At 44.8% G+C, this 56,453-nt stretch carries 64 protein-coding genes and 2 pseudogenes; 11 read left to right on the plus strand and 55 right to left on the minus strand.

Going from position 1 to position 56,453, the window contains the following annotated elements:
- Positions 1-115: 115 nt before the first annotated feature.
- From nqrF to U2P89_RS12280, 48 genes and pseudogenes are all read right to left on the minus strand, one after another.
- Positions 116-1,390, minus strand: coding sequence for an NADH:ubiquinone reductase (Na(+)-transporting) subunit F (gene nqrF / locus U2P89_RS12045; RefSeq protein WP_076929136.1), 1,275 nt, complete (start codon positions 1,388-1,390; stop codon positions 116-118).
- 35 nt (positions 1,391-1,425) lie between these two features.
- Positions 1,426-2,040, minus strand: coding sequence for an NADH:ubiquinone reductase (Na(+)-transporting) subunit E (nqrE, locus tag U2P89_RS12050; RefSeq protein ID WP_322191506.1), 615 nt, complete (start codon positions 2,038-2,040; stop codon positions 1,426-1,428).
- Positions 2,041-2,181: 141 nt separating this feature from the next.
- A complete protein-coding gene (locus U2P89_RS12055) occupies positions 2,182-2,814 on the minus strand; it encodes an NADH:ubiquinone reductase (Na(+)-transporting) subunit D (protein ID WP_019541158.1) in 633 nt (210 codons plus the stop codon).
- Between the two features lie 44 nt (positions 2,815-2,858).
- Positions 2,859-3,572: an NADH:ubiquinone reductase (Na(+)-transporting) subunit C gene (gene nqrC, locus U2P89_RS12060; protein ID WP_019541157.1), complete on the minus strand. Its 714-nt coding sequence runs from the start codon at positions 3,570-3,572 to the stop codon at positions 2,859-2,861.
- 14 nt (positions 3,573-3,586) lie between these two features.
- Positions 3,587-4,795, minus strand: coding sequence for an NADH:ubiquinone reductase (Na(+)-transporting) subunit B (locus U2P89_RS12065; protein WP_322191507.1), 1,209 nt, complete (start codon positions 4,793-4,795; stop codon positions 3,587-3,589).
- Positions 4,796-4,840: 45 nt separating this feature from the next.
- Positions 4,841-6,187 carry a Na(+)-translocating NADH-quinone reductase subunit A gene (locus tag U2P89_RS12070; protein ID WP_322191508.1) on the minus strand — a complete coding sequence of 449 codons (1,347 nt, stop codon included), beginning with the start codon at positions 6,185-6,187 and terminating at the stop codon, positions 4,841-4,843.
- A 372-nt stretch (positions 6,188-6,559) separates the two neighbouring features.
- A complete protein-coding gene (locus U2P89_RS12075; RefSeq protein ID WP_076929123.1) occupies positions 6,560-7,318 on the minus strand; it encodes a zinc ribbon domain-containing protein in 759 nt (252 codons plus the stop codon).
- Between the two features lie 185 nt (positions 7,319-7,503).
- Entirely contained in the window at positions 7,504-8,598 is a 1,095-nt protein-coding gene (locus U2P89_RS12080; RefSeq protein ID WP_076929121.1) for a Nif3-like dinuclear metal center hexameric protein, read from the minus strand.
- A gap of 74 nt (positions 8,599-8,672) precedes the next feature.
- Positions 8,673-9,470, minus strand: a complete 798-nt coding sequence (locus tag U2P89_RS12085; protein ID WP_394333046.1) for a DUF5040 domain-containing protein — start codon at positions 9,468-9,470, stop codon at positions 8,673-8,675.
- 363 nt (positions 9,471-9,833) lie between these two features.
- Entirely contained in the window at positions 9,834-11,072 is a 1,239-nt protein-coding gene (locus U2P89_RS12090) for an NAD(P)/FAD-dependent oxidoreductase (protein WP_322191509.1), read from the minus strand.
- 602 nt (positions 11,073-11,674) lie between these two features.
- A pseudogene (gene rplQ, locus U2P89_RS12095) lies at positions 11,675-12,145 on the minus strand (50S ribosomal protein L17); the annotation flags it as partial.
- A gap of 8 nt (positions 12,146-12,153) precedes the next feature.
- Positions 12,154-13,155 (minus strand): DNA-directed RNA polymerase subunit alpha, encoded by a 1,002-nt coding sequence (locus tag U2P89_RS12100; RefSeq protein WP_076929112.1) that lies wholly within the window; start codon positions 13,153-13,155, stop codon positions 12,154-12,156.
- Positions 13,156-13,159: 4 nt separating this feature from the next.
- Entirely contained in the window at positions 13,160-13,768 is a 609-nt protein-coding gene (gene rpsD / locus U2P89_RS12105; protein ID WP_322191510.1) for a 30S ribosomal protein S4, read from the minus strand.
- 121 nt (positions 13,769-13,889) lie between these two features.
- A complete protein-coding gene (gene rpsK / locus U2P89_RS12110) occupies positions 13,890-14,279 on the minus strand; it encodes a 30S ribosomal protein S11 (RefSeq protein WP_019541316.1) in 390 nt (129 codons plus the stop codon).
- 12 nt (positions 14,280-14,291) lie between these two features.
- The gene (gene rpsM / locus U2P89_RS12115) at positions 14,292-14,672 is read right to left on the minus strand and encodes a 30S ribosomal protein S13 (protein ID WP_076929108.1); all 381 of its coding nucleotides are present in this window, start codon (positions 14,670-14,672) and stop codon (positions 14,292-14,294) included.
- Between the two features lie 34 nt (positions 14,673-14,706).
- Positions 14,707-14,823, minus strand: coding sequence for a type B 50S ribosomal protein L36 (gene ykgO, locus U2P89_RS12120; RefSeq protein ID WP_076929107.1), 117 nt, complete (start codon positions 14,821-14,823; stop codon positions 14,707-14,709).
- Positions 14,824-15,091: 268 nt separating this feature from the next.
- Positions 15,092-15,310 carry a translation initiation factor IF-1 gene (gene infA, locus U2P89_RS12125; RefSeq protein WP_019541318.1) on the minus strand — a complete coding sequence of 73 codons (219 nt, stop codon included), beginning with the start codon at positions 15,308-15,310 and terminating at the stop codon, positions 15,092-15,094.
- Between the two features lie 16 nt (positions 15,311-15,326).
- Positions 15,327-16,094 carry a type I methionyl aminopeptidase gene (gene map / locus U2P89_RS12130; RefSeq protein ID WP_076932033.1) on the minus strand — a complete coding sequence of 256 codons (768 nt, stop codon included), beginning with the start codon at positions 16,092-16,094 and terminating at the stop codon, positions 15,327-15,329.
- A 33-nt stretch (positions 16,095-16,127) separates the two neighbouring features.
- Positions 16,128-17,450 (minus strand): preprotein translocase subunit SecY, encoded by a 1,323-nt coding sequence (gene secY / locus U2P89_RS12135; RefSeq protein WP_076929104.1) that lies wholly within the window; start codon positions 17,448-17,450, stop codon positions 16,128-16,130.
- A gap of 4 nt (positions 17,451-17,454) precedes the next feature.
- On the minus strand, positions 17,455-17,901 hold the full coding sequence (gene rplO / locus U2P89_RS12140; protein ID WP_076929102.1) for a 50S ribosomal protein L15: 447 nt from the start codon (positions 17,899-17,901) through the stop codon (positions 17,455-17,457).
- A gap of 56 nt (positions 17,902-17,957) precedes the next feature.
- Positions 17,958-18,137 (minus strand): 50S ribosomal protein L30, encoded by a 180-nt coding sequence (rpmD, locus tag U2P89_RS12145; protein WP_076929100.1) that lies wholly within the window; start codon positions 18,135-18,137, stop codon positions 17,958-17,960.
- A gap of 12 nt (positions 18,138-18,149) precedes the next feature.
- A complete protein-coding gene (rpsE, locus tag U2P89_RS12150; RefSeq protein WP_019541323.1) occupies positions 18,150-18,668 on the minus strand; it encodes a 30S ribosomal protein S5 in 519 nt (172 codons plus the stop codon).
- Positions 18,669-18,673: 5 nt separating this feature from the next.
- Positions 18,674-19,018 carry a 50S ribosomal protein L18 gene (rplR, locus tag U2P89_RS12155; protein WP_076929097.1) on the minus strand — a complete coding sequence of 115 codons (345 nt, stop codon included), beginning with the start codon at positions 19,016-19,018 and terminating at the stop codon, positions 18,674-18,676.
- A 19-nt stretch (positions 19,019-19,037) separates the two neighbouring features.
- Positions 19,038-19,592 (minus strand): 50S ribosomal protein L6, encoded by a 555-nt coding sequence (rplF, locus tag U2P89_RS12160; protein WP_076929095.1) that lies wholly within the window; start codon positions 19,590-19,592, stop codon positions 19,038-19,040.
- Positions 19,593-19,609: 17 nt separating this feature from the next.
- A complete protein-coding gene (gene rpsH / locus U2P89_RS12165) occupies positions 19,610-20,005 on the minus strand; it encodes a 30S ribosomal protein S8 (RefSeq protein ID WP_026327665.1) in 396 nt (131 codons plus the stop codon).
- A gap of 124 nt (positions 20,006-20,129) precedes the next feature.
- The gene (gene rpsN, locus U2P89_RS12170; protein ID WP_019541327.1) at positions 20,130-20,399 is read right to left on the minus strand and encodes a 30S ribosomal protein S14; all 270 of its coding nucleotides are present in this window, start codon (positions 20,397-20,399) and stop codon (positions 20,130-20,132) included.
- A gap of 160 nt (positions 20,400-20,559) precedes the next feature.
- Positions 20,560-21,129, minus strand: coding sequence for a 50S ribosomal protein L5 (gene rplE / locus U2P89_RS12175; RefSeq protein ID WP_076929092.1), 570 nt, complete (start codon positions 21,127-21,129; stop codon positions 20,560-20,562).
- The gene (rplX, locus tag U2P89_RS12180) at positions 21,126-21,446 is read right to left on the minus strand and encodes a 50S ribosomal protein L24 (RefSeq protein ID WP_322191512.1); all 321 of its coding nucleotides are present in this window, start codon (positions 21,444-21,446) and stop codon (positions 21,126-21,128) included. The genes rplE and rplX overlap by 4 nt, the downstream gene beginning before the upstream one ends.
- Before the next feature lie 21 nt (positions 21,447-21,467).
- Positions 21,468-21,833, minus strand: a complete 366-nt coding sequence (gene rplN, locus U2P89_RS12185; RefSeq protein WP_019541330.1) for a 50S ribosomal protein L14 — start codon at positions 21,831-21,833, stop codon at positions 21,468-21,470.
- 1 nt (position 21,834) lies between these two features.
- Positions 21,835-22,092, minus strand: coding sequence for a 30S ribosomal protein S17 (gene rpsQ, locus U2P89_RS12190; protein ID WP_019541331.1), 258 nt, complete (start codon positions 22,090-22,092; stop codon positions 21,835-21,837).
- A gap of 8 nt (positions 22,093-22,100) precedes the next feature.
- Positions 22,101-22,304 (minus strand): 50S ribosomal protein L29, encoded by a 204-nt coding sequence (gene rpmC / locus U2P89_RS12195; RefSeq protein WP_076929088.1) that lies wholly within the window; start codon positions 22,302-22,304, stop codon positions 22,101-22,103.
- A 6-nt stretch (positions 22,305-22,310) separates the two neighbouring features.
- The gene (gene rplP, locus U2P89_RS12200; RefSeq protein WP_322191513.1) at positions 22,311-22,742 is read right to left on the minus strand and encodes a 50S ribosomal protein L16; all 432 of its coding nucleotides are present in this window, start codon (positions 22,740-22,742) and stop codon (positions 22,311-22,313) included.
- A gap of 11 nt (positions 22,743-22,753) precedes the next feature.
- Complete coding sequence (rpsC, locus tag U2P89_RS12205) at positions 22,754-23,509, minus strand: 30S ribosomal protein S3 (protein ID WP_322191514.1); 756 nt, start codon at positions 23,507-23,509, stop codon at positions 22,754-22,756.
- A 4-nt stretch (positions 23,510-23,513) separates the two neighbouring features.
- Positions 23,514-23,927 carry a 50S ribosomal protein L22 gene (rplV, locus tag U2P89_RS12210; protein ID WP_076929081.1) on the minus strand — a complete coding sequence of 138 codons (414 nt, stop codon included), beginning with the start codon at positions 23,925-23,927 and terminating at the stop codon, positions 23,514-23,516.
- A 38-nt stretch (positions 23,928-23,965) separates the two neighbouring features.
- Positions 23,966-24,235 (minus strand): 30S ribosomal protein S19, encoded by a 270-nt coding sequence (rpsS, locus tag U2P89_RS12215; RefSeq protein WP_019541336.1) that lies wholly within the window; start codon positions 24,233-24,235, stop codon positions 23,966-23,968.
- A 22-nt stretch (positions 24,236-24,257) separates the two neighbouring features.
- Positions 24,258-25,085, minus strand: coding sequence for a 50S ribosomal protein L2 (gene rplB / locus U2P89_RS12220; RefSeq protein WP_322191515.1), 828 nt, complete (start codon positions 25,083-25,085; stop codon positions 24,258-24,260).
- A 5-nt stretch (positions 25,086-25,090) separates the two neighbouring features.
- Entirely contained in the window at positions 25,091-25,384 is a 294-nt protein-coding gene (rplW, locus tag U2P89_RS12225; RefSeq protein WP_076929077.1) for a 50S ribosomal protein L23, read from the minus strand.
- A gap of 11 nt (positions 25,385-25,395) precedes the next feature.
- Positions 25,396-26,025 (minus strand): 50S ribosomal protein L4, encoded by a 630-nt coding sequence (gene rplD, locus U2P89_RS12230; protein WP_076929075.1) that lies wholly within the window; start codon positions 26,023-26,025, stop codon positions 25,396-25,398.
- A 1-nt stretch (position 26,026) separates the two neighbouring features.
- The gene (gene rplC / locus U2P89_RS12235) at positions 26,027-26,644 is read right to left on the minus strand and encodes a 50S ribosomal protein L3 (RefSeq protein ID WP_019541340.1); all 618 of its coding nucleotides are present in this window, start codon (positions 26,642-26,644) and stop codon (positions 26,027-26,029) included.
- 213 nt (positions 26,645-26,857) lie between these two features.
- Positions 26,858-27,163 carry a 30S ribosomal protein S10 gene (rpsJ, locus tag U2P89_RS12240; protein WP_019541341.1) on the minus strand — a complete coding sequence of 102 codons (306 nt, stop codon included), beginning with the start codon at positions 27,161-27,163 and terminating at the stop codon, positions 26,858-26,860.
- Positions 27,164-27,187: 24 nt separating this feature from the next.
- Positions 27,188-29,317, minus strand: coding sequence for an elongation factor G (gene fusA / locus U2P89_RS12245; RefSeq protein WP_322191516.1), 2,130 nt, complete (start codon positions 29,315-29,317; stop codon positions 27,188-27,190).
- 21 nt (positions 29,318-29,338) lie between these two features.
- Positions 29,339-29,815: a 30S ribosomal protein S7 gene (gene rpsG / locus U2P89_RS12250; protein WP_322191517.1), complete on the minus strand. Its 477-nt coding sequence runs from the start codon at positions 29,813-29,815 to the stop codon at positions 29,339-29,341.
- Between the two features lie 127 nt (positions 29,816-29,942).
- Positions 29,943-30,350, minus strand: coding sequence for a 30S ribosomal protein S12 (rpsL, locus tag U2P89_RS12255; RefSeq protein WP_019541344.1), 408 nt, complete (start codon positions 30,348-30,350; stop codon positions 29,943-29,945).
- Positions 30,351-30,725: 375 nt separating this feature from the next.
- Complete coding sequence (locus U2P89_RS12260) at positions 30,726-31,220, minus strand: DUF4252 domain-containing protein (RefSeq protein WP_322191518.1); 495 nt, start codon at positions 31,218-31,220, stop codon at positions 30,726-30,728.
- A gap of 137 nt (positions 31,221-31,357) precedes the next feature.
- Complete coding sequence (locus tag U2P89_RS12265; protein ID WP_322191519.1) at positions 31,358-31,927, minus strand: hypothetical protein; 570 nt, start codon at positions 31,925-31,927, stop codon at positions 31,358-31,360.
- Positions 31,920-32,435, minus strand: coding sequence for an RNA polymerase sigma factor (locus tag U2P89_RS12270; RefSeq protein WP_076929063.1), 516 nt, complete (start codon positions 32,433-32,435; stop codon positions 31,920-31,922). Before U2P89_RS12270 ends, U2P89_RS12265 begins: the two co-directional genes overlap by 8 nt.
- Positions 32,436-32,490: 55 nt before the next feature.
- A complete protein-coding gene (locus tag U2P89_RS12275) occupies positions 32,491-33,570 on the minus strand; it encodes a hypothetical protein (protein WP_076929060.1) in 1,080 nt (359 codons plus the stop codon).
- 276 nt (positions 33,571-33,846) lie between these two features.
- Entirely contained in the window at positions 33,847-36,024 is a 2,178-nt protein-coding gene (locus tag U2P89_RS12280) for a S9 family peptidase (RefSeq protein ID WP_416188636.1), read from the minus strand.
- Between the two features lie 318 nt (positions 36,025-36,342).
- On the opposite strand from U2P89_RS12280, the gene U2P89_RS12285 reads away from it, so the two are divergent.
- Both U2P89_RS12285 and U2P89_RS12290 read left to right on the plus strand, forming a co-directional pair.
- Positions 36,343-38,358 carry an OPT family oligopeptide transporter gene (locus U2P89_RS12285; protein ID WP_322191520.1) on the plus strand — a complete coding sequence of 672 codons (2,016 nt, stop codon included), beginning with the start codon at positions 36,343-36,345 and terminating at the stop codon, positions 38,356-38,358.
- A 117-nt stretch (positions 38,359-38,475) separates the two neighbouring features.
- The gene (locus U2P89_RS12290) at positions 38,476-40,695 is read left to right on the plus strand and encodes a GH92 family glycosyl hydrolase (protein ID WP_322191521.1); all 2,220 of its coding nucleotides are present in this window, start codon (positions 38,476-38,478) and stop codon (positions 40,693-40,695) included.
- Between the two features lie 66 nt (positions 40,696-40,761).
- Here U2P89_RS12290 and U2P89_RS12295 read toward each other — a convergent pair whose 3' ends face one another.
- Positions 40,762-41,169: a Fur family transcriptional regulator gene (locus U2P89_RS12295; RefSeq protein ID WP_076929052.1), complete on the minus strand. Its 408-nt coding sequence runs from the start codon at positions 41,167-41,169 to the stop codon at positions 40,762-40,764.
- Positions 41,170-41,324: 155 nt separating this feature from the next.
- Here U2P89_RS12295 and U2P89_RS12300 point away from each other — a divergent pair, with 155 nt between their 5' ends.
- The 3 genes from U2P89_RS12300 (at position 41,325) to U2P89_RS12310 (ending at position 44,814) form a co-directional block, all read left to right on the plus strand.
- Positions 41,325-43,535, plus strand: coding sequence for a TonB-dependent receptor (locus U2P89_RS12300; protein WP_313381733.1), 2,211 nt, complete (start codon positions 41,325-41,327; stop codon positions 43,533-43,535).
- 180 nt (positions 43,536-43,715) lie between these two features.
- Positions 43,716-44,201 carry a DUF4625 domain-containing protein gene (locus tag U2P89_RS12305; RefSeq protein ID WP_091907078.1) on the plus strand — a complete coding sequence of 162 codons (486 nt, stop codon included), beginning with the start codon at positions 43,716-43,718 and terminating at the stop codon, positions 44,199-44,201.
- A gap of 139 nt (positions 44,202-44,340) precedes the next feature.
- Positions 44,341-44,814 (plus strand): DUF4625 domain-containing protein, encoded by a 474-nt coding sequence (locus tag U2P89_RS12310; protein WP_076929048.1) that lies wholly within the window; start codon positions 44,341-44,343, stop codon positions 44,812-44,814.
- Positions 44,815-44,846: 32 nt separating this feature from the next.
- On the opposite strand, the gene U2P89_RS12315 is transcribed toward U2P89_RS12310, so the two are convergent.
- From U2P89_RS12315 to U2P89_RS12325, 3 genes are all read right to left on the minus strand, one after another.
- Positions 44,847-45,146, minus strand: coding sequence for a chaperone modulator CbpM (locus U2P89_RS12315; protein WP_076929045.1), 300 nt, complete (start codon positions 45,144-45,146; stop codon positions 44,847-44,849).
- Complete coding sequence (locus U2P89_RS12320; RefSeq protein ID WP_091907076.1) at positions 45,143-46,075, minus strand: DnaJ C-terminal domain-containing protein; 933 nt, start codon at positions 46,073-46,075, stop codon at positions 45,143-45,145. The genes U2P89_RS12315 and U2P89_RS12320 overlap by 4 nt, the downstream gene beginning before the upstream one ends.
- A gap of 99 nt (positions 46,076-46,174) precedes the next feature.
- Positions 46,175-46,819, minus strand: coding sequence for a type 1 glutamine amidotransferase domain-containing protein (locus U2P89_RS12325; protein WP_197684917.1), 645 nt, complete (start codon positions 46,817-46,819; stop codon positions 46,175-46,177).
- Positions 46,820-47,018: 199 nt separating this feature from the next.
- Here U2P89_RS12325 and U2P89_RS12330 point away from each other — a divergent pair, with 199 nt between their 5' ends.
- On the plus strand, positions 47,019-47,576 hold the full coding sequence (locus U2P89_RS12330) for a sugar O-acetyltransferase (RefSeq protein WP_091907074.1): 558 nt from the start codon (positions 47,019-47,021) through the stop codon (positions 47,574-47,576).
- Positions 47,577-47,605: 29 nt separating this feature from the next.
- On the opposite strand, the gene U2P89_RS12335 is transcribed toward U2P89_RS12330, so the two are convergent.
- Positions 47,606-48,898 (minus strand): ABC transporter permease, encoded by a 1,293-nt coding sequence (locus tag U2P89_RS12335; RefSeq protein WP_322191522.1) that lies wholly within the window; start codon positions 48,896-48,898, stop codon positions 47,606-47,608.
- A gap of 297 nt (positions 48,899-49,195) precedes the next feature.
- Positions 49,196-51,157 (minus strand): site-specific DNA-methyltransferase, encoded by a 1,962-nt coding sequence (locus U2P89_RS12340; protein ID WP_322191523.1) that lies wholly within the window; start codon positions 51,155-51,157, stop codon positions 49,196-49,198.
- 106 nt (positions 51,158-51,263) lie between these two features.
- Here U2P89_RS12340 and U2P89_RS12345 point away from each other — a divergent pair, with 106 nt between their 5' ends.
- The 5 genes from U2P89_RS12345 to U2P89_RS12365 all read left to right on the plus strand — a co-directional run bounded on the left by U2P89_RS12345 (position 51,264) and on the right by U2P89_RS12365 (position 55,940).
- Positions 51,264-51,680 (plus strand): DUF6146 family protein, encoded by a 417-nt coding sequence (locus tag U2P89_RS12345; RefSeq protein ID WP_044060180.1) that lies wholly within the window; start codon positions 51,264-51,266, stop codon positions 51,678-51,680.
- A gap of 47 nt (positions 51,681-51,727) precedes the next feature.
- Positions 51,728-53,680, plus strand: a complete 1,953-nt coding sequence (locus tag U2P89_RS12350; protein WP_322191524.1) for a gamma-glutamyltransferase family protein — start codon at positions 51,728-51,730, stop codon at positions 53,678-53,680.
- An 86-nt stretch (positions 53,681-53,766) separates the two neighbouring features.
- Positions 53,767-54,414: a Vat family streptogramin A O-acetyltransferase gene (locus tag U2P89_RS12355; protein ID WP_322191525.1), complete on the plus strand. Its 648-nt coding sequence runs from the start codon at positions 53,767-53,769 to the stop codon at positions 54,412-54,414.
- Positions 54,415-54,632: 218 nt separating this feature from the next.
- Positions 54,633-55,043, plus strand: a complete 411-nt coding sequence (locus U2P89_RS12360) for an Rrf2 family transcriptional regulator (protein ID WP_076929032.1) — start codon at positions 54,633-54,635, stop codon at positions 55,041-55,043.
- A 48-nt stretch (positions 55,044-55,091) separates the two neighbouring features.
- Complete coding sequence (locus U2P89_RS12365; protein ID WP_322191526.1) at positions 55,092-55,940, plus strand: SDR family oxidoreductase; 849 nt, start codon at positions 55,092-55,094, stop codon at positions 55,938-55,940.
- Positions 55,941-55,949: 9 nt separating this feature from the next.
- Here the strand turns inward: U2P89_RS12365 and U2P89_RS12370 are convergent.
- Positions 55,950-56,399 (minus strand): annotated as a pseudogene (locus U2P89_RS12370) (EamA family transporter); the annotation flags it as partial.
- Positions 56,400-56,453 lie beyond the last annotated feature (54 nt).

Below are 56,453 nucleotides of genomic sequence, written 5' to 3' on the forward strand. Positions count from 1 at the left end.
ACATACAGGAACTTGCATCCTGCCAGTTTAATACCATGCCCGACATACAAAGAAACGGCATCCCCTACTACAGAGAATGCCGTCAAATATATAGATTGTTTATTTCCTTCCGTAATTATCCGAAGTCGTCGAACATGATCATCTCGGGCGGAACACCCAGGCTGTCGAGCATACGCTGTACTGCGTTTGCCATTGGGCCGGGACCACACATATAGTATTCGATATCTTCGGGAGCATCGTGGTCTTTCAGATAGGTATCGTGGATCACCTGATGTACAAATCCCGGAGTATACTTCACACCTGCTGCGTCGGCTGCCGGATCGGGCCTGTCGAGTGCCAGATGGAACGAGAAGTTGGGGAATTCCCTTTCGAGTTCATAGAAATCTTCCAGATAGAATGCCTCGATCAGTGCCCTTGCACCGTAGAAGTAAGACATTTTCCGGTCGGTAATTTTTAACGTCTTGGTCAGGTGCATGATCTGCGAACGCAGTGGAGCCATACCGGCGCCACCACCTACCCAAAGCATCTCACGTTTACTATCGAGGATCGGGTGGAAATCTCCGTATGGACCCGACATCATCACCTTATCACCCGGTTTCAGGTTAAAGATATAAGATGACACGATACCCGGATTGACATTCATCCATGCACCCTTCTCCCTGTCGAACGGCGGAGTTGCCACACGTACGTTGAGGGTAATGATATTACCTTCTGCGGGATAATTGGCCATGGAATAAGCGCGTACAGTGTCTTCTTCGTTCTTAGCCACCAGTTCCCACATATTATTTCTATCCCACTCACTCTTGTACTCTTCATCGATAATGAAGTCTGAGTACCTTATCTGGTCATATTTAGGAACCCTGATCTGGCTGTATGAACCCGGTTTGAAATCGAGTTTCTCCCCTTCGGGCAATTTCACTACGAATTCCTTGATGAACGAAGCCACGTTATGGTTAGAGATCACCTCACATTCCCACTCTTTGATACCGAATACCTCTTCCGGTACAATGATGGTCATATCTTCCTTCACTTTTACCTGACAACTCAAACGCCAATCGTTCAACTGTTCCTTGCGACTGAAATGTCCTTTTTCGGTAGGCAGGATCTCACCACCACCTTCTACTACCCGGCACCGGCACTGGGCACAAGTCCCTCCACCTCCACAGGCAGAAGAAAGGTATATATTCTGTGACTGCAACGTATTCAACAGGGTACCTCCCATCGGCACGTCCAGTTCTTTTTCATCGTTCACGGTGATCTTCACGTTACCGGAAGGCATCAACTTTGCTTTGGCTACCAGAATGATCACCACAAGCACCAAAATGATCAGCAGGAATACAATGACACTCGCCCATATCGTCAACCCACCCACGCTCAATAATACACTCATATTTTAATAAATAATTTGTTATTGTCTATTGTCGATTAAATGTCGATTCCGGAAAAACTCATGAATCCGATGGCCATCAACGCCGTAATAATAAAGGTGATACCTAATCCTTTCAATGGTTTTGGCACATGTGAATATTCCAGTTTTTCCCTGATGGCTGCCAGTCCCACGATGGCCAGTAACCAGCCGATCCCGGAACCAAATCCGTAAGCTGTAGCCAATCCCACATTGGCAAACTCGCGCTGCTGCATAAACAGCGAACCACCGAGAATCGCACAATTCACCGCAATAAGCGGCAAAAAGATACCCAATGAATTATAGAGAGAGGGGCTGAAACGTTCTATAACCATTTCCACCAATTGTACGAAAGATGCGATGATAGCAATAAAAACAAGGAGGCTAAATACACTCAGATCGACCCCGGCATACTCTTCACCCAGCCATTGCAGTGCACCTGCTTTCAGCACATAGTTTTCCAGCATATAATTGATGGGCAAGGTAAGCACCAGTACAAATGTTACCGCAACTCCCAATCCCAATGCTGTTTTCACGTTTTTCGACACTGCCAGGAACGAACACATCCCCAGGAAGTAGGCGAAAATCATGTTGTCGACAAATATCGATCGTACAATCAAACTAATTGCATCCATAATATATTCTATAAATTAAAAGTTAAAAGTGAAAAATGAAAAATTGATTTTCAATTAAATTGTAAGATATTGGATTGTGACTTCCAATTCTTCACTTTTAATTATTAATTCTTCATTATTAATCAATTCTTCACTTTTCACTTAGTTAGTCTCTTCCTGTAGTTCCTTGTTCTTCGATCTGTGTACCCATATGATACATGCCACCAGCAATATCGCCATGGGTGCAAGCATCATCAGACCGTTATTTTCATAACCGGCATCGTAAAGTGCCTGAGGTATCACCTGATGTCCGAGTAATGTACCGGAACCCAACAATTCGCGGAAAAATCCTACCACTACCAGTATCCATCCATAACCTAATCCGTTGCCGATACCGTCCAGGAAAGAGGGCCAGGGGCCGTTACCCAGTGCAAATGCTTCGAGGCGTCCCATCAGGATACAGTTCGTCACGATCAGTCCGACGAATACCGAGAGTTGCTTGTTTACATCATAGGCAAACGCTTTCAGTACTTCGCTCACGATGGTCACAAGGGCAGCAACCACGACCAACTGCACAATAATACGAATACGGTTAGGAATAGTTTTGCGCAACAGGGAAATGATCACATTAGCAAAAGCTGTCACCAGAACCACGGCAATAGCCATCACGATAGAAGGTTCGAGTTTGGAGGTGACCGCCAGTGCGGAACAGATACCCAGCACCTGTACAATAACAGGATTATTTTTATTCAGCGGCCCCAATAAAACCGCTTTTGTCTTACTTGATAATGCCATTTTCTTTCACTGTTATATTTTCATTAACGAAATTAGTTCCACTGTCATTGATTGGCAGTGTGCAAATTCATTAAAAAATTCTTATATCTACCGACACTGTTGAGTAACATGTTGTCCACTCCTTTACTGGTGATAGTCCCCCCGGAAATCCCGTCCACATAGTCTCTTCTGCTATTGGTCTGTCCCGGTTTTACCACAGCCACTGATGTAAATTCATCATTTCTGAATAGATTCTTTTCCCTGAATTGGTTTCTGAAGGGGGTAGTCACTATTTCCGCGCCCAATCCGGGAGTCTCCCCAGCGTGACCGAATTCCGCACCATAAATGGCGCTGCCGTCGGATTCAATGGCCAGGTATCCCCAAATGGGTCCCCAAAGTCCGGTGCCGCTCATCGGGATAATATATTTGGTAGAACCATCTACTTCTGCTTCATATACCGGCAATCCTTTAGCCTGAGTATCTCCCAATTCGGTTGAAAAGGCCGGATCGTCAGGGGTGATTCCTTCAGTACCTTCCACTTTTACACCTTCATCATTGATAAGATAGGCATTCTTTATCAACTCGGTATATTTTGGCTGGGCCTCGGCCACACTTACATCTAAGTTGAGAGAACGCAATATCTGCTGCATCTTGTCGGTATTTTCGTTGGCAATCTGCCGTTCATTCAATACCTGGTGAGTGAAGGCCAATCCGAGTGCTACCACTATCACCATCACCGATGCATATATGATCGTATATCCACTGTTTTCTCTGTTCATATCTTTATTATTATTTATTTCACTACTGCTGCCCGTTTCATACGACGCTTAATATTGGCATCGATCACATAGAAATCGATAAGCGGAGCGAAGGCGTTCATGAACAGGATAGCCAACATCATTCCTTCAGGGTATCCCGGGTTGAACACACGAATGGCTACCGCGATCAGTCCAATAAGGAAACCGTAGATCCATTTCCCTTTTTCAGTTCTTGCCGAGGTTACCGGATCTGTAGCCATAAATACCGCTCCAAAAGCGAATCCGCCTAACAGGAAGTGATAATGTACGGGCATCTCCATAATGGGATTCTGGGCAAAGGCATTGACCAGTAAAACCGCGACCAATCCTCCGATAAATACCGAAAGCATGGTTTTCCAGCTTCCCACGCCGGTTGCAATCAGAATCGCAGCTCCCAACAGGATGGCAATGGTAGATACTTCACCAATAGATCCCGGAATGAAGCCGAAAAACATATCACTGATAGAGAGAGGTTGTCCTGTAATACCGTGGAAGGTAAAATCGGCAAATCCGCCGGCCTCGGTAGTTGCTATCTGCCCCAACGGGGTAGCACCCGAATAACCATCTATCACCGTTCCTTTCCCCATTCCGAAAGTATCGGCGGTGCGTATCCATACCTGGTCGCCCGACATTTTTGAAGGGTAGGAAAAGAAAAGGAATGCACGCGTAATCAACGCTACATTGAAAATATTATACCCGGTACCGCCGAACACCTCTTTGGCAAACACTACGGCAAAAGCAGTGGCAACGGCAATCATCCACAACGGGGTGTCTACGGGCACGATCATCGGGATAAGCATCCCTGTAACCAGGAACCCTTCGGCCACTTCCTCCTTTTTTATCTGTGCCATGGCGAACTCGATACCAAGTCCCACGACATATGAAACTACTATATGGGGCAGTACTGCCAGAAATCCATAGAAGAATTTGGTAAGGAATGTCACCTCCTGGCCAACTGCCAGATAATGCTGTAATCCCACGTTATACATACCGACCAGCAGCGCGGGGATCAGTGCAAGGATCACGATGATCATCGTACGTTTCGAATCGCGCGCATCGTGGATATGCACACCCGATTTCGATGTCGTGTTGGGCACGAAAAGGAACGTCTCAAACGCATCGTATGTAGAATAGAGCCAGTGCAGTTTCCCGCCTTCCTCGAAATTCGGTTTGATCTTATCAAGATACTTTCTTAACGCTTTCAAAGTTCTATTATTTATAAGTTATATATATACTATTATAAACGATGTTCACTCCATCTCCTTACGCAACATATCCAGTCCCGTACGCACGATACGTTGCAGCTCCAGTTTGGATGTGTCGACAAACTCGCACAGGGCAAAATCTTCAGGCGCCACCTCGTATATACCCAATTGCTCCATCTTATCGATATTGAATGCGATAATGGATTTGATGAGTTGTTCGGGATAAATATCCATCGGAAATACCTTATCATATTCGTTGGAAACGATGATAGCCCTCGGGCCGCCCAACAGACGGGCATCGAGACGGTATTTCTTGTTGTAAGTGGGATAGGTACATCCGGCACTGTAACGTTTGGGCGACAGCGATGCCCATCCAAAAGCCTCATGTACATCATCACCTTCGGGAATGACGGTCACCTGCCTGTCATAAGCACGAAGCACACCGTCCGCATCGATTTTCCGACCTGTAAGGGGATTTCCACTGATATATCTCAGTGAGATACCCTCCGTTACATTTCCCTTGAAAAGGGAATTCAACTGTGTGCCGATCACCATCTGATAGTAACCGGTCTGTTTCACTTCCGATCCGGTAAGCGCTACCGTACGGGTAAGATCCACGATCCCCTGGTTGAAGAGGCGGCCGATCAGCGCCACATCCGGTGCGCTCAGCGTCCATACGGTTTCACCCCTGTTCACCGGTTCGATATGGTTGATCTGTACACCTACATTTCCTGCGGGATGCGGCCCATCGAATTCTGTGATCACCACATTCTTCGCTTCACGTAACCCTTTATTGGTTGTTTTTGGGTTGACAGAGAGATAGACCTTCCCGGTTGTCAATTTTGACAGGGCATCGAATCCTGTCTGCAGGTCAGCCTCAAGGCCGTTCAGTATAAAATCGGCAGACGGCGCCAGCGGAGCCGTATCGAAACCGGTCACGAATATATCGCGTGGTTCTTTGCCGGGCATAGCCACTATATCATAAGGACGCTGCCTGACCAGGAACCAGATACCGGCATCGAGGATCGCTTTCTTCACCTCTTCGGCAGAGAGTGAATCCACCTTTTTCTTACCGAAATCTTCGTATTGTATAGTATTATCGGCTTTCACCTCTATATAAAGGATACGCCGCTTCTCACCGCGTTCAATGGCTGTTACCACGCCGCTGACAGGTGACGCGAAGAACATTTCGGGATGATTTTTATCAAAGAACAAGGGTGTTCCGGCCTTCACGGCATCATCCACTTTGACGGCCAATTTGGGAGTAATGCCATGAAAATCTTCCGGGCAAATCCTCACATATTCACTCGTCACCCTGCCTCTTAGTGTCTCTTCAGCCTCACCGAGCAGCGGAATTCGTAAGCCTTTCTTAATTTTAATTCGATTAGCCATATAGTATTGTATAAATAACCTTGCCTGTAATCTTTTTGAAAACTATTTCGTTAAGCAATACGAACAGAAGCCAAGTTTGCTTGGATTATGTCGTTGCGAGAACTTTTTCGATAAGCGAAATACAGAAAACGAATTTATTCGGATTATGTTATCGCGAGAAAAAGTCTGATAAGAAATAGTCTAAGTTCTCTGAAACCAATGATAAATCAATGGGTTAGGAATAAGCTGTGTACAACTACCAAAGGAGTACCTCCTTCCGGAACGCAAAGATACATCATTTCCCTCCAAAAAAAGAAAAAATAAAAAGAAATTGGAGAAAAAATTCTCCAATTAACTTTTAAGATGCTTTCGGGCACTCCTTTTTCCTATTTATCAAGCACCCGCCATCTCGGGGTCGATCATAATACGCCCGCAATATTCACACACGATGATCTTCTTACCCAATTTGATATCCATCTGTTTCTGAGGCGGTATCTTGTTAAAGCATCCACCACAAGCACCACGTTGGATAGGCACCACTCCCAGACCGTTGCGGGCATTTTTGCGGATCCTTTTGAAAGCGGTCAAAAGACGGGGTTCAATCGTTGCCTCGGTCTTCTTTGCCTTCTCGCGGATTTTTTCTTCCTGCGCCTTGGTTTCCGACACAATATCGTCCAACTCCTGTTTTTTATGCTCCAGATCCGATGTCTTGTCTTTCAGCAGTTCATTGGCAGCTTCAATCTGTTCTTTGATAGAGGCAGCTTCCTGGGCATACTCCCGGATATGTTTCTCGGAAAGCTCTATCTCAAGCGTCTCGAACTCTATCTCTTTGGAAAGATGGTCATACTCCTTACTGTTGCGTACGTTCTCAAGCTGCTTGTTATATTTTTCAATCTTTGCTTTGCTGGTCTCAATCTTACCCTTTTGTAATTTCGTGTTCTCGTCCAGTTGTTTGAGCTCCAGTTCGAAATTGTTAATACGGGTACCCAGACCCGCGATCTCATCGTCGAGGTCGGCCACCTCAAGGGGTAATTCCCCACGCAGGGTCTTGATCCGGTCGATTTCGGAGAGATAAGATTGTAATTTGTACAGGGATTTCAGTTTATCTTCTACCGAGACTTCCTGTTCAGTACTTTTTTTTCTTGTTGCCATAATTCATATTTGTTTATTAATATTCATTCAATCAAGTTTTGCAAATCGTGTGGATGTAATTAAATCGTACACCAAAGACTCACAATAATAACATTATAAATCAAAAAATGCAGTAATCAAACGATGATCAATCGTTTCATTACCACATTTCCCTGTAGTTGCGGGAACAAGTCGGACCGCTTTTTTTACAGATATTTCACCGGGTTCGAGTCGAACGCCGATTTATGTAGTACAAAGGTAGGAAATTTTCTCGAAATAAGATCGAAAAAAATCTCTTTTGTGCAGATTTCCGACTCATAATGGCCGACTACGGCGAGGAGTATACGTCCTTCCACATCGAAAAAGTCATTGTATTTTGCTTCACCGGTGATAAAGGCATCGGCTCCATAAGCGATAGCTCTGGGGATAAGGAATGCGCCGGCACCGCCACAGAGCGCCACGTCACGGATTTCCCTTCCTTGCATTTTTGAGTGTTGTATAGTGGGCAAATTAAAGATATCCTTCAATAAATATAAGAATTCCTGCTCCGGCATCGGTTCCGGCAGTACTCCCACAACACCGCTGCCGTGTTGCGGCCAGTCGTTGGTTATGGGATAGAAGTCAAACACCGGTTCCTCATAGGGATGTACTGCCAGTAGCGCCCGGAGGACCTCTTCCTTCTTCATGACAGGAATCACGGTTTCTATCCGCACCTCCGGTTCGAAATGGAGCCGGTCGATCTCCCCTATATGTGGGTTGGCACCTTCTTTTGCCCGGAATGTGCCTTCTCCCGAGAGGTTATAACTGCAACTGTCGTAATTCCCTATATGTCCTGCCCCGGCATTGAACAAGGCATTCCTGACACTCTCGGCATGCTGGAGCGGCACGGTGGTGACAAACTTCAACAACGCATTTTCGAGGGGTTGCAGTATCTTCACGTTCTGCAATTCCAGCATCTCCGCCAATTTGTAGTTGACACCACCCCGGGCATTATCCAGATTGGTATGCGCCGCATAAAGCGCGATATCGTGCCGGATAGCCTGCAGCATACAGCGCTCCACGTAATTCTTTCCGGTAAGCGACTTGAACGGCCGGAATGCGAGCGGATGGTGCGAGATAATAAGGTTGCATCCAAGGGAGATGGCCTCATCGATCACGTCCTCGGTCACATCAATACATAACAGGATACCGGTTACTTCACGGTTCGCATCGCCTATCTGCAATCCGCTATTGTCATAGCCCTCCTGCAGGGGTAATGGAGCCACCTGCTCAATCGTCTGGATAATCTCTTTTATTCGCATAAATAAAATTACTAATTACTAATTACCAATGACAAATTATTGGGTAGTTTCACTGATAATGCACTGTTAATCGTTTATGGAAATATTTTCCGCATCGTATCGGCAAAGATAGCTCCCATACGCCGTTGGATATAACTATCCCGGCCGTTTTCGGGGTGCCACCCGAACTTCTCGCCGGCGATCTGCTGGTTATCGCCCGTAAAGAGCAGGCTGGTCTGCTCTTTGGTCACGGGATGCACACTGTTCTTGGAGAAACCGATATACTTGTCGAACTCCACCACCGGGAATCCCCATTTCTCCGCCAACTTGCGTATGGAGGTATTGTAGGTCACCCGTCCGTCGTGCCAGTCGGTGCAGAGCACTATCACTGCCGGTTTCCCCATACGGGTATTATAGTATCTGGATTTTTCGTCGAATTTCAAGTTGTAGCACTCCGTGAGATAACGTTTGATCACATAATCGAATGCGGCGGCGTAGTTACTACGGTCGAAAGGTATCTCATAATCCGTATACTCCTCCTTCAATGTTGAGGAACCGAACACATCCCTGTCATGCACCTGCATGATTACCAGTGCATCTACCTCTTCCAACTCCTCTTTGGAGTATAGCGTACCTTCCGCCATCCGGTTGGCTGCATCGGCAATCGCTTCCCCTCCTATAGCACGGTTAAGCGGTGTAGCACCGGTCAATTGGCATCCCACTTCGAACCACCCGTTGTTGGGAGATGCAAAAGATGCCCCTGTGAGCAGGAACGTGTACTGGGTTTCACTATTCTCCTGTGCCTGCGCAGGAAAAGTTGTTATAAAAATCGATATTAAAATGAATAATGCCAATGTTTCAATCTGTTTCATATATTCTTCACGTGTTGCCATATCAGTATCTTTAATTATCTAACGCAAATATACAAAAAGAGTTTATTTTTCACAATATCTTGAACCGCACCCTGAGTAGCACTTCTGCTGGACATAATCCAGTAATAGCTGCTGATATCGTTATAGGAGCAGGTTACGAACGGAATAGACGAAGAAACCTCCGGAAGTTGTTTGATACTGAGCTATCTTATATCCCTGTATCCCGAAAATAATACGGAGGCATTGAAGCGGTCGAAAGGGAGATGCTGTCGGATAAGCGAATCGGGATTTTTCAACACTTCAAAAAGTCAAGTAGAAGCAAATTTCCTTGACAACAGAAATAGAAATTAATTGAAACAATCGGCCAATTGCCCTATATATAACTTAGTCACTATCCTTCAGAATCAGTCGGAGCGAATTGTTCTTAGTGACATAATTCCATGCCCAGTTAATAAAGACCACCAGTTTATTGCGGACACTCAGGATAAGCATCAAGTGGAGGAACATCCAGACCAGCCAGGCAAACCGCCCTTTGAACTTGACGAAAGGAAGGTCTACCACTGCCTTATTTCTTCCCACGGTAGCCATGGTACCCAGGTTACGGTATTCATAGGATTTCAGGTCTGTTCTGCCCTCTTCGATCTTCTGCAGATTCTTTGCCAGGTTCTTACCCTGCCCGATCGCCACATTGGCTAACTGAGGATGTCCTTTTGGATATTTTTCGGTCTCCATATATGCTACATCGCCAATGGCAAACACATCCTGCAGTCCTTCTACCCTATTGATCCGGTCTACCCTAACCCTGCCGTTCGGTAATACGGAACCTACGGGAATTCCTTCTATGACGTTGCCAGTTACACCTGCCGACCAGATCACATTATTAGTCAGTATAACCTCGCCGTTATTCAAAATAACCTTCTCACCATCATAATCCTTTACAATGGTCCCGGTTTTCACAATTACTCCCATCGACCGGAGATAATCCTCCGAATATTTTTGGGCGAAACTGCTCATATTGGAAAGCGTATGAGGACTACCTTCAAGCAAATAGACCTGCACCTTGTCAGAGTCTATATTGGGATAATCTTTCGGCAGGATCTCCTTGGTCATCTCGGCAAAGGCACCCGCCAACTCCACACCGGTGGCTCCTCCTCCCACGATGACAATATTGTACAATCCATCCTTCTTTTCGGCATACAATAGCTTCTCGAAATTATAAAGGATAGCATTCCTTACATTGATTGCCTGGTAGGTCGATTTCAGTACGAGCGAATTCTTCTCTACCTGTCCATTACCGTAGAAATTGGTACGTGTACCGGTAGCAACCACTAAATAGTCGTACGGGAACCTGCCGACAGAGGTATCGACATACTTCTCATCTCCATTCACGGAGTGTACATTAGCAAGACGGATACGGACATCCCTCCTCTTCTGAAATATTTTTCTGATAGGAAACGACACGGTGGAAGGTTCGATCTGCGAGGCAGCTACCTGATAAAATAAGGGAGGAAACTGATGGTGGTTTATCTTATCGATCACAATGATATCGAACAGTCCCTTTTTCAAATGATTCACGAATTGTAATCCGCCAAATCCGCAACCTATTACAACAATCTTTTGCATATTACCTCCTTCTTCCGTTACTTTGATTGCAACGTCCTTATTTGAATTTTTCGATATGATTTACCACGACGGCTGCCCATTTCAGGGAGTTTCACCATAGTTTCGAATAATAAACAGTTGGTAGTGCGAAAAGTTGACAGATATGAGGGGTAAAAAGCAAAAAAGCGCTACAAATCACTTGCGGCGCTTTTCTTTAATGTTTAACATTTTAAAAATCACAGCTTCACTGCAAATACATTATCGACTGAGTCTTTTAGGTCTCCGTCTTCATGACGATGTACCCACAGCGTTTCCTTTATTACGTCCTCTATTCAGAGCGATAATTACGCGTTATCTCTGGGAAGTGGGACTTTTTTATCCGTGTCCGGATTTGGTTCTTTTGCCTTAGCTTCTACGCTTGCGGCTATCTTTTCTTCCTTTGCTTCCTGTTTGGCAGCGGCTTTTTCCTTATCGGTCTTCGCTTCCACTTCGGGAACCACATCGGTGTCTACAGTCTCATCCACAACGGGTACATCCTGTTCCGTTTCAACGGTTGGCGTCTCTTCCACCTTTACCGCTTCCTCTTCGGCGCTTTTTTCGGCATCCTTCTGCGCTTTGGCTTTCGCCTTAGGCGCATCGGCAACGGGAGCAGCCGCAGCGGCATCGCCGGAGGCTTTCCTGCGTGAACGGCGGGTCCTTGTCTTCTTGGCAGCCTTGCCGTCGCCCAGCATGTTCTCGTTGAAATCTACCAGTTCGATGAAGCACATGGAGGCGTTGTCACCCAGACGGAAACCGGTCTTGATGATACGGGTATATCCTCCGGGGCGGTCTCCCACTTTCTGCGATACGGCCTGGAACAATTCCGTGACGGCAACTTTATTTTGCAGCTTGCTGAAAACTTCGCGGCGCGAATGGGTAGTATCCTCTTTACTTTTGGTAATAAGGGGTTCTACGTATTTTCTCAATTCTTTGGCTTTGGGAACCGTAGTAAAGATGCGCTTGTGCATGATGAGCGAGCTGGCCATATTGGATAACATGGCCGAACGATGCGCAGTTTTACGTCCCAAATGATTATTTTTCTTATTATGTCTCATTGCAGTTTTTAGTCTTTATCTAATTTGTACTTCGATATATCCATGCCGAACGTAAGCTTCAGGCTGCTGAGCAATTCTTCAAGCTCGGTCAGCGATTTCTTTCCGAAGTTACGGAACTTAAGCAGGTCGTTCTTGTTGTGTGAAACCAGTTGCCCAAGCGTTTCAACGTCGGCAGCTTTCAGACAATTCAATGCCCTTACCGACAGGTTGAGGTCAGACAATTTACGTTTCAGGAGCTGGCGCATATGGAGTACTTCTTCATCAAACTCCTCGATACTTTCGGCATCGGATGTTTCCAGCATGATCTTGTTTTCATCGGAAAACAATACAAAGTGCTGGATCAATATCTTGGCCGCTTCTTTCAACGCCTCTTTCGGTTGGATGGATCCATCGGTCTTAATCTCAATGGTGAGTTTCTCGTAGTCCGTTTTCTGTTCGATACGGTAATCTTCTACTTCAAAACTTACGTTACGGATCGGAGTGTAAATAGAGTCGATCACAAGGGTTTGCACATCGTCAGACGCAACCAGGTCACGGTTTTCGTCGGCAGGCACATAACCGCGTCCTTTATTGATAGTCAATTCGAGACGCAGATCTGCTTTTTTGTTCATGTGGCAGATCTCCAGTTCGGGATTCAGTACTTCGAAACCGGTCAGCAGTTTACCAATATCTCCGGCTTTAAACACTTCCGTTCCCGAAATAGCGATGCTTACTTTTTCCGTCTCAAACTCTTCCACTATCCTTTTGAACCTTACTTTTTTCAGATTAAGGATAATACCTGTTACATCTTCTATCACGCCGGGAATGGTCGCAAATTCATGATCCACGCCCTCAATTTTCACCGATGTAATAGCGAATCCTTCCAGCGACGAAAGCAGGATGCGGCGCAGAGCGTTGCCTATGGTGATGCCGTATCCCGGTTCCAGCGGACGGAATTCAAATTTACCGGAGAACGCGTCCTCCTGTAACATGATTACCTTATCGGGTTTTTGGAATGCTAATATTGCCATGAAATTATTGTTTAGAATATAATTCTACGATGAGTTGTTCTTTGATGTTTTCCGGAATGTCGGCTCTCTCAGGCACATGCAGTACTTTACCGCTCAATGTGACTTTGTCCCATTCCAGCCAGGGATATTTGCTGTGATTGAATCCTGCCAGTGCATTGGCCACGATCAACAGCGATTTCGATTTTTCCCTAACACCTACTACATCACCGGGTTTCACTGTATAAGAGGGAATATTTACGATTTTCCCGTTTACTACAATATGACGGTGTGATACCAACTGGCGTGCTCCTGCTCTCGTAGGAGAAATACCCAGACGGTACACGATATTATCTAAGCGCGATTCTAATAATTGCAACAATACCTCACCGGTAACTCCCCGGCTACGTACTGCCTTCTCGAATGTAAGGCGGAACTGTTTTTCCAGTACGCCATAAGTATATTTTGCACGTTGTTTCTCCCGCAACTGGATGCCATATTCAGAGGTTTTTCTCCTACGTGAGTTTCCATGCTGTCCCGGGGGATAGTTCTTTTTGGAGAGAACTTTATCGGGACCGAAAATGGGTTCGCCGAATTTACGGGCGATTTTTGATTTTGGACCGGTATATCTAGCCATTTTACAAATTAAACTTTTTAAAACTGAAGCCTAAACTGTGCAGCCGCGATTACAGAGAAGTTGTGGTGTAATCAAATCACAGCTCAAGTCTCAAGTAAATGAAACTTAAATTATTAATTGATTATACTTTTCTTGCTTTCGGCGGACGGCATCCGTTATGCGGAAGTGGAGTCACATCCACAATCTCAGTCACTTCGATACCTGCGCCATGAATAGTCCTGATGGCCGATTCACGTCCGTTACCGGGACCCTTCACATAGGCTTTCACTTTACGCAATCCCAGGTCATATGCCACCTTGGAGCAATCCTGTGCTACCATCTGAGCTGCGTAGGGAGTATTCTTTTTAGAGCTTCTGAAACCCATTTTTCCGGCAGATGACCAACTGATCACCTCACCGTTTTCATTGGTCAATGAAACAATGATATTGTTGAATGATGATGAGATATGCGCTTGTCCGACCGCGCTCACTTTCACATTTCTTTTTTTTGCTGCAACTGTTCTCTTTGCCATGTTACCTATCTGTTATTTAGTAGCTTTTTTCTTGTTAGCAACGGTTTTCTTTCTTCCCTTACGTGTACGGGCGTTATTCTTGGTACTTTGTCCGCGTACGGGTAAACCGATACGGTGGCGGATACCGCGATAGCAACCAATATCCATCAGTCGTTTGATATTCAGTTGCACCTCGGAACGAAGATCCCCCTCTACTTTGAATTCAGTAGAAATGATCTCACGGATACGGGCTGCCTGATCATCAGTCCAATCTTTCACTTTGATGTTCTTGTCAACTTCTGCTTTTTCCAGAATAGTGTTAGCTGCGCTGCGGCCGATGCCGTAGATATATGTGAGCGCTACTTCACCCCTTTTATTTTGCGGCAGATCGACACCTACAATTCTTATTGCCATATATTATTTCTAGTTTTTTTGATTACGATCCTATTTATCCCTGACGTTGTTTGAACTTGGGATTTTTCTTATTGATAATATACAAACGACCTTTTCTTCTCACTATCTTGCAGTCGGCCGTACGTTTCTTTAATGATGCTCTTACCTTCATACGATTAAATCTGTTTTATATTTCAGATCTTTCTGACTCCCGAACGGCACCTATGCCTAATCGTGACTACAAAGATCAGAAAATTATCTATATTTTTATTCTTTTTTTACACTGTTTCAGGATTCAAAGGCGAAATTACGTATTTTTCACTATAATACGCACCTTTTTATTTTCTCACCTTTTCACTTCGTAGATTTCCTGTCGTCTCTCGACATAGCACAAGTAAACTTGGCTCTGCCCTTGTTCCTAAGAAAATTCACCTTTCCACCTATTTATACCTGAACGAAATCCTTCCTTTCGAAAGGTCGTAAGGGGACATTTCCACTCTCACCCTGTCTCCCGGCAGTATGCGTATATAGTGCATCCGCATCTTGCCGGAGATATGGGCGGTTATTTCATGCCCGTTTTCCAGTTCTACACGGAACATCGCATTCGATAATGCTTCGATAATTGTTCCGTCCTGTTCTATCGCTGCTTGTTTAGCCATGAATGAATACTCCGTTTTAATTATTTTCCTGAATAAATTCAAATGTCGATAAGATATCGGCTTTACCGTTACGGATAGCAACAGTATGTTCGAAATGGGCCGATGGCTTACGGTCTTTAGTGCGTACCGTCCATCCGTCATTTTCAAAAACCACTTTCTTGCCACCCATATTGATCATCGGTTCGATAGCAATACACATCCCGTTCCTGATGAGCGGGCCAATTCCACGCCGTCCGTAGTTAGGGACTTCCGGCGCTTCATGCATCTCCCTACCGATCCCATGACCGACCAGCTCGCGCACCACGGAATAACCGTGTTTTTCGCACCAGGTCTGGACAGCCGAACCAATATCCCCGATTCTATTTCCTTCCTTTGCCTGCTCAATACCCTTGTAGAGCGATTCTTTTGTTATACGGAGAAGCTTTTTCACTTCTTCGCTCACCTCACCCACACAGAAAGTATAGGCCGAATCCCCACAAAAACCACGCAATTTGGTACCGCAATCGATCGATATGATATCTCCCTCCTGCAACGGCTTGTTATTGGGAATTCCATGCACCACATTCTCATTTACGGAGGTACAGAGTGAATTGGGAAACCCCCCATAACCCAGAAAGGTTGGAACAGCGCCATGATCCCTGATGAATTCCTCCCCGATGCGGTCGAGTTCCAGCGTGGTGATCCCTGGCCGGATATGCTTCGACAACTCTCCCAGAGTCATGCCCACCAGCCGGTTCGCTTCACGCATAAATTCGATCTCTTCGTCGGTCTTCAATATGATCACTCTACTGTTCATCTATTCAGGTAAATCTTGATCTTAGTAAGCAGCTATTGATCCTGTCCGCCCTTTAATTTTGGCTCCCGATTTCAGGAAACCATCATAATGGCGCATCAAGAGGTGACTTTCGATCTGTTGTAATGTATCGAGTACCACACCCACGAGGATCAGCAGAGATGTACCTCCGAAGAACTGGGCAAACTGGGAGTTGATCCCCATTAACCCGGCAAAAGCAGGTAAAATGGCGACTATGGCCAGGAAAAACGATCCGGGCAGTGTAATTCTCGACATGATTGTGTCGATATATTCAGCCGTTCTTTTTCCCGGTTTCACTCCCGGTATAAAACCATTGTTACGTTTCAGGTCTTCCGCCATCTGTACCGGATTCACCGTAATTGCCGTATAGAAATAGGTGAAAGCGATGATCAGCATTGCAAAGATGAAGTTATACCAGAAACTGGTGAAATCCATCAGCGAAGCCAGGAATCCGCTCCCTTCACGTGCAGTGAACTGCGCAAGGGTAATGGGGATAAACATGATCGCCTGGGCGAAAATGATAGGCATTACGTTTGCTGCATTTACTTTCAGTGGGATATATTGCCTTACGCCTCCATATTGCCTGTTACCCACAACACGTTTTGCATATTGTACGGGGACTTTTCTGACACCCTGTACCAGCATAATAGCAGCGGCAGTAACAGCAACGAGGAACAACAATTCGAGCAAGAGCAGGATCAATCCTCCCGGGGCATCGATCAACCGGTCATATTCTGCCACCAGTGAATGGGGCAAACGGGCGATGATACCGATAAGGATGATAAACGAGATACCGTTTCCTACTCCTTTGTCGGTGATACGTTCTCCCAGCCATAACACAAACATGCTACCACCGGCAAGAACGATGGTGGAAGGTAATACCCAATCCCAAAAACCACCGGGAATAGCGCTGCCTACGGCTCCGTAGAGGTAGGCCGGCCCCTGCACGAGTAGGATAAGCACGGTGAGGTAACGGGTATATTGGTTTATTTTCGTACGTCCGCTTTCACCTTCACGCTGCATCTTCTGGAAAGCAGGTACGGCAATACCCAACAACTGCATCACAATGGATGCAGAGATATAGGGCATGATACCCAATGCAAAAATAGATGCGTTGGCAAAGGCTCCTCCGGAGAACATGTCGAGAAGGCTCAACAGCCCTGTGCTGGCATTGGCTTGTAATGCCACGAGTTGTTCCGGGTTGATTCCGGGCAGCACGACGAACGAGCCGAACCGGTAGATGGCGACAAAACCTATGGTGATAATAAGCCTTTTTCTAAGGTCTTCTATCTTCCATATATTCTTTATTGTTTGTACGAATCCCATTTCATTAGAGTTTTACTGCGGTTCCACCTGCTGAAGTAATGGCTTCCTCGGCTGTTTTGGAAAAGGCGTGTGCCGATACTTCCAGTTTGGCTGACAAGGTGCCTCTGCCGAGAATTTTCACTGAATGTTTACGGGAAATAAGCCCGGCTTCCATCAACACTTCAGGATTGATTTGGGTGAGTTTCTTAGCCTCAGCCAGTTCCTGCAATGTCTCCAGATTGATGGCTTTGTATTCAACTCTTTTCAGGGGTTTGAATCCGAATTTGGGTAAGCGACGCTGTAAAGGCATCTGTCCCCCTTCGAAACCGACTTTCTTTGAATAACCCGATCTTGATTTCTGCCCTTTATGTCCTTTGGTAGAAGTTCCTCCTTTTCCCGATCCGGAGCCGCGGCCAATCCGTTTGCGGGTTTTGGTAGCACCTTCAGCCGGTTTTAAATTCGATAAATCCATTGTATATTGTCTTAAAAAATTACTAATTATTAATTACCAATTACCAATTGCCATTGTCAATTGTCAATTATCGTAACCAGGTGCTGTACTTTGCGCACAAGTCCCCTGATAGAAGGAGTATCTTCATGCTCCACTACACGTTGCATTTTGGTAAGTCCCAGAGCGTCCAACGTTTTTTTCTGATCTTTAGGAGCTCCGATTCTGCTCTTTGTCTGTTTAATTTTTATTGTAGCCATTTCAGATCGTTTTTATCCGTTAAACACTTTCTCCAAACTTACTCCCCTGTTCTGGGCCACCGTGATGGGATCTCTCAACTCGGTCAACGCAGCGATAGTCGCTTTCACGAGGTTGTGCGGATTGGATGATCCTTTCGATTTAGCCAATACGTCGGTGATACCTACACTCTCAAGCACGGCACGCATGGCCCCCCCTGCCTTTACTCCGGTACCGGTAACAGCCGGTTTCAGGAAGACTTCCGCGCCTCCGTAACGTGCAATCTGTTCATGTGGTATAGTTCCTTTATATACCGGAACCTTGATCAGGTTTTTCTTGGCAGCTTCCACACCTTTGGCGATGGCCGTAGTTACTTCACCTGCTTTACCCAGACCCCAGCCAATGATGCCGTCTTCGTTTCCTACAACTACCATCGCGGCAAATGTGAACGTACGTCCACCTTTTGTTACTTTGGTGGTACGGTTGATCGCCACTAAACGGTCTTTCAGTTCAATATCGTTGGTCGATTTTACTTTATTTATTACTCCTGCCATGATCGTTAAAATTTAAGTCCGCCTTTACGGGCTGCATCTGCCAATTCTTTAATACGTCCGTGATAGAGGTAACCGTTCCTGTCGAAAGTTACCTGCTCAACTCCGGCTTCCCTCGCATTCTGGGCAATCAGTTCACCCACTTTGGCTGCAATCTCTTTCTTGGGAAGTTTTTCTTCCATTTTCAGAGAAGAGGCTGAAGCCAAGGTCTTTCCGGTGGTATCATCGATCACCTGGGCATAGATCTGTTTATTGCTTCTGAATACCGAGAGGCGGGGTCTCTCGGGAGTTCCGTGTACTTTACCCCGTACACGGGTCTTTATCTTTAATCTTCTTTCGTTCTTTGTCAACATAGTGAATTCAGTTTACATGTTATTTAGATGCCGTCTTACCTGACTTACGACGTACCTGTTCACCCACAAAACGAACACCCTTACCTTTATAAGGTTCCGGTTTCCGGAATGAACGGATCTTGGCACATACCTGGCCCAGTAATTGTTTATCACAGGATTCCAGTATAATAAGCGGATTCTTGTTCCTTTCCATTTTGGTTTCCACCTTGATTTCATTGGGCAGTTGCAGGAAGATACTGTGTGTATATCCCAATGATAACTCCAGTACCTGGCCGTTGTTGGATACACGATAACCAACACCCACGAGTTCCAGTTCCTTACGGAAACCTTCCGAAACACCAATCACCATGTTATTCAATAAAGAGCGGTAAAGACCATGCAATGAGCGGCTTTCTTTCTCGTCGTCAGGACGTTCAATAGTCAGCACACCATCATTCAATTCGATCTTCATGTTCCCACTCACAGGCTGACTCAGTTCCCCTTTCGGGCCTTTCAGCGTAATCACATTATCATCTCCAATTGTCACTGCAACTCCTGCAGGAACCGTGATGGGTAATTTTCCTATTCTAGACATACTCTCTCTCCTTCAAATTAATAAACGAAACATAAAACTTCTCCGCCCACTTTCTGTTCGCGGGCTTCTTTATCGGTCATCACTCCATTTGAAGTTGACAGTATGGCGATACCCAAACCGTTGAGCACACGCGGCATATCCTTATATCCGACGTATTTACGCAAACCGGGAGTTGAAACGCGTTCAAGTTTCTTGATTGCATTCACCTTGTTTACCGGATCGTATTTCAAAGCAATCATGATGCTGCCTTGGGGGCCGTCCTCTACGAACTTATAGTTCAGTATGTATCCCTTTTCGAAAAGTATCTTGGTGATATCTTTCTTTAAATTTGATGCGGGTATTTCCACCACTCTGTGCTTTGCCATGATGGCATTTCTTAGCCGCGTCAAATAATCTGCTATTGGATCTGTCATATATAAAAAATTTAAATTGATCCCGACTGCCGGGACAATATTTAGTTATTCGCTTCGCTTAATTACCAATTATCAATTACTAATTACCAATTGAACCGTTATTAGTATCATTGGTACATTAACCTTACCAGCTTGCTTTCTTTACCCCTGGTATCAAACCTTTGGATGCCATTTCGCGGAACTGGATACGTGAGATGCCAAACTGGCGCATATATCCTTTAGGACGGCCGGTGAGTTTGCAGCGGTTGTGCAAACGTACCGGTGAGGCATTCTTAGGTATGGATTGAAGCGCTTCGTAATTACCTTCTGCCAGATATTTCTCTCTTTTTTCGGCATAACGGGCAACCATCTTGGCTCTCTTCACCTCGCGGGCTTTCATTGATTCTTTTGCCATTATCTACTGATTTTTTTCAATTTCATTTAGTCAATCACTCGCTATGGCATAGTTCAAGTAAATTTAGTTGTTTTCTGCACTCGACATAGTCAAAACTTGTTTTGCCTCTGTGCTCGCTTATCGAAAACATTCAAGTAAACTTGCCCTATGCTCATTTAGCTTATTGCGATTTTTGTGCATTTTTAAACGGTAATCCGAATTCTCTCAGAAGGGCGTATCCCTCTTCGTCGGTAGCAGCAGTGGTAACGAATGTAATATTCATCCCCAGTAAACGGCTAATATTGTCGATGTTGATTTCCGGAAAGATGATCTGCTCCTGGATACCCAACGTATAATTACCTCTTCCGTCGAGTTTGGCGTCAATCCCTTTGAAGTCACGGATACGGGGCAATGCCACGCGCACCAGTCTTTCGAGGAATTCGTACATCTTATCGTGACGCAGTGTTACCCGCACGCCGATAGGCATTTTTTTACGCAGTTTGAAGTTCGAGATATCCTTGCGTGACACTGTAGCTACCGCCTTCTGGCCGGTAATGGCAGTCAGTTCGTTGATAGCCGTTTCGATGATCTTCTTGTCGGCCACTGCGATTCCCAATCCCTGGTTGATTACGATCTTCTCCAGTCTGGGAGCCTGCATCACGGTGGTGTAGTTGAATTCTTTCACCAGCGCAGGGACAATACGCTCTTTATAATCTTTCTTTAAGCTTACTTCGTATGTTGTAGTACTCATTTAATCTCCTCCCCAGATTTTTTAGCGTAACGAACCAATTTGCCTTTACTGTTTTCTTTCCGTCCAACGCGGGTAGGTTTACCGGTTTTAGGATCTACCGGGTTCAGGTTTGAGATGTGCACCGATGCCTCTTTCTTCTCAATCCCTCCGTTCGGATTCTGGGCGTTGGGTTTGGTATGTTTCGATACCATGTTTACTCCCTCTACCACGGCGCGGTTCTTTTTTACCAAAACCTTAAGCACGCGGCCGGTCTTTCCTTTGTCTTCGCCGGAATTGACGTAAACCGTATCGCCTTTCTTTATATGTAATTTACTCATTGCCTGTGATTGATTAATAGATTATAATACTTCGGGAGCCAAGGAAACGATCTTCATGTTCGTCGCACGCAACTCACGGGCAACCGGACCGAAAATACGGCTGGCCCTCAACTCTCCGGCATTGTTCAAAAGAACGCAGGCATTGTCGTCGAAACGGATATATGAACCGTCGGCACGACGGATCTCCTTTTTCGTACGGACGATGATCGCTTTTGATACAGCGCCTTTCTTAATATCACTCGAAGGGATTGTGCTCTTGATAGCTACAACAATCACATCCCCTACCGATGCATAACGTCTTCCGGTACCACCCAGAACACGGATACAGAGCGCTTCTTTGGCTCCACTGTTGTCGGTTACTGTTAATCTTGATTCTTGTTGTATCATCTTACTTGGCCCTTTCCATTACTTCAACCACTCTCCATCTCTTCGTTTTGCTCAAAGGACGGGTTTCCATTATACGCACCGTATCACCGATGTTACAGTCGTTCTTCTCATCATGGGCGTGAAATTTCTTCGTTTTATTAACGAACTTCCCATATATAGGGTGTTTCTCTTTCCATTTTACAGCAACAGTGACGGTTTTATCCATCTTATTACTGAAAACGACCCCGATTCTTTCTTTCCTTAAATTTCTCGTTTCCATTCTGTCATTTATTGATCATTTTTCAACTCTCTTGCACGCAACTCGGTATGGATACGGGCAATGTTCCTGCGCTTCTCCTTTAATGAGCCTGAATTGTCGAGAGGAGTAATGGTGTGGTTGATACGCAACTGTGTGAGCGCGATCACTTCAGCATCCAATCTTTCTTTCAGATCTTTATCGGATAATTCTTTTAATTCTTCTAGTTTCTTCATCTCGCCTTACGATTTTTGCTCATAAATATAATCTCTTCTCACCACAAATTTAGTGGTAACCGGCAATTTCTGAGCCGCTAAACGCAAAGCCTCCTTTGCCACATCGAAAGGTACACCTTCTATCTCAAAGAGGATTCTTCCGGGAGTAACAGGCGCCACGTATCCTTCAGGATTACCTTTACCTTTACCCATACGTACTTCAGCAGGCTTTTTGGTGATAGGCTTATCGGGGAAAATACGTACCCAAACCTGTCCCTGACGCTGCATATAGCGTGTTACGGCGATACGCGCAGCTTCAATCTGGCGTCCGGTAATCCATTTAGATTGCAGTGATTTTATCCCGAAAGAGCCAAACGCCAGCTGGTTGCCCCGTCCGGCATTGCCTTTCATACGGCCTTTCTGCTGTCTTCTGAATTTTGTTTTCTTTGGCTGTAACATATTTTCTTCAATTAAGCATTGTTTTTATTTCTTCTGCGTCTACCGCCTCTGCCGCCTCCTTCGGGACGGTTGCCGCCACGGTTGCCACCGCTATTGGCCCGGTTTTCCTTGGAAGTGGCAAAAGAAGGTGCCAGGTCTTTCTTACCATACACCTCACCACGGCAAATCCATACTTTAACACCGATCAGACCCACTTTGGTAAGTGCTTCCGCCTGTGCATAATCAATGTCGGCACGGAAAGTATGGAGAGGCGTTCTTCCTTCCTTGTACATTTCCGAACGAGCCATTTCAGCACCGTTCAAACGGCCCGACACCTGGATTTTGATCCCTTCTGCCCCCATCCGCATGGTGGAAGCGATGGCCATCTTCACGGCACGGCGATACGCGATCTTACCTTCGATCTGGCGCGCTACGTTATTGGCAACGATTACGGCGTCGAGTTCGGGTTTCTTGATCTCAAATATATTGATCTGGATATCTTTATCGGTGATCTTCATCAATTCTTCCTTCAATTTGTCGACCTCCTGGCCACCTTTACCGATAATGATACCGGGGCGGGCCGTACAAATTGTGATCGTCACGAGTTTCAATGTTCTCTCAATCACGATGCGGGATACACTTGCCTTGGCAAGACGGGTGTTCAAATATTGACGGATCTTGCTATCTTCCAGCAAAATATCGCCATAATTATTTCCGCCGTACCAGTTAGAGTCCCATCCCTTGATGATCCCTAAACGATTTGCTATCGGATTTACTTTTTGTCCCATCTTCTTAGTTTTGTTCTTGTTCTTCTTTCTTGAATGTATCTACCACAATCGTCACGTGATTGGAGCGTTTGCGAATCCTGTATCCGCGTCCCTGCGGTGCAGGACGAAGTCTCTTCAGCGTAGCACCTTCATCCACGGATATGGTCTTAATATACAATTCGCCGGTTTCGGCTTTACGTTCGTTCTTCTGTTCCCAGTTAGCGATGGCCGAGAGCAACAGTTTCTCAACCTTGCCCGATGCCTCTTTGTTGGAGAATTTCAAAACGCCCAGTGCTTTAAACACTTCCATGCCGCGTACCATATCTGCTACATAACGCATTTTACGGGGCGAACTGGGAACGTTTTTCAACACCGCGAAAGAAACCTCTTTACGCTCTTGTTTTCTTTGTTCGGCTGATATTCTTTTTCTAGCACTCATCTCTTTTTCTGTTTTTTATTTCGTTAAGCGCCCTGATCTTATTTCTTGCGGTTGCCTGCATGGCCGCGGAATGTGCGGGTCACGGCAAATTCGCCAAGCTTATGTCCCACCATGTTTTCCGTGATATATACAGGAATGAATTTATTCCCGTTGTGTACGGCAATGGTGTGTCCCACAAAATCAGGTGATATCATCGAAGCGCGCGCCCAGGTCTTGATTACGGTTTTCTTGCCGCTCTCATTCATGGCGTTCACTTTTTTCTCTAATTTCAGATTGATATACGGACCCTTCTTTAATGATCTGCTCATAGTTGTTTATTAATTAATCAGATTACTTCTTTTTTCTTCTCTCTACGATGTATTTCGAAGAATGTTTTTTAGGCGCTCTTGTTTTCAAGCCCTTTGCGTATAAGCCTTTGGCTGATCTGGGATGGCCTCCCGACGCGCGACCTTCTCCACCACCCATCGGGTGATCGACCGGGTTTTTCACCACACCACGGGTGCGGGGACGACGTCCGAGCCAACGAGAACGGCCGGCTTTACCTGATTGTTCCAGAGCATGGTCCGAATTACCAACACTTCCAATAGTAGCTTTACATGCCGACAAAATTTTGCGAACTTCACCGGAAGGCATCTTGATAATCGCGTATTTATCTTCGCGGGATACCAATTGTGCAAACGTTCCGGCAGAGCGTGCCATCTTTGCCCCTTGTCCCGGACGCAATTCAATGTTATGAATTACCGTACCGATGGGAATAACCGACAAGGGGAGTGCATTTCCAACTTCAGGAGCCGCTGACGGCCCCGACATCACTGAGGTTCCTACTTCAAGGCCGTTGGGCGCGAGGATATACGTTTTCACTCCGTCGGCATAATACAGCAACGCGATGCGTGCCGAACGGTTGGGATCGTACTCTATGCTTTTTACTACGGCCGGGATACCATCTTTTGTTCTCTTGAAATCGATAACCCTGAAACGTCTCTTGTGTCCGCCACCAATATATCCCACGGTCATCTTACCCTGGTTATTACGGCCGCCCGACGCTCTCTTACCAACTACAAGAGATTTCTCCGGTACACTTGCAGTGATCTTTTCAAATGAACCGATAATCTTGTGTCTTTGCCCCGGTGTTGTGGGCTTTAATTTACGTATTGCCATTACTTTTAGATATTGCTAAATAAATCGATTGTTTCACCTTTCTTCAAGGTGACGATTGCTTTCTTGTATGAAGAGGTACGTCCCTGCACAACGCCCGATTTTGTATACCGGCTTCTCAGCTTACCATCATACTTCATCGTATTCACGCTTTCCACATGTACATTATAAAGCGCTTCAACGGCATTTTTAATTTCAACCTTATTAGCAGAAGGCTCCACAATAAAACCGTAACGGTTCTCGAATTTATCCGTTAATGCGGTTTGTTTCTCTGTGAATATGGGTTTTACTATTACACTCATTTCTATTCTCCTTATGCTTTAAACAGGTTATCAATTACAGCTACCGATGATTCCATCATCACCAGACTGGCGCAATCCATAATTTTGTATGTATTTATGTCAGAAGCTGTTACCACATTGATACCGCCCAAATTTCGGGCCGACAAATATACGTTTTTATTTTGATTCGGCAAAATGAAAAGTAGCTTTTTATCAGCGAGTTGCAGATTCTTTGTCAACTCCACGAACTGCTTGGTCTTAGGGGTATCAAAAGTGAAATCTTCCACCACTACGATGGCGTTGTTTTTCGCCTTCAGTGAGAGGGCCGATTTACGTGCCAATGCTTTCACCTTTTTATTTACCTTGAAGCTGTAATCACGCGGTTTGGGGCCAAATACACGGCCTCCACCTACCAGCACGGGCGATTTGATATCACCGCGACGGGCACCACCGCTACCTTTCTGACGGATCAGCTTGCGCGTACTTCCTGCAATTTCACTTCTCTCTTTCGATTTGTGCGTACCTTGACGCCGGTTGGCCATATATTGCTTTACATCCAACCAGATAACATGGTCATTGGGTTCAATCCCGAAAATGGAATCGTCGAGTGTCACCTTCTTGTCTGTTACCTCTCCTTTGATATTATATACGCTTAATTCCATTTTATTTCTCTATTGCTACGATTGAACCTTTACTTCCCGGAATAGAACCTTTTATAAGCAAAAGATTGTGTTCGGGAATTACTTTGATCACCTGCAGGTTCTGAACGGTTACCCGCTCGTTACCCATCTGTCCGGCCATACGGGTTCCCTTGAATACTTTCGCGGGATAGGAACATGCCCCGATTGACCCGGGAGCACGCAACCTGTTGTGCTGACCGTGAGTCGACTGGCCTACACCACCGAAACCGTGGCGTTTCACTACTCCCTGGAATCCTTTTCCTTTCGATTTCCCGATCACGTCTACATAGACGGTATCATTGAAAAGATCTACTTTGATCTCGGATCCGGCTTTGTACTCGTTTCCAAAACCTTTGAACTCGGCCAAGTGTCTCTTGGGGCTTACTCCGGCTTTCTTAAAATGCCCTTTCTCAGCGTTGGGGGTATGCTTGTCTTTCTTGTCTTCAAACCCGAGCTGAATAGCATCGTAACCGTCTTTTTCAACGGTCTTCACCTGAGTCACCACGCAAGGACCTGCTTCGATAACAGTGCATGGGATATTTTTCCCCTCGGCACTGAAAACGGATGTCATTCCGATTTTTCTTCCTAATAATCCTGGCATTTCTCTCGTTTTTAATTTATTAATTCAAGATTGGACTACGTCCATTTTCTGTCGTCACTCGGCATAATACAAACTCATTTGTTTCTGCGCTCGTTCCTAAGAAAATTCAAGATTCAAAATTCAAGATTTGTAATTTCACGATTTCGAGATTTCACGATTTCATCTTGAATCTTAATTCTTCACTATTAATTCTTAGTTTTTAGTTCTTCACTATCAGACTTTGATTTCTACTTCCACACCACTGGGCAACTCAAGTTTCATCAGGGCATCTACGGTTTTGGCCGTTGAGCTGTAGATATCGATGAGTCTCTTGAAAGAGGCCAGTTCGAACTGCTCGCGCGACTTCTTGTTGACGAACGTGGAGCGGTTCACGGTAAAAATACGCTTGTGCGTAGGCAACGGAATTGGACCACTTACCACTGCACCCGTAGCTTTTACGGTTTTTACGATCTTCTCGGCAGACTTGTCCACCAGGCTGTAATCGTAAGACTTCAGTTTAATTCTGATTTTTTGGCTCATAAAATATGTTGCGTAAAATGTTTATTACTTGATCAAATCTACACGGCCTTTCACTTCCGTCAATACCTGTCTTGCAATAGAAGAAGAAACCTCTTCAAAGTGCGAGAACGACATAGTGGATGTGGCGCGTCCCGAAGTGATGGTACGCAAAGAGGTTACGTAACCGAACATTTCAGACATCGGCGTTTTGGCTTTCACCACACGTGCCCCGGAACGGTTCGATTCCATCCCTTCCACTTGTCCGCGACGCTTGTTCAGGTCGGAAATCACATCACCCATGCTTTCTTCGGGGGTCACCACCTCTACTTTCATGATCGGCTCGAGCAATACCGGACCTGCTTTTTCTGCTGCAGATTTGAAAGCCTGCATAGCACAGATCTCGAACGAGAGCTGATCGGAGTCTACCGGGTGATACGAACCGTCGATCACTGTCACTTTCAGTTTATCCAACGCGTAACCGGCAAGTACACCGTTTTTCATTGCACGCTGGAATCCTTTCTGGATAGAGGGGATATATTCTTTCGGAATGTTACCACCCTTCACTTCATCTACAAACTGCAATTCGCCTTCGAAATCCTTGTCGGCCGGTTCCACACGCACGATCATATCGGCATACTTACCACGACCACCGGTCTGTTTCTTATAGGTTTCACGCAATTCAACCGGTTTGGTGATGGCTTCCTTGTAAGATACCTGCGGACGACCCTGGTTGGCTTCTACCTTGAACTCACGTTTCAAACGGTCGATAATAATCTCCAGGTGAAGTTCACCCATACCTGAGATCACAGTCTGTCCCGTATCTTCATCAGTTTTCACAGTAAAGGTAGGATCTTCTTCCGCCAGCTTAGCCAGCCCGGTGGAAAGTTTGTCCAAATCCTTCTGCGTTTTGGGTTCTACCGCGATGCCGATCACCGGATCCGGGAAATCGATCGCTTCCAGGATAATGGGATGATTTTCGTCGCAAAGGGTATCTCCCGTGCGGATATCTTTAAAACCTACACCGGCACCGATATCTCCGGTTCCGATAAAGTCTTTAGGATTCTGTTTGTTGGAATGCATCTGGAAGAGACGTGAGATACGCTCTTTCTTGCCGGAACGGGTGTTGTACACATATGAACCGGCATCGAGTTCTCCCGAATAAACACGGAAGAAGCAAAGACGGCCTACATAGGGGTCGGTTGCGATCTTAAAAGCCAATGCACACATTGGTTCCGACGGATCGGGATGACGTACCAGTTCTTTGTCCGGATCTCTCGGATCTGTACCGGTAATAGCCTCTGTATCGACCGGGCTGGGCAGGTAAGCACAAACAGCATCGAGCAATGTCTGTACCCCTTTGTTCTTGAAGGATGATCCGCAAATCATAGGATTGATCTGCATTGCCAGCGTACCTTTTCTGATAGCTGCCCTGATCTCATCTTCAGTAATAGTAGAAGGATCGTCGAAATATTTCTCCATCAACTGGTCGTCGCACTCTGCCACGATTTCAAGCATCTTCTCACGCCACTCGTTGGCTTCATCCAGCAAATCGGCGGGGATATCCACTACATCGTAGTCGGCTCCCATAGTTTCATCGTGCCAGTAGAGCGCTTTCATAGTAACCAGGTCGACCACTCCCTTGAAAGTCTCTTCCGATCCGATAGGTATCTGGATGGGACATGCCGTGGCGCCCAACATCTCTTTTACCTGACGTACCACGTCAAAGAAATTAGCACCCGAACGGTCCATCTTGTTGACGTAACCTACACGGGGCACCTTATATTTGTCTGCCTGACGCCACACAGTCTCCGACTGCGGCTCCACGCCACCTACGGCGCAAAACGCAGCAACCGCTCCGTCGAGTACACGCAGCGAACGTTCTACCTCTACGGTGAAGTCAACGTGTCCCGGGGTGTCAATCAGATTGATTTTATATGTTTTGTCATCATATTTCCAGCTCGTGGTGGTAGCAGCGGAAGTAATGGTGATACCACGCTCCTGCTCCTGTTCCATCCAGTCCATGGTCGCGGCGCCGTCATGCACCTCCCCGATCTTGTGCGTCAACCCCGTATAAAACAGGATACGCTCGGAGGTGGTAGTCTTGCCGGCATCGATGTGAGCCATGATACCAATGTTACGAGTGAATTGTAATGCTTCTTTTGAACCCTTAGCCATCTTTTTTACCTTCTATCTAAATTAAAATCTGAAATGGGCAAAAGCACGGTTCGCCTCTGCCATTCTGTGCATATCTTCTTTACGTTTGTAAGCACCACCCTGGTTGTTGTAAGCATCTACAATTTCGGCAGCCAACTTATCAGCCATCGTCTTTCCTCCTCTTTTGCGAGCATAAAGAATGAGGTTCTTCATTGAAACGGATTCTTTTCTTTCCGGTCTGATTTCAGTAGGAACCTGGAATGTAGCTCCGCCCACACGGCGAGACTTTACTTCCACTTGGGGGGTTATATTATCGAGAGCGGCTTTCCATATCTCGAGAGCCGGTTTTTCTTCATTCGGCAATTTAGCCTTTACATTCTCCAATGCGGTATAGAATATATCGTAGGAGATACTTTTCTTACCGTCATACATAAGGTGGTTAACAAACTTTGTCACCCTTACATCACCATAAACAGGATCAGGAAGAACCTGTCTTTTTTTAGGTTTAGTTTTTCTCATTGCTTAAAAAATTTGTGTTGTTTGGTTGCCTTTGCAAAGTCTTCAACAAACTCCTCCGAATTTATTTACTCAACCCTTCATAAAATAGCGTATCCCAAAAATTCAACAGCGATTCGACATTTTTTAATTATTTTTTCTTACCTGCTACAGCCGGTTTAGCGCCCGGTTTAGGCCGTTTAGCCCCGTACTTCGATCTTCTTTGGGTACGACCGTTTACGCCGGCAGTATCCAAAGTACCACGCACAATGTGATAACGCACACCTGGAAGGTCTTTCACACGTCCTCCACGCACCAGCACGATAGAGTGCTCTTGCAGGTTGTGTCCTTCTCCCGGGATGTATGCATTCACTTCCTTCGAGTTGGTCAAACGTACACGAGCCACCTTTCTCATTGCCGAGTTTGGTTTTTTCGGAGTAGTGGTATACACTCTCACACAAACACCACGACGCTGCGGACAAGAGTCCAGAGCAGGCGATTTGCTTTTCTCCGTAAGTGTGGTACGTCCTTTTCTTACTAATTGTTGAATTGTAGGCATCTTCTGCTTTCTTTTTTCTATTTCAGTTTTTTAATAATTAACTGTCTCACTTGCCTTTCACGTTATGGCATAATATTAATACCTTGATTATCATCCAATAACCATTCCTTTCACATGAAAAACGGCACAAAATTACAAATAATCAATCAGATGTGCAAGTGTTTCTTTAAGTTTTTGAAAAAAATCAGTTCACCTGCAAACTGCAAACAGGGAAATATAGCAACAGGCAGCTAAACTCACGCTCGGCTGCCTGCTCATCGTTTAAATATAAAAAAGAAAAAAGTTATTTTAAAAAGACCATTAATGTATGTTTAAAAATCAGAAACATTATTTTTTGAGACATTATACTATTGGCTGATTAGTAGCCAATCATCGTCAGGGAAATTGTTGCCCGTTCCGTAGTGATCCCGACAATTTGGATATGGAATTGAAATCGATCTTTCCCGAAACAGTAATGATGGATAATTTCCCGTCATTATCGAGGGCGATGAGTATAAGATCCTGCCTTTCCTCTCCCTGCCTCTTTACCCAAACAGAGATCTTAGATCCCATTTCGCTTACAGAGACGGCCTCGTCATAATCATAGAATGACTCCTTGATCAGTTCATTTGCTTTTTTAAAATAATATTTAGAGTCCTCTACATTGTCGGAGTTTATCATACGAATGCTATTCAACTCTTTGAATGTATTCTTCAATTCCTCATCATCGCTATTAGCAGCCATCTTATCAAGCATTGTCCTACCGATGTTTATATTGCTTAGCGGCCTCTCGTCTTCAGCACATCTTTCCATAAATACCGACACAAAATTATCGGCGAAGAGGGCTCCCGGAAGAAGGAAGGAAAACATTATTCCTAATATTATTCTCATATTATTACCTTATTCTGACAAATTACTAATTACTAATGACAAATTACCACTGACTAATTACCACTGACTAATTACCACTGACTAATTACCACTGACTAATTACCAATTTTATTCTTTATTCTTAACTTTCCAGTTCTTCACTCTTCGCTCTCCACACTATCTATTTCAACCGGATTGTCTTTGTTTAATGAGTCGATGGCAATCCAATCAATATCCAGATCATCGATAAATTGGATGGTTTCCACCGAGGCCGTTTCACTTTTACGCAGTGCATGCGACAATTTCTCAAGTGCGTAAGCAGCATGTTGCATGGCAGCATTGGGGTCTTCGAATGTTTCCACAAACTGCGGGCGGTTATCCTGCTTGGAGATGAAGTAGAAACTTACACCCATCCCTACCACAAGTAAAACGGAGACCGCTATACGCAACAAAGGCCTAAAAATACGAATAGTGATATAGCGCTCTTTCCCTTCCCCTTCCACCCCGAAGGCATTCTGCAGCCTTTCGCTGAAACCGTCGCTCAGCGAAATGGACTGCTCATCCTTTATATAAGAAAAGAGAGGGACGTATTGCCGGAGTTCTTCAGGCACACTGTTGCCCGAGAAAAACGTTTGCAGTTCCTTCTCTTCCTGTACTGATGTTTCACAGTTCCAGTATTTTTCTAATAGACTATTTATCTTTTCACTATTCATCTTTTCACTATTCATCTTTATGATATACCGATAATATTTCTTTCATTTTTTGTCTTGCCCTGTGAAGGCTTATTTTCACCAGATCTTCACTGATAGCAAGCGCTTCAGCTATCTCCCGGTAACTCATCCCTTCGATCTCCCTAAGAGTGAAAACCAACCGTTGATTTTCCGAAAGCATTCCAATGCTCTGGTCAATGGCCGAGCGTTGTTCCTTTCTCTCCATTTCTGTATGCGGAGAACGATTGTCAACAAAAAAGAGATTCTCTTTTTCGGGATCGATCACTCCGGTTTTTCGGACAGCCATGGAAGCCAACCTATCCAGTGCCGTATTCTTGGTAACCCTGAAACAGTAAGCTTCGAGATTCTCTATATAATTCCATTCATCCCTCTTACTCCAGAGTTTCAGGAGCACATCCTGCAGGATATCCTCAGCCTCAGCCTGTTCTCTTACAATGCCGTATGCTAGCCTGAAGAGTTTGTCTTTCAGGGGGAGGATGACGGTATGGAAAGAATCAATGTTCATTGTATAATGACGGGCGAACCACCAAAAAGTTACAGGAGATTTGAAAAATTTATGCCTATTTGCTATTATTCAGGAATTGGTGTGCCAGCAAGACCGTGTTTTTCAGGTATTCATATTCCAATTCGAAGCACTCGGAGAAAATTTCGGTTCCCATATTATCTTCAATCTGTGAAGCTGTCCATAATTTTCCTCCTTGCAAATGCAGGCTGTTGAAAACCGCTTCATCTTCAATAACGGACACATAGAGAAATACCAGGCGTTTGGTTATTTCATTTTCAAATGTATATTTCAACAAAAAACGCAGAGGAATATCGTTACCCCCGCATTCTTTTCTGATACTATTCCGCAAAGTTTCATCCACTTTGTCGTTGAATTGCATATATTTCTCAAACGGATAATCCAGCTTTCCGGGATTCAACAGCCGGTCCTGATCCCGCGCCTGCAGGTAAATTCTTCCTTTGTAGATCAACGCCAGGCGAACCACCGGATGCATGAACTTATTCTTCAGGTTTTTGGTGATCGACTTCGCCACTTTCCCCGTCACATCTCCCTTTTCCGTCACCACGGGCAACCACTCTTCCTGAAACAATTTCTTATCAAGGATGTATAACCGGGCTGTTTCCATAATCATGATCACCAGCATGATAATCTGACACAATACCACCATGGCTGCACTACTCACAAAGCGCAGCTCTGCAGCATCGAAGAGGTAAAAAGCCAATACAAGAAGAAGATGGATCGATAATCCGTATTGCGTCTGAAAGGATACTCTCAGTGACTCTTTCAGATAATTCTTCAACATTATGTTACGCCCCTTTGCCACCCGGGTAATAATCTTCCCTCTCGAAAGGCGCATAATGATAAGGGATATCACAAAAATGATCTCCACAATGGCGAACCGGTTAAAGGGAGGCAATTTCGGGAAGACGGTAAAAGAGAATAATAATGCAACTGCAAATGTAATAATGGAAATATCATAGATAAGGCGGCTATACTTTTTTACTGCAATATATCCCGTTACAGACAATGCCAATGCAATTCCGGTAGCGATGCGGGAATCCACATACAATATCAGAATTGAAAAAATAAACATCGACATAAGTCCTAATGCCGGATTCCTTAATACTCTTTGCATAACCTTATTTCGCACACACACTATCTGAACGCACCCAATAATAACAACAAAACGGCCTTTTTGTTTAGACATAAAAACGTTCAATCCGATTAGGCGTTTTGAGTCGCCTTCGCTCCCCGATTGTTAATTGAGTCGCCTTCGCTCCCCGATTTTCAATTCTCGCAACGTCATATAATACAAACAAGATTGTCTTCTGTTCGTATTGCTTAACGAAAACGTTGCCGGACAGTTATAAACCATCCGGCAACAAATCCCTGAATAATTAACAAGAGATGGTTACTTCAAATTCTGTTTGAAATAACCGATCACCTTTTCATAAAGGTATTTCCTTGTATTTTCGCCTCTGATAGAATGATCTTTATCCGGAAAGAAAAACATGTCGAAATGTTTACCGGCCTCAATCAATGCACGCGAATATTCCACAGAGTTCTGAAAATGGACGTTATCATCAGCCGTACCGTGTACCAGCAAGAGATTACCTTCCAACCGGCCTGCAAGTGCAATAGGCGATCCATTATCGTATCCTTGTTTATTCTGCTGCGGCGTACGCATAAATCGCTCGGTGTAGATAGTATCATAGAAACGATAGTCGGTTACCGGCGCTATGGCCACTCCCGCTTTAAAGGTTCCGTTTCCACGACTCATACTCATCAGCACGGTGTATCCCCCGTAGCTCCATCCCCAAATACCAATACCCTTTGCATCGATATAAGGCAATGAGGCAAGGTAACGCGCAGCGGCAATCTGGTCGTCCGACTCTTTAATCCCCAAATTCATATAGGTACCCTTACGAAACTCTTCACCCCGTGCGCCTGTTCCCCTACCATCTACGCAAGCCACTATAATGCCTTCATTCAGCAATGCATAATACCAATCGGCACTATACCGGTCTAAGACTTGTTGCGAATTGGGGCCGCTGTACTGGATCATCACCACAGGATATTTTCGGGTAGGATCAAAATTATAGGGTTTCAATATCCATCCGTTCAGACGTGTTATACCATCGGCAGCCGTCACAGTAACATATTCTCTTTTGGGAAACTGAGCGGCCGCCACTTTGGCCCGGACTGACTGGTTATCTTCCAGAATGCGCAATTGCTTTCCATTTGCATCGTGCAAGGTAATCACAGTGGGGGTTTCAGCATCTGACCAGCGATTTACAAAATACTTGCCCTGTCCGCTGAAAGAGGCGCTGTTATATCCCCCCTGCTGCGACAATTTTTGGGGTTGCCCCTTGTTAATGTTCACCTTATATATATTGCGCCTTATGGGCGACTCATCGGCAGCTTCATAGAAGACCGTTTCCGTTTGCCCGTCCACGGCCAAAAGCGCTGTCACGTCGTAGTTACCGGTAGTAAGTTGTTTTTGCAGCGTACCTGAAAGACCGTAAATATAAATATGGCTATAACCATCTTTTTCTGATACGTAAATAAAACGGTCTTTTAAGAAATGGATCGAATTGAGCCATTCAGAATCGATATAATATTTATTCTCTTCCCTCAACACCAATTTTGAAACCGTGGAACGGGGGCTTGTAAAATACATGTCGAACCGGTTCTGGTCTCTGTTCAGTGTCATCACCGCCAATTGATCGGGATCGTGTGTGAACTTGATACGTGCTATATAACCATTTTCCTCCAGCGGCACATCCAAAGTGCGTGTGGTACGTGCCGCAATATCGAACACACGGCATTCCACAGTGGAATTACTCTCCCCCGCCTTGGGATATTTAAACCGATAAAAATCGGGATACAACTGCTTATTAAAAGTCTGGAAAGAAAATTCTTTCACAGCTGACTCGTCGGTGCGCACAAAAGCCAACAGATTGTTATCAGGCGAAAACTCCATCAGCCGGGTTATCCCGAACTCTTCCTCATATACCCAGTCGGTCGCCCCGTTGATTACTTTGTTCCATTCACCATCTTTTGTCACTTGCGATTCGGTATCAAAGTCGAACTTTGTCAGCCATATATTATTTTCTATCACGTAGGCAACCATTTTTCCATCAGGAGAAAAAGTAGGGATCATCTGTTTCGAGGGATGTTCCGAGAGCTTCCTCACCATGTTGCGACGTACGTCATGATAATAGTAATTGGCACGGAAGGAGTGGCGATAGACCTGTTCCCTGTCGCGGTATACCAGTACCCGGTTCTCATCGGGACTTACCAAAAATCCCTGAAAACTGTCGAAGGTGCAGTTTCGAGCCGTACGTGTGTTAAACAGGGTATCCACCGCTTCACCGGTGGCATATGCATATTTGATCACTGCCGTCTGCTGTGGGTCAGCCTGGTAATAATGCATTCCATCTTCCGACGATACCATCGGCCTTATACCACGGGGAAGGAATTCATTTCCCAACAGGTTTTCCAATGTAAAGTGCTGCGCAGATACCGTCACAACACTTGTCATCACAATAATTATTGTTAGTATAACCTTACAAAGAATTTTTTTCATCGATCTTGTCTTATAATTTAGAAATACAAATATAATCCATTTTAAAATATGGGATGTTGGATTTGAGGATTGATGATTATATTCAATTTCGACAAAGTTACGAAAATAGGGGCTCCTTTCACATATTTTTTTGTATTTTCGGCAAAAAATTCGGCAACAGTATTTGACTACGTCGATTTTGGCTCCGCCAAACGTTGTTTCAATTCATCATCAAATTATTGGATCGTTAAGTCATCCAATCAATTAAATCTCATTGCCACTACTTGTCCCGGTTTATCGGGACTGGCTGGCATATTGGCACACTAGCACATTAAATATATGGAATCAGAAGAAAAGAAAATTACAGAATTGCCCGAGAATGCATATCGGGAATTAAAACCGGGCGAAGAGTACAAGCCGGTACTTCCCTCTGACAGGCCGGTGACGGAAGTAACTCCATGGTCAATAGGGATGGGATTATTAATGGCAGTCATCTTTTCGGCTGCAGCAGCCTATTCAGGTTTGAAAATCGGCCAGGTTTTCGAGGCTGCCATCCCCATCTCCATCATTGCCGTAGGAGCATCAGCGGCATTCCGCCGAAAGAATGCGTTGGGACAGAATGTCATTATCCAGTCTATTGGGGCATCGTCGGGAGTGATTGTCGCCGGAGCGGTCTTCACTATTCCGGGGCTTTATATCCTGCAAGCCAAATATCCCGACATTCAGATCAACTTCTGGCAGATCTTTTTTTCATCGCTATTGGGAGGATTCCTGGGAATTCTCTTCCTTATCCCTTTCCGTAAGTATTTCGTAAAAGATATGCACGGGAAATTACCATTTCCTGAAGCTACGGCAACCACCGAGATACTGATGACCGGGGAAAAAGGTGGAAACAAAGCAAAATTATTGATCACCAGTGGACTTATCGGGGGATTATTCGATTTCTGTTTCTCTGCTTTCCGCCTTTGGAGTGAAGAGATTACCACACGTATTATCCCGGCCGGAGCCATGATGGCCGAAAAGTTCAAGATGGTGCTTAAATTCAACGTGAGCGCCCTCATTTTCAGTTTCGGATATCTGGTAGGATTACGTTTCGCGCTGATCATCGTTGTAGGTTCACTACTTTCCTGGCTGGTACTGATCCCGCTGGTAAATGAGATCGGTGCGTTGACGGCAGCCATGAGTGGTGGTGTCAATCCGTTTGTCGCCCTGTCGGCTGAAGCAATATTTGCAGAATATGTACGTCCGATCGGTATCGGTGCCATTGCAATGGCAGGTATTATCGGGATCATCAAATCGGCCGGTGTGATCGGCAGCGCTTTTAAACTGGCAGTCGGTAAGAAAGTGGCCACTGGTGCTGTGGGAACGGATATAAAGCGTACAAACCGGGACCTGAAGATGTCATTCGTGATGTTATTCCTGTTCCTCACGCTTATCGCCGTATTTATCTTTCTGCTCATCGGAGTAAAGATTACACTTATACAGGCCATTGTAGCCCTGATTGCCATCACCGTTATCTCATTCCTGTTCACCACCGTGGCTGCCAATGCCATTGCCATTGTGGGGACTAACCCTGTATCAGGAATGACGCTGATGACGTTGATCCTCTCATCGGTAATCCTTGTTGCCGTAGGCCTGGAAGGCTGGCAGGGAATGGTGAGCGGGCTGATCATTGGTGGCATTGTCTGTACTGCACTTTCTATGGCCGGGGGTTTTGTCACCGACCTGAAGATCGGTTACTGGATTGGGACTACCCCTGCAAAACAGGAATCGTACAAATTTCTCGGAACGCTTGTTTCTGCCGCCACTGTAGGTGCAGTAATCTTTATCCTGAATGAAGCATACGGCTTCGTAGCCACTCCTGAGCATCCGAACCCTATGGTAGCCCCGCAGGCCAATGCCATGGCTGCCATCATAGAACCGCTGATGACAGGAAGTGGTGTGAGTTGGATATTACTAGGTATCGGCGCAGTGATCGCTATCCTTGTGAACTGGCTTGGTGTATCGCCCCTGGCATTTGCACTCGGCATGTTTATCCCCCTCCAGTTGAATACTCCACTTATCGTAGGAGGACTGCTAAACCACTGGATCAATAAAAAAGGTGCCGACAAACAGTTGACCAATGCACGCCATCAGCGTGCTATCCTGATATCTTCCGGATTCATCGCGGGTGCCGCTCTCTTTGGAGTATTAGGTGCACTCATCATATTCCTGACAGGGGATGGTGAAGCTCTTAATTCCAATCTATGGAGTAATCCTCACGGTACCGGTGCACAAATCGTGGCACTCATTGCTTTCATCGGACTGGTCGGCTATTTTGTTTGGGAAGCCAGACGCGCAAAAAGAGAGGATTAATTGATCCCGACAAGTCGGGACAAGTAGTGATGATTTAATGATGTGCCAATCCCGATAAACCGGGACAAGTAATTGATAATTGGTAATTAGTATTTGGTAATTGAAATTAATAGACAGATGACAAAAATTTTCCAACAAATAAAACCCATTTTATTTGGGTTACTTGCCCTTCCGGTCGTTTCCTGTATGCAGACACAGCAAAGCGACACTGAAAAAGATTTTACTCAATATGTAAACCCCTTTATAGGAACAGCCTTCACGGGACATACTTTCCCCGGCGCCACCTATCCGTTGGGTATGATGCAGCCGGGCCCGGAAACGGGTAATTTCTCATGGGAATACTGCTCCGGCTATTTCTATGACGATGAGCGCATCAACGGCTTTTCGCAGAACAGGCTGAACGGTACGGGGTGTGTCGATCTGGGCGACCTGCTGATGCAACCTTTCTCCGGTGAGAAACGCGACGACCTGAGCAGTAGTTTCGACAAGGCTACGGAAAAAGCTTCTCCCGGTTACTATGCGGTGGAGCTGGCCGATAACGAAGTAGGTGTGGAAATCACTACCGCCCCGCATGTGGCATTCCACCGCTACACTTTCGCCAAGGACAAACCGGCGAATTTGCTGGCCGACTTTCAAAGCGGGCTGGTATGGACGCAAGATAAACTCTTCACCCACGTACTCGATAATGAGGTCACTTTCGAGAACGACCGCCTTATTACCGGCTATACCCGCCGCACCGAATGGGTGGAACGCACTTACTATTTCGCTATCGAGTTCGACAAACCGATCCTCTCTTCGGAACAGCTCGAATCACGGGATCCACGGGAGAAGGCACCCCGCTATATCCTTACCTTCGACATACAGGACGATCCTACCCTGCAAATGAAGATCGCCATGTCCACCACAAGCGTTGAGGGTGCAAAGAAAAACCTTGCGGCAGAAGTAAGCGGATGGGATTTCGACGAAGTGCACCGGGACGCCAAAAAGGCCTGGAACAGCTATCTTTCACGGGTGGAGATAGAGGGGACGGAAGACGACAAGGTCAATTTCTACACTTCACTCTACCACCTCTATATCCAACCCAATAATATAGCCGATGTGGATGGCTGCTACGTGGGGCCTAACCGCGAGATCACACAGTCGCCCACCGGAAAGTTCTATTCCACCCTCTCACAGTGGGATACCTTCCGTGCCGCTTTTCCCATGTACACCATCCTCAGTCCGGAAATCATCGCCGACCTGGTAAATTCTATGGTCGATTACAGCAAACAGAAGGGGCATCTCCCCATCTGGACGCTAATGGGACAAGAGACCTTCACCATGATAGGCAACCACTCCATCCCCATGATCGTGGACGCTTACCTCAAAGGATTCGACGGATTCGACGCTGAGAAAGCCTACCGGGAGATCAAAAGATCGATTACCGAAAGCAGGCATTACAAATCAGGCTGGGAGATATATGATCAATACGGTTACTATCCCTACGACCTTATCAAAGTAGAGTCGGTTTCCCGTACGCTCGAATGCGGATTTGACGACTATGCCGCCGCACAGATGGCTAAAAAGTTAGGAAAGGCGGAAGACTACGAATTCTTTATGAAACGTGCCGGATATTACAGGAACTTATTTGATAACGAAACCAACACTATGCGCCCCAAAGATTCCAAAGGCGAATGGTTGTCTCCTTTCGATCCTTATGAGTTGGCGCACGCCGACTCACAGATCGGGGGTCATTACACGGAAGGCAACGCACTGCAATATACATGGCACGTGATGCAGGATATCCCCGGACTTATAGAACTAATGGGTGGAAAAGAGGCCGCAGGAAAGGTGCTCGACTACCTTTTCAACACCACACAGGAAACCACCGGTACTCTATCCGATGTTACCGGGTTGATCGGCCAGTACGCGCACGGCAACGAACCAAGCCATCACGTGGCTTATATCTATTCATTTCTCGACAGGCCGGAAGAAACTCAGCGGCTGATACGCCAGATTACCACCGATTTCTACCGGAACAAACCGGACGGGTTGATCGGTAACGACGACTGCGGACAGATGTCGGCATGGTATATGTTCTCCGCTATGGGTTTCTACCCCATGGATCCGGTGAGCGGCGAATTAATTATCGGCGCACCGCAGATTCCCAAAGCTACCATCAATACAGGCAACGGGAAATACTTCACCATGGAGGCGAAAAATCTTTCAGAAGAGAACATGTATGTAGAGAAGATAGAATTGAACGGGCAGCCGTATGATAAGAAATTTATTACGCATGAAGACATCACGAACGGTAGCACGTTAGTGTTTTATATGACAAACAGTCCGAAGAAATAGAAGAGAAAAGGTCTGGAACAGATATTACTAATTAATCAGAGAGGTGTATGATTACCATGCGCCTCTCTATTTTTTCACACAATCGGCACACAATCCTTCCACAACAACAAACACCTCCCTGGAGACAAAGCCTTTCGGTAACTCTGCGTCAAAGTGAGTGACGCCATCCAAACACAACACCTCGTCGCACTTCTCACAATGGAAATGGGAATGGAAATTGTCATCTTCATGATGATGCCTGTTCAGGGCATATTTCACCGTGTTGTCGTTCAACACAATCCGGTGGATAATACCCCGGTCTTCCAACGTCTTCAGGGTGCGGTACAGGGTAACCCTGTCGAACAGGTCAGGATATGACTCTTTCAACTCATTTTCCGACATCGCCACTTCGCTTTTCAGCAGCTCGCCAAGAATATATTTCCTGCAACCGGTATTCTTCAGATCATGGGCATGTAAAATTTCTTCTACGGTCATAATGCAACAATACTTCAAATGATATTCTGCTACGAAAGTACTGTTATTTTAGAAACAAACCATATATTTTATGTAAAAAATATTCAACTGCATCATTGTTGCAATTGAATATTTTGTATATTTGCAGAGTTTTTCAATTTACAAATGACAGACAGATGCAGATTAAATTTTGCTTTTCCATATTAACCCTTGTTTTTTTGTGCGGAAAATCGGCGGCTCAACCGATAGGTTTACAAACGGTTACCGAACCAGACTACTTATCGTGGAATCCGCAGCAACCCGACACAATAGGCAATGTTATTCCGGAAGAGGAGAAAAGCCCTATAGAACTGGATGAAGTGGTCGTACGAGGCGACCGCACAAGAAATATCCAAATGAAGTCGGCACAGAATATTGTTCATGTCGATAAATCCTATATAGAAGATAACTTTTCGGGGAGCCTGATGCAAACCCTCGAAAAAATTCCGGGGATAAGGGCTATGACTATAGGATCCGGCCAGTCCAAACCCGCTATCCGTGGGCTTGGCTTTAACCGGATGATCGTGACAGAGAATGGTATAAAACATGAAGGCCAGCAATGGGGTGAAGACCATGGGCTGGAGATAGACCAGTTTTCGGTCGATGAAGTGGAGATTGTAAAAGGGCCGGGGTCGCTCTTATATGGTTCAGATGCTATTGGCGGAGTAATCCAGTTGCGTAACAACTATATTCCCACAGAAAAGGCAGAGGGCAATATCAACCTATACGGCAGGAACAACAACGAGTCGGCAGGTGTTTCGGGGCAAGTTGGCGGCAAAATCAACAAATGGTACTATAAAATCAATGCTACTTATATGGATTATGCAGATTATAAAGTACCTGCCGACAGCATACAGTATTACTCTTACTATATTCAATTAAAAAAACGTCGTCTACGCAATACCGCCGGAAGAGACCGGAATGCGGGGTTTACATTGGGTTATTTGGGAGAAAATTTCCGGTCCCACCTACTAGTCTCGAACATTAATTCCCGAAGCGGGTTCTTTGCCGATGCACACGGATTGGAAGTGAGGCTATCCGATATAGATTACGACAGGTCTACTAGGGATATAGACCTACCCTATCACTCGGTCAATCATTTCAAGTTAGTCAATAATTTGGCATGGCGCATCGGGAATATTACCTGGGAAGGGAATATCGCGTTTCAGAACAACCTCAGGAAAGAGTTCTCCGAACCGGTATCGCACGGCTATATGCCTGTTCCTCCCGATGCTTTGGAACGTCAATTCGACAAAAACACCTATACCGCATCTACCCTGCTCAGGATGCCGGTGAAGGACCGGTTGAGCTTTCAGGGTGGACTATCCATAGAACATCAGCATAACAAAAGAGGGGGATGGGGTTTTGTAATTCCCGATTTTCGTACTACCAGTATGGGATTCTTTGTTTATGGACGATACCATATCTCTGATAACTTAATTATCAGTTCGGGTGTACGTGCCGACAAAGTAAAAATAGATATCGATAGCTACCGGGACTGGTACCAGACACCGGATGGACAAGGTAACCCGGTATATAAGGAACGGGCTGCCGACCTGCGGAAAAAGTTCGACAGTTTCACCTGGTCTGCCGGATTGAATTACCAACAAGGCGCATGGATGTTAAAAGCCAATATAGGCAAGAGCTTTCGTGCACCGACACCGAAAGAATTGGGTTCAGACGGGGTGAATTACCACATATTCAGGTATGAGAAGGGAAATAACAGCCTGAAAGCGGAAGAGTCGTATCAGGCAGATATGGGTATCAGTTGGCAAAACAACCTGCTAACAGTCCGGTTGGAACCTTTCCTCAACTACTTTCCCAATTATATCTACCTGAATCCCACGCCTGAATATTACGAAGGACTACAAATGTATCATTATGCACAGGCACGAGTGATCCGCTACGGTTTTGAGACAGATGTACAATTACAACTTACCCGGCAGATTACTTTGGGAATACAATCGGAATACTTATATGCGGAACAGCTCTCAGGAGATAAAAAAGGGTATTCCCTTCCTTTTTCGCCTCCCTGGTCAGCCAATTTCAGTATCGGTTACCGGCCCGGCAAAGGATTTCTCGGCACCGACGGTGACATACTGCTGGAATACAAAATAACGGGGACTCAAAACAGGATCGTGCCCCCGGAAGAAAAGACTGAAGGTTACCAACTGCTGAACTTATCATTAGGGCGCAGCTGGCAATTAAACGATAACAACATAAAATTCCGGTTGCAGGTACAAAACCTGCTGGACAAAAGATATTACGACCATACCGGTTTCTACCGGTTGATCGATATACCCGAACCGGGAAGAAATATTTCGGCAATGTTGGGATTTACTTTTTAAAAAAACAGCAACGATGAATAGCCCGGTAAAACTTCGTTTTGCCGGATTGTTAAGCAATCATCATTTATATAAACCATTAAAAAATTATCCGTATGAAACGAGCATTTAATTCATTACACCCGGGAACATGATTGAAAGCGAGTTCCATACACCATAGTGTAAACAAATAAATTAAATCGTATGAAAAGAAAATTATTTTTGGGAGTGATACTCCTTCTCAGTGCCAACGTACTGTTTTTCTCGTCCTGCGAGGATGATAACGATAAGCCTTTGGCGCCTAGCGTCAAGATTACCGAACTGGGGTCGGGGCATGACAGCCCGAACGACAAAATAGGGTATGCTGGTTCAGATATCCATATTAACGCCGAGATCACAGCTGAAGGGTTAATTGAAAGCATCACGCTAGAAGTTCATCAGGAGGACGGAGATTTCGAATTTCACGAAGTATATACTGATGCCAAAGGGCTAAAAAGCACCACCCTGCATAAGCACATTGATATCCCTGCCGAAGCACCGGAAGGTGAATATCATCTGCATCTGGTTGTGAGAGACCAGGAGGGACAGACAGGCATGGCAGAATCCGAACTGATTATAAAACCGGCATCCGAAAACGATGACGACGGACACGACCATGATGACGAGCATGACCACGACCATAATCACTAATAGAGAAATTGAGGGTGTATCACAATATGTGATTTCACCCTCTCTTTAATCCCCTCTGTCCGGAAATAATCTCAAACAACTTATTTTCAGCAATTAAATTCCTATTTTGAGACCACTTTATAATTTAAAAAGAAAATATATGATCCGAAAAGCATTATTTTGTCTGACTGCCCTTTTGTTGCTACTTTCATGCGGTCAGGAAGATGATCACGATATGGAAAAACCGGAGATCGACATGAGCGGGGCATCGGCTTTTCCTTTGACCTGCGATGTAGTATATAGGGGAGAAAGTTTTATATTTAAAGCATTCTTCACCGATAACCGGGAGTTAGGAAATTATAATATTGAAATCCATAACAATTTCGACCATCATTCACACAGCACCGATGATGTGGACTGTGAACCGGATGAAAAGAAAACACCGGTCAATCCGTTTATCTATAATGAGAGTTTCCGAATCCCTGACGGAATGGTCTCCTACCAAGCTGAAAGCAGTATCCATGTTCCCGACGATGTGGATACCGGTGATTATCATTTTATGATACGCCTGACCGACAAATCGGGTTGGCAACAACTGAAAGCTGTCGGTATAAAAGTAAGAGACCGGAATTAATGTCGAAAAAAAAGCGGATTTATCTCCTGTTTTTATTGTTGCAGGGATTTATAAAACCGCAACTCACCGACTAACCGTTCTATCTCCGATTGCAACGATCGCACCCTGTCCAACATATGGCGAAGTGCATCAATCCCTGCCACATTGATATCCATCTCGTAATGCCACCGGATGAATTGTTCCAGGTCGGAAAGGTCGTCGTATTCTATAAACCGGTCGTCGTCCTGATCGATCACATGGATTAATCCCACATCCCGCAGCGACTCAATGAATGATTCTTCTACCTCGTAAATCCTCAGGCATTCGCTGTATAGTAATCTGTTTCCACTCATTGTTTCCTGATTTTTGATAATTGGGTAAATAGTTCTTTCTCCTTATCCGAAAGATGTTCAGGCAGATGCACCTTCAACGTCACGTATAAATCGCCAAACCGTCCCTCTTTCTTATACAGGGGAAACCCTTTGCCTTTCAACCGTAGTTTGGCATTAGGCTGGGTACCGGGTTTAATGGTCATTTTCACCTGCCCGTCGAGCGTATCGATCATTGTTTCGCCCCCAAGCACAGCGGTGTAAAGGTCGATCACAGCATCGGTATACAAATCATCCCCCAGGCGTTTAAAAGCAGGGTCATCCTCAATAATAAAAGTGATATAGAGGTCACCGTTCGGGCCACCGTTCACCCCGGGTTGACCGTATCCGGCCAGCTTGATCTTCTGTCCGTCAGCCACTCCTGCAGGAATGGTAATACGTACATTCTTTCCATTAATCGACAATGCCTGCTGATGCGTTTGCATGGCCTGACGAAGTGTCAGGCGCAATTCCGCCTGATAATCCGCACCTTTGAATTTATTACGGGTGCCGGCACCGCTTTGCCTCCGGCTAAACCCGCTGCCGAACATAGAGTGGAAAAAGTCTGAGAAGTCATCATCCGAAAAATCACCTTCTGTATAGAAAGTCTGTCCACCCTGGCCGCTCCACTGTTGTTGCCTGCTACTTTGCTGCCGATATTGCTGCTGTGCTTTTTCATACTCTTCGCCGTGCTTCCAGTTCTCACCGTACTTATCATATTTGGCGCGTTTCTCCGGATCACTCAGCACTTCATTGGCTTCATTGAGCTCCTGGAACTTCTTCTGTGCCTCCTTGTCGTTCGGGTTCAGGTCGGGATGTAACTTACGCGCCAGCTTGCGGTAAGCTTTCTTGATATCCTCAGCCGATGCATTCCTATCGACTCCCAGCATTTTGTAATAATCAATGTATGGCATTTTTTTCGTGTATTGAAAAACAGCCCTACCCCTAAATCACGGTTTCCCGTGACCGGCATAAAGCTGTTTTTAACTATGCTAAACTAAAATAGGAACAAGTCAGCGAGCCTTCTTGATCGCTTCCTCAATAGCTTTACTGAATACCGGCAGATCGCCTGGTACTCTTGATGTGATCAGGTTACCATCTATTACCAGTGCTTCGTCCACGTAATTCGCACCGACTTCCTCCAATTCACCGCGGATAGATCCCACAGCCGTGGTAGTTACATCCTTAAGCACTCCTGCCCTAGCCAATACTTGCGGGCCGTGACAGATAGCCGCCACCGGCTTCCCTGAATTGAAAAAGTTCTTGGCGAACTCCACTACCGTCGGGTCTTCTCTCAATGCAGCAGGGGCTCTTCCTCCAGGTAGTACCAGCGCGTCAAATTCATCGACGCTCACCTCTCCGACTTTCTTTTGTACAACTATTTCAAAATCGCTGTTATAGGCTTTCACCCGTCCCGTTTCAGGACCTATCACCGTAATATCCATATCTTTATTTTCCAGATAACCGATCGGCATATAAGCCTCGGCATCCTGGAATCCCTCAGTAAGCAATACTGCTACATGGGGGCGATTCACTGCTTGCACATCCGGTACAATCACTTCCGATCGTCTCTCTTCACTGCTACCGCTACCGGTACATCCGGCAGCAAACAATACAATACTCAACATACAAAACGCGTTTAAAATGATTCTCTTCATAATGATCAATATTATGGGTTTGAAATTAAAATTGTCAAATCCATTTATCTTTACATCTACAATCAAACAAATCCAACTACAAGATTAACAACTGTTTTTCTGATATTGTTCACTCTTTTTGAAAGATAGAAGAGATGATCCGGTTTTCCTTCGCTTGGCATATTTTTATATCTTTGTTCTTTATTCTTTACTCTAACTAATGAAATCTGAATTTGAAAAAATGCGCAGTGGAGAGTTGGCCGACTTCTCTGATCCTGAAATACAGGAGAGTTTCAGGCACTCGAGGAAATTGTGCATCAAGCTGCAAACGATGACGATCTTCGATGACGATTACCGGGAAGTGATCAGTCAACTTATACCGGATCTTCCCGCCTCAAGTACGGTCTGTCCGCCTATCCAATGCGATCACGGAAGTTCCTTCATTATAGCGGAAAATGTTTTTATTAACTATAATGCTATGTGTATCGGCGGAGGATATGTTCGTATAGGCAAACATACTCTTATCGGTCCCAATTGCCAGTTCTACACACCCAATCACCCGATGGATCATGTGGCGAGACGGGAAGAGAAAGAGTACGCCTATCCTATTACCATCGGTGAAGACTGCTGGCTGGGTGGCAATGTGACTCTTCTCCCCGGGATAACCATCGGTAACCGATGTATCGTAGCAGCCGGCAGCGTGGTTACCAAAAATGTGCCGGACGACTGTATGGTAGCCGGCAATCCCGCCACCATTAAGAAACGATTGAACCAGTAAAAAGTCATAACGCGTCCGGCTTCACTTTCTTATTCCGATTTCAAACTTTCCACGGGATTCACCTTTATTGTTCGCCACAACTGCCATAGAACAGTTAGAATGGTTATTACAGAAACCAGTAAAAGCGCAAGGAAGAAAGAGCCAATGGAAACATCCACCCGGTAAGCGAACTGTTGCAGCCAACGCTCCATAAACCACCATGCCAGCGGTACACCGATGGCAAAACCAGCAACAATCCAGACAAATATCGGTTTGAGCAGCAACCACAGTATCTGATACGTTTTTGCACCGTTTATTTTTCGGATACCAATCTCTTTGGTTCGTCGGCGGACAGCATAGAATGAAATACCAAACAAACCGAAACAGGTAAGTAAAATACTGATCAATGAATACATTTGCAGTAAATCCGACATCTCGGTTACTTTACTATTCCGACTTATAAATGTACGATAAACATCAGCATAGGTAAAGTATTCATCGGGATAAGTCTGCCCCCAAACCCGTCGTATATTTTTTATTGTTGCACCATTATCATTTCCGTCTAACCGGATTTGCATAGCTGTAAGCCTATCCTCAAGGGACGAAATCCGCGTCATCTTTACCGCCATCGCTTTCTTTTCGAGTGAATTGAAATAGAAATCTTCTACTACTCCTGCAATCACAGACACTGAATCAAGCGAATTCATATACTTTCTCAACGGTTCTCCAATCAGTTCTTCTACGGGTTTTTCCACCAGATTGGCAAAGGTTTGGTTCACAAACACAGCCGATCCATACTTTTCGGGTAATGTCTCCCACTCGCTTCCTGCAATCTGATGAAGCTGAAGGACACGAAACAATCCTTCATCGCCCGACAGTCCGAATACAGTGGTCTGGAACTTCTCACCGTTTTCCTTCTGCATATCGGCATGCATAATCCATACGTTCATCAGTGACATGTTTCCCAGTGAAATACCCGATACACCCGGGACAGATTGCACCTTTTGTTTAAATAGGCGTAGGTCGGTTTCAGTTGAGGTATTCCATATCTCTATCAGATCCCTGTAACGCTCTCCGGCTTGCTTCACCAAACCCATTTGCCGGTTAGCCGTGATCATTCCCATAATCAATGCCACGCCAATTACAAACTGTGCTGTCACCAGTACTCCTATCCAATGATTCTTCTTATTCACAAACAACTGACGCACATCACCTCCCGATAATCGATTGATCCTATTACTGATAAGCAAAGCAGGAATCACTGTAAGAAGAAGGATAAGCAAAACGAAAAACGGGAAGAACGACGAACTGTAAAAGAAGGAGGGACTAAAGTCTGCCGACACAATTATAATTGTCTATGTTTAATAAATGATTTAATTCGAGAAGATACAAAAGCGATAAAGATAGTTTGTTTCATGATCCCCGTTTGATAGAATAGTCATATTATAGTCTTATTTTCAACATAATAGAATAAAAAATTAAGAGATTATTCATTTAAAAAAATTATACTATCATTAAGATCACAAATATATTGATTAAGTTTTTTTCGGACAAAATATGCCAATAAAATTAACTTAAATTAATTCTGAATCTAATTATAAAAACAACCCTTTTTGATACTATATTGGTTATGTTTTTAACTACCCATCGACCGAGCACCTTTGTAAGAACGACGGAATGATAGAGATCATTTCTTTTATTGTCAGATTATCAATATGGGCAAACCTGTTCTCAAAATCACGGGAGTCCTCCCGGTTAACCACATACAGCACTTTAGGTGTCTTAATGCTTTCCAGTTTTTTTAGGAGAAGATCCATTTCATCCAATTCTTTCCTAAAATATATCGCAGTAGTATTTTCATTATTCCCAAACAATTGAAAATAGTTAGTACGCTCTACCTCATCCAGCGTATTTTCTGCCAAAGCCAACAAATATCCGGCTTTCTGTGCCTGATTCACTTTCTCTTCATCCGAAACAGATGAAATATTATTATTCCCGACAAATGAGGTTTTATAATACTTCAAAGAATTACCCAATCCGGGGACTCTTTTCCCTTTTTTTATCACACCGTAAATAGTGTACTTGTTTTTTCTTACCTCTTCTTTTATCTCGTCGTACCGCGATTTATACTCTTCCGAAAAAAAATGGTCTCTGGCAGCACGGATTACACTATTATCCAATAGCAATTTGGTATTTAGCGCAACCTCATATAGTACCTCTTTCTGATTCTTACTCTGCAAATACCCCTGAATGATATTTTTAATCCTGGGGTAGGTCACTTCATCGGCAATATTATTCTCGTTATTGGTACACAATATCACCTGCCGCTGACCCCCATCGATATAATTCTGCTCCATTACGGCGTGTCCCGTAGTACCACTCCCCGCAAAAAAATCCAGAATAACGGCATCCTTATTGCAGGAACCGATCGAAAATATGAATTTCAGGAAATCGACGGGTTTTTTCCCATTTCTAAACTCGACACCGCCTTCATATCCCACACTATTAAATGCTTCTTCAAAATCCATGTAATTAGGATAAGGCACTTCCTTTACTTCCTTTTTATTCAAAGGGATCCCCTGAAAGTAGGAACCATTTACCTTAGCTGCCGATTCCCGCGTGAGAAAATACCTGTAGCCATACATATCTCCTCCCATATCGGGTACTTTATATAAATAACCAAACAGATGATTCCTTTCTTCCAGGTATTTCATATGGAAACGTCCGGAGCTGTTTCCCTCTTTTAATGAACCCCGGATATTGATTTTCTGGAACTTATCGGCAGAAGGGATTGATTTGGTTATTCTGTATTCTCCGGGTTTAAATACAGAGACTACTTTTGAACCCAGTGTGATTTGCTCCGGGTCATCAATCAATTCTTCTATCGTATATATATATTTCTCAATGGAACTGTTATCCTGAAGTCTTTTTATTGACTTAAATTTCGGAGATTTCCTGTAGAGTAACAGCTGCTCCGTGGTTTCATGATAATCTTTATCACCTTTAAGTATCCTGTCTTCATGCCTTACTTTCACAGTAAAGGTCGTCATGTAATTCGACGCTTGAAAAATGTGATCGCACAACAACTTCAATTGCGCATATTCGTCTTCGTTGATCGATATAAATATAACACCTTCCGGTTTTAGCAGATTGTACGCCAATTCCAGCCGTTTGTTCATAAACGACAACCAGTAGCTATGCCTTAAAGGATGGTCTTTGGGCACTTCGGAACCATCGGGAAACTTATCGAGTACTCTTTTATCCCTGTACCTGAATCCATCCGATCCGGTATTATAAGGGGGATCTATGTATATAATGTCTACTTTTTCCTTATGGGTATAGTTCAGGCAAGTCAGGGCGTGATAATTATCCCCTTCAATGAGAATATGAGTCGGTTTCTCATCCTTATTGCGGATAGACTTTTCTTTTACTTCCTCGATGACGGGCAATTGATTTTCAGATTCATCATCAAAGGTTTCAGGCACTTCCATCCAGACAAGTCCATATTTGACTGTCTTGGCCCGACTATTAGCTATGGCCAATTGTCGTTTCAATTTTCGTATTTCTGAAACAAGTTCCTGCTCCTTATTCATCTCACTCATATCCATATCCTTACAAAATCCTTACAAAGGAAATCTTTTTCCCTGTTTTTTCACACCTTTTCAAGTGAAATTTGTTGTATATATATCAGCATTAAAACTCATGGTTATGAAACAGATATTTTATTTATTCGCAGCTTTGTCATTTATGGTTGCCTGTTCGGGCCCAAAAGGGATTGTAAAGATCGAACCGAACGGAAATGAAGTAGTGCAGGAAGATTCTGTCGAATACGAGTTGATTGTATTCGATACGGGATTCGAAACATGGTATGTGCTTCAGAATTCTCCGGCGAAATACCGTTCACAACAATATTATGAGAACTGGAACCACCAATATGTTTCGGCCTGGAATTATAATGCTACCCAGCCCCGAAGAAGATCATTCTTTCAGCCAATTTACGGGTATGAGCGGGGGGTGGATTATGGTTTTGAACTGAACCATAAATTGTTTTATTATTTTCAGTATGTAGAACATGTTTTGGGAATAGAGATTATGCCAAACGGTCCCAAAGGTTTAACTTTTTAAGGAAAGGGTGGAAGAAAATAGTTACTTTTGTTCAAAAATAGATCATTATGATAAGACGATATTTTTTTACAATAGCTGTTTGTGCTGTTTCCTTTTGTGCCGTTCTGGCCCAATCCACACAAAAGCCTCCCTTGCATGGTAAACATTGGATGTCCATCACAGGAAAACCTTTAGCTGCCACAGCAGGATCGATGATTTTTCAGCAGGGAGGTAATGCGGTTGATGCGGCTTGTGCCATGCTGGCCGCCACCTGTACCATGTGGGATGTACTGAGTTGGGGAGGAGAAACCCAGGCACTGATTTATAATCCGATTAACGGTAAGGTTTTGGCAATAAATGCCCTGGGCGTGGCTCCCTCCGGTGCGACTGTTTCCTTTTTCAAGGATAAAGGATATGCTTTCCCTCCCGAATACGGCCCTTTGGCCGCCGTAACCCCGGGAACCCCGGGCGGATTATGTTATATGCTGGCGGAATACGGCACGTTGAGCCTGGAAGAAGTGTTGGCTCCGGCTATGGAGATGGCCAGGGGCTATCCGATAGATGCCCAAACGGCAAACAGTATAGAACGGAACAAGGAGCGCATTAAAGAATGGCCGTATAGTAAAGCCGTTTTTTTGCCCCATGCAGGTGGGCAAAGGGAAGCTCCGGCAGCCGGGGAGATCTTTGTACAGGAAGATCTTTTGCACACATTGGATAAGATGGTGGAAGCGGAACAGGAGGCCATCCGGCAGGGTAAAGACAGGAAAGAGGCGATCAAGGCGGCACAGGATCGTTTTTATAAAGGTGATATTGCCGAGGAATTCGTACGTGGAAGCCGGGAACAAGGCGGATTAATCACGCTTGAAGACCTGGCAGGATGGGAACCGATAGAAGAAGTTCCCCTACATACAACCTACAAAGACATAGAGGTCTATAAATTGCAGGAGTGGACACAAGGGCCCATGTTATTGCAGGCATTGAATATCCTGGAGAACTTCGATCTGCAGGAAATGGGATATAATTCGGCCCGGTATATCCATACGATTTATCAAAGCATGAATCTGGCCTTTGCCGATCGGGATTTTTACTATGGAGACCCTTATTTCTCTCCTGAATCGCCGATCCGGGGGTTACTCAGTAAAGAGTATGCCCGTGCACGATCGAAAGAGATTCGCCGGGATAAAAACGATGACCGGGTCATGCCGGGAAATCCTTACGCTTATGAAGGGAAAAACAATCCGTATGAAGCCTTACTGAAACAACGGAGTCATCTTACAGACACTACAATCATCGATCCGGAAGTAAAAGATTTTGTCCCCAGGCATGATGCCGGCAGATATATTTTAAATGATGAGCAGTTCTATCATGCGGATATTTCGTCTGTCGACGGATATAAGGACAGCCTTTACCAGGACAGGTTTACCCGGGGAACGACCAGTATCGTGGCTGCCGATAAGGAAGGATGGGTGGTGTCGGTAACACCCAGCGGCGGATGGATACCCGCCTGTATAGCAGGACGGACGGGCATAGGTATGAGCCAGCGGATGCAAAGTTTTGTACTGGACTCTATACTGAATCCTTTTAATGTGGTAGAACCCGGTAAACGCCCCAGGGTAACCCTCACCCCTTCCCTGGCATTGAAAGATGGCAGGCCTTTCCTGGCTTTCGCGGTACAGGGAGGGGACACACAGGAACAAAACCTGCTCCAGTTTTTCTTAAATGTCGTCGAATTCGGCATGACTGTGCAACAAGCATCCGAGGCAGCGAACATTAATAGTAATCAACTGTGGCTTTCACTGGGCGGGATCCGATTCGAAGACCGTATGCCCAGACCCGGAAGCATACTGCTTCGCCAGGATACGAAGAAAGAGGTGATCTACGAATTAAAGAAAATGGGATATGAAATACAATTAGGGAATCGCACGAGCGGCCCCATTAATGCCATATTGTTGGACAATGAGCATGGATCCTTTTGGGGAGGGAGCAGTAATCATGGAGAGGACTACGGCATAGGATGGTAATGGCTCTACGCTATGCCATTGAAAAAATGCCGGCTGGTTTGAAAACGGAGGCGATGGAAAAGTAAAACCAGCAAAACAAGTTCATTATGCAAATACCCGATAGTAACCAGATATACCCATTAAAAGATTACAAGCGGTTGGTTTTTCTAAAAAACATCATTAAATCGCCAAACATTATCGTAGGAGATTATTCTTACTATGATGATCATACAGACGGGTTGAATTTTGAGCAGAATGTCTTATATCATTTTGATTTTCTTGGAGACAAATTAATCATAGGGAAATTCTGCGCTATTGGCTCCAACGTCCAATTTATAATGAATGGAGCGAACCATAAAATGGATGGAATCTCGACATTTCCTTTCAATATTTTCGGTAGAAATTGGAGTGTAATTACACCCACACCGGAACAACTACCTTTCAAGGGGGATACCGTTATAGAAAATGATGTTTGGATTGGCTATAAAACTACTATTATGCCCGGAGTCAACATTGGGAATGGCGCCATTATCGCTGCACATTCCGTCGTTACGAAAGATGTAGAGCCCTACTCAATTGTTGGCGGAAATCCTGCAAAGTTAATCCGTAAACGTTTCACAGATGAACAAATAAAGAAATTGTTGAATATAGCATGGTGGAACTGGAATATTAAAAAAATTACTTCTGCACTCCCATTAATTGTGAACGGTGATATCCGTAAACTTGAAGAGTTTTATAAATCTTCAAAAGCATAATAAGGAAACGATAACCGTAAGTCTATCCTGCTTAGAGGAGCCCGTCAAATCGGAAAAACCCGGATCACGCAAGAGTTCGGAAAGAAATATTTCGACTATATGGTATAAAATAATGCAAATCATAACCCTTTACTACCAATCCACTTATCATCTTTTGTAATTTTTTAATTGTAATAATATTTATTACAATTAAAAATATACTTATATTTGCACCCGATATGAATAATACGAGATTTGCCACAGCAATACATATTTTGACCCTTCTGGCAAACGTTCCCGATGAATGGTTAAGTTCCGACTGGATTGCAGGAAGTATCAATATCAATCCTGTCATTGTCCGGAAGGAACTGGGTATATTACAAAATACAGGTCTTGTAATCAGCAGAAAGGGAAAAGAAGGCGGTTCGAAATTGAACAAGCCAAGCCATGAGATTTCATTGGCGGAGATTTACCTCTCTGTGAAGAACTCGGAAGTTTTGGGAAAAAAGAATGTAAGTCCCAACCCTAAATGTCCTATCGGTAAAGATATTAATAAGAACCTGGCGAAGTTGTTTGCAGAAACCGATCAATTGGTGACCGATTCTCTCAGGCATAAAACATTGAAAGATTTTGTAAAACAATTTCACTGATATTTTTTTAATTATAAATGTAACAGTTAATATTACAATTTGAATCGTATGAAAACAGGAATTACAGGAGCTACCGGACAGTTGGGACGTCTGGTAGTAGAGAATTTGAAAAGAAAAGTGGCTGCAGAAAATCTCGTGGCATTGGTACGTTCACCTGAAAAGGCATCGGATTTAGGCATTGAAGCCCGTGCATTTGATTACGGAAAGCCAGAGAATTTAGCCGCGGCATTGCAAGGCATCGACCATTTGTTACTCATATCGAGTAATGAAATCGGAAAACGCAGGCAACAACATGAGAATGTAATAAAAGCCGCACAACAGGCCGGAGTAAAATGGATCGTGTATACCAGTCTGTTATATGCAGACAGATCGACTTTGAGCCTGGCGGAAGAGCACAAAGCTACGGAAGACGCTTTAAAGACATCAGGAATTGCCTATACCATTTTACGTAACGGATGGTACACCGAAAATTATACGGGCTCTGTTCCCGGAGCGGTGAAAGCCGGAGTCTTACTCGGCAGTGCCGGTGAAGGAAAGATATCTTCGGCAACCCGTGAAGATTTCGCTGAGGCAGCTGCAGTTGTATTGACGAGTGAAAACCAGGAAGGAAAAGTTTACGAATTAGCCGGGGACAACTATTTTACGTTAACAGATCTTGCAGCAGAGATCTCCCGCCAGACCGGTAAAGAAATTCCCTATAAGAATCTTCCCGAAACAGAATATGCTGAAATGCTGAAAAGTTTCGGGCTACCGGAAGGAATAGCAAAGGCTATTGCAAGCTTTGATACCGGAGCATCTAAAAACGATCTGTTTGACGACAACAAGCAGCTCTCCAGATTGATCGGCCGTCCGACAACTCCTTTGATTCAATCAGTCAAAGACATATTAGGCCAATAAATAATTTGGTTATGGGCGAAAAGGTTTCTTTCCCGGAATTTTCGGGAACATCTTGCGGAAACGCACCAGATAGGTTTTAACATTACTACCGGCAATGATAAGCGTTACGGCCATAATAATCAATATAATCCCGGAGATGATGCGAAGGGTGAGAGTCTCACCAAATACTACGACCCCGAAAAATACCGCTGTTACAGGTTCAAGTGCGCCAAGTATAGCGGTTGGTGTGGAACCGATATACTGAATAGCGCTGGTGGTGCAAAGAAACGATATAGCTGTCGGGAAAACCGCCAGCGCTATAAGATTAAACCAGAGATACCATTTCTCCGGCATAATCAGGGTTGCCCCGAAATCAACACGTATCAGGAACAGAGAAAGTCCAAACAGCAAAATATAAAAAGTAATTTTGAGGGTAGCGACCTCTTTGAGTATGGGACGGTTCACTCCGACAATATAAATAGTCGAGCCTTAAAAAGCCCATTTTTATATGGTTTGTAAAATTATACTGTCCCT

This window comes from Proteiniphilum sp., from assembly GCF_034331125.1.
GTDB classification, from domain to species: domain Bacteria; phylum Bacteroidota; class Bacteroidia; order Bacteroidales; family Dysgonomonadaceae; genus Proteiniphilum; species Proteiniphilum saccharofermentans.

Coding starts and splice junctions, on each gene's coding strand:
- nqrE (WP_322191506.1), bottom strand. CDS start 2,040: ATGGATGCAATTAGTTTGATTGTACGATCGATATTTGTCGACAACATG.
- rpsS (WP_019541336.1), bottom strand. CDS start 24,235: ATGAGCAGATCATTAAAGAAGGGTCCGTATATCAATCTGAAATTAGAG.
- rplW (WP_076929077.1), bottom strand. CDS start 25,384: ATGAGTGTAATAGTAAAACCCATATTCACAGAGAAACAAACCGCATTA.
- rplF (WP_076929095.1), bottom strand. CDS start 19,592: ATGTCTAGAATAGGAAAATTACCCATCACGGTTCCTGCAGGAGTTGCA.
- U2P89_RS12300 (WP_313381733.1), top strand. CDS start 41,325: ATGCAGATTAAATTTTGCTTTTCCATATTAACCCTTGTTTTTTTGTGC.
- U2P89_RS12330 (WP_091907074.1), top strand. CDS start 47,019: ATGAAATCTGAATTTGAAAAAATGCGCAGTGGAGAGTTGGCCGACTTC.
- rplR (WP_076929097.1), bottom strand. CDS start 19,018: ATGTTGACAAAGAACGAAAGAAGATTAAAGATAAAGACCCGTGTACGG.
- U2P89_RS12285 (WP_322191520.1), top strand. CDS start 36,343: ATGGAATCAGAAGAAAAGAAAATTACAGAATTGCCCGAGAATGCATAT.
- rplB (WP_322191515.1), bottom strand. CDS start 25,085: ATGGCAATACGTAAATTAAAGCCCACAACACCGGGGCAAAGACACAAG.
- rplE (WP_076929092.1), bottom strand. CDS start 21,129: ATGAGTACTACAACATACGAAGTAAGCTTAAAGAAAGATTATAAAGAG.
- U2P89_RS12320 (WP_091907076.1), bottom strand. CDS start 46,075: ATGCCATACATTGATTATTACAAAATGCTGGGAGTCGATAGGAATGCA.
- U2P89_RS12100 (WP_076929112.1), bottom strand. CDS start 13,155: ATGGCAATATTAGCATTCCAAAAACCCGATAAGGTAATCATGTTACAG.
- U2P89_RS12275 (WP_076929060.1), bottom strand. CDS start 33,570: ATGCAAAGAGTATTAAGGAATCCGGCATTAGGACTTATGTCGATGTTT.
- rpsD (WP_322191510.1), bottom strand. CDS start 13,768: ATGGCTAGATATACCGGTCCAAAATCAAAAATCGCCCGTAAATTCGGC.
- rpmC (WP_076929088.1), bottom strand. CDS start 22,304: ATGAAGAAACTAGAAGAATTAAAAGAATTATCCGATAAAGATCTGAAA.
- rpsQ (WP_019541331.1), bottom strand. CDS start 22,092: ATGGAAACGAGAAATTTAAGGAAAGAAAGAATCGGGGTCGTTTTCAGT.
- rpsH (WP_026327665.1), bottom strand. CDS start 20,005: ATGACAGATCCAATAGCAGATTATTTGACGCGGCTAAGAAATGCCATC.
- nqrF (WP_076929136.1), bottom strand. CDS start 1,390: ATGAGTGTATTATTGAGCGTGGGTGGGTTGACGATATGGGCGAGTGTC.
- rplC (WP_019541340.1), bottom strand. CDS start 26,644: ATGCCAGGATTATTAGGAAGAAAAATCGGAATGACATCCGTTTTCAGT.
- rplN (WP_019541330.1), bottom strand. CDS start 21,833: ATGATACAACAAGAATCAAGATTAACAGTAACCGACAACAGTGGAGCC.
- rplD (WP_076929075.1), bottom strand. CDS start 26,025: ATGGAATTAAGCGTATATAATATCAAAGGAGAGGTAACAGACAAGAAG.
- nqrC (WP_019541157.1), bottom strand. CDS start 3,572: ATGAACAGAGAAAACAGTGGATATACGATCATATATGCATCGGTGATG.
- rpsE (WP_019541323.1), bottom strand. CDS start 18,668: ATGGCAGGAGTAATAAATAAAGTAAAATCGACCAACGATATTGAACTG.
- U2P89_RS12350 (WP_322191524.1), top strand. CDS start 51,728: ATGATAAGACGATATTTTTTTACAATAGCTGTTTGTGCTGTTTCCTTT.
- U2P89_RS12055 (WP_019541158.1), bottom strand. CDS start 2,814: ATGGCATTATCAAGTAAGACAAAAGCGGTTTTATTGGGGCCGCTGAAT.
- rplP (WP_322191513.1), bottom strand. CDS start 22,742: ATGTTACAGCCAAAGAAAACAAAATTCAGAAGACAGCAGAAAGGCCGT.
- ykgO (WP_076929107.1), bottom strand. CDS start 14,823: ATGAAGGTAAGAGCATCATTAAAGAAACGTACGGCCGACTGCAAGATA.
- rpsK (WP_019541316.1), bottom strand. CDS start 14,279: ATGGCAAAGAGAACAGTTGCAGCAAAAAAAAGAAATGTGAAAGTGAGC.
- U2P89_RS12310 (WP_076929048.1), top strand. CDS start 44,341: ATGATCCGAAAAGCATTATTTTGTCTGACTGCCCTTTTGTTGCTACTT.
- U2P89_RS12325 (WP_197684917.1), bottom strand. CDS start 46,819: ATGAAGAGAATCATTTTAAACGCGTTTTGTATGTTGAGTATTGTATTG.
- rpsL (WP_019541344.1), bottom strand. CDS start 30,350: ATGCCTACAATTCAACAATTAGTAAGAAAAGGACGTACCACACTTACG.
- fusA (WP_322191516.1), bottom strand. CDS start 29,317: ATGGCTAAGGGTTCAAAAGAAGCATTACAATTCACTCGTAACATTGGT.
- U2P89_RS12305 (WP_091907078.1), top strand. CDS start 43,716: ATGAAAAGAAAATTATTTTTGGGAGTGATACTCCTTCTCAGTGCCAAC.
- U2P89_RS12085 (WP_394333046.1), bottom strand. CDS start 9,470: ATGGCAACACGTGAAGAATATATGAAACAGATTGAAACATTGGCATTA.
- U2P89_RS12280 (WP_416188636.1), bottom strand. CDS start 36,024: ATGAAAAAAATTCTTTGTAAGGTTATACTAACAATAATTATTGTGATG.
- U2P89_RS12295 (WP_076929052.1), bottom strand. CDS start 41,169: ATGACCGTAGAAGAAATTTTACATGCCCATGATCTGAAGAATACCGGT.
- rpsN (WP_019541327.1), bottom strand. CDS start 20,399: ATGGCAAAAGAATCAATGAAAGCCCGCGAGGTGAAGAGAGCCAAGATG.
- rplX (WP_322191512.1), bottom strand. CDS start 21,446: ATGAGTAAATTACATATAAAGAAAGGCGATACGGTTTACGTCAATTCC.
- U2P89_RS12070 (WP_322191508.1), bottom strand. CDS start 6,187: ATGGCTAATCGAATTAAAATTAAGAAAGGCTTACGAATTCCGCTGCTC.
- U2P89_RS12090 (WP_322191509.1), bottom strand. CDS start 11,072: ATGCAAAAGATTGTTGTAATAGGTTGCGGATTTGGCGGATTACAATTC.
- secY (WP_076929104.1), bottom strand. CDS start 17,450: ATGGGATTCGTACAAACAATAAAGAATATATGGAAGATAGAAGACCTT.
- U2P89_RS12345 (WP_044060180.1), top strand. CDS start 51,264: ATGAAACAGATATTTTATTTATTCGCAGCTTTGTCATTTATGGTTGCC.
- infA (WP_019541318.1), bottom strand. CDS start 15,310: ATGGCTAAACAAGCAGCGATAGAACAGGACGGAACAATTATCGAAGCA.
- U2P89_RS12080 (WP_076929121.1), bottom strand. CDS start 8,598: ATGCGAATAAAAGAGATTATCCAGACGATTGAGCAGGTGGCTCCATTA.
- U2P89_RS12355 (WP_322191525.1), top strand. CDS start 53,767: ATGCAAATACCCGATAGTAACCAGATATACCCATTAAAAGATTACAAG.
- U2P89_RS12270 (WP_076929063.1), bottom strand. CDS start 32,435: ATGAACATTGATTCTTTCCATACCGTCATCCTCCCCCTGAAAGACAAA.
- rpsJ (WP_019541341.1), bottom strand. CDS start 27,163: ATGAGCCAAAAAATCAGAATTAAACTGAAGTCTTACGATTACAGCCTG.
- U2P89_RS12260 (WP_322191518.1), bottom strand. CDS start 31,220: ATGAGAATAATATTAGGAATAATGTTTTCCTTCCTTCTTCCGGGAGCC.
- U2P89_RS12315 (WP_076929045.1), bottom strand. CDS start 45,146: ATGAGTGGAAACAGATTACTATACAGCGAATGCCTGAGGATTTACGAG.
- U2P89_RS12265 (WP_322191519.1), bottom strand. CDS start 31,927: ATGAATAGTGAAAAGATGAATAGTGAAAAGATAAATAGTCTATTAGAA.
- U2P89_RS12340 (WP_322191523.1), bottom strand. CDS start 51,157: ATGAGTGAGATGAATAAGGAGCAGGAACTTGTTTCAGAAATACGAAAA.
- U2P89_RS12075 (WP_076929123.1), bottom strand. CDS start 7,318: ATGGCAACAAGAAAAAAAAGTACTGAACAGGAAGTCTCGGTAGAAGAT.
- rpmD (WP_076929100.1), bottom strand. CDS start 18,137: ATGGCTACAATAAAAATTAAACAGACAAAGAGCAGAATCGGAGCTCCT.
- U2P89_RS12290 (WP_322191521.1), top strand. CDS start 38,476: ATGACAAAAATTTTCCAACAAATAAAACCCATTTTATTTGGGTTACTT.
- rpsM (WP_076929108.1), bottom strand. CDS start 14,672: ATGGCAATAAGAATTGTAGGTGTCGATCTGCCGCAAAATAAAAGGGGT.
- rpsG (WP_322191517.1), bottom strand. CDS start 29,815: ATGAGAAAAACTAAACCTAAAAAAAGACAGGTTCTTCCTGATCCTGTT.
- U2P89_RS12360 (WP_076929032.1), top strand. CDS start 54,633: ATGAATAATACGAGATTTGCCACAGCAATACATATTTTGACCCTTCTG.
- rplO (WP_076929102.1), bottom strand. CDS start 17,901: ATGGATTTATCGAATTTAAAACCGGCTGAAGGTGCTACCAAAACCCGC.
- U2P89_RS12365 (WP_322191526.1), top strand. CDS start 55,092: ATGAAAACAGGAATTACAGGAGCTACCGGACAGTTGGGACGTCTGGTA.
- rpsC (WP_322191514.1), bottom strand. CDS start 23,509: ATGGGACAAAAAGTAAATCCGATAGCAAATCGTTTAGGGATCATCAAG.
- rplV (WP_076929081.1), bottom strand. CDS start 23,927: ATGAGTGCTAGAAAAAGAATATCAGCCGAACAAAGAAAACAAGAGCGT.